This is a genomic window from Xenophilus arseniciresistens, from assembly GCF_028023875.1.
Classification (GTDB): Bacteria; Pseudomonadota; Gammaproteobacteria; order Burkholderiales; family Burkholderiaceae_C; genus Xenophilus; species Xenophilus arseniciresistens.
In genome coordinates this window covers 395,709-449,955 of record NZ_JAQIPB010000001.1, presented here as the reverse complement: position 1 = coordinate 449,955, position 54,247 = coordinate 395,709, and the positions used below count along the sequence as shown (strand labels likewise).

Genomic DNA, 54,247 nt, shown 5'->3' with positions numbered 1-54,247 from the left:
CAGCAGCGCATGGCCCTGCAGCGGCGGCTCGCTCTCGAACACGTCCACGGCGGCCAGGCCCGGGCGGCCGCGGTTCAGGGCCGCGAGCAGTGCATCGGCCTCCACCAGCTCGGCCCTGGAGGTGTTGACGAACAGGGCCGTGGGCTTCATGCGCTGCAGGTCCTCGAGCCGCACCAGGCCGCGGCTGTCATCGTTCAGGCGCAGGTGCAGCGACAGCACGTCGCTCTGCTCGAACAGGGCCTCGCGGCTGGCTGCGATCTGGAAGCCGTCGGAGCGCGCGCGCTCGCGGCTGCCCTCGCGGCCCCAGATCAGCACCTGCATGCCGAAGGCCTGGCCGTAGCGCGCCACGATCTGGCCGATGCGCCCATAGCCCCAGATGCCCAGCGTCTTGCCCTTGAGCACCGAACCCAGGCCGAAATTGGCCGGCATGGCCGCCGACTTGAGACCCGACTGCTGCCAGGCGCCGTGCTTGAGGTTGCTGATGTACTGCGGCAGGCGGCGCATGGCCGCCATGATCAGCGCCCAGGTCAGCTCGGCCGGCGCCTGCGGCGAGCCCGAGCCCTCGGCCACGGCCACGCCGTACTCCGAGCAGGCGTTGATGTCGATGTGCGGGCCGGCGCGGCCGGTCTGCGAGATCAGCTTGAGCCGCGGCAGCTTCTCGATCAGCTGGCGGGGGATCTGCGTGCGCTCCCGGATCAGCACGATGACATCGGCATCCTTGAGCCGCACCGACAGCTGGCCGATCCCCTTGACGGTGTTGGTGTAGACCTTGGCGGCGTAAGCGTCGAGCTTGGAGGCGCAGTTCAGCTTGCGCACCGCGTCCTGGTAGTCGTCGAGGATCACAATGTTCATGGGCGTTCATTGTGCCTCGCGCCCACGGGCCGGCCGCTCCGGGAACGGCTTGTTGCAGCCCTCAGTGCAAGTGGCGCGAGCCCGCTGCGGGCGACTGGGCGGCTTCCAGGGCGGCCAGGCGGTCCAGCTCGGCACACACGTCTTCCATGCGGCCTGAAAGCAGCACGCGCGGGCTGCTGCCACCCGCACGCGCCTTGCCGTCGGCTTCTGCCAGCCGCACCACGCGCAGCGGACGGCTGGGGCGGGCGGCGGCCCGGGCAGGGCGCTCGGGGCAGGGCGCAGGATGTTGTCGCGCGGCGCCCGGGTGCGGGCGTACCTGCACGTAGCGCAGATCGGCGTCGAGTGCGACCGAAGGCTGATGCGTGCCGCGCGCGCTGCGCGTCATCCAGCGATGGCTCAGCAGCGACTGGATGGGCGTGAACAGATCGGACAGGGCGAGCAAAGCGATTCCCATGTGAACTCCTGGAGCGAGGGGTGAGACACAGGCAGGATTCAGAACAGGCGCGCATGCCAGGGTGATGGCCGCCAAGGCCATACGCCCGCCACCTGGCACGGCGCCGACGTGCTACATGAGCATCGTGTTTCGGATCAGGCCCACCGCCAGTCCCTCGATCTCGAAGGGCTCGCCGGGCTCGACGATGATGGTCGGGTAGTCGGGGTTCTCGGCATGCAGCTCGATCAGATCCTTGGTGCGCTTGAGCCGCTTGACGGTGACCTCTTCGCCCAGGCGGGCCACGATGATCTGGCCGTTGCGGGCTTCGCGCGTGGCCTGCACGGCCAGCAGGTCGCCGTCCATGATGCCGGCGTCGCGCATGGACATGCCGCGCACCTTGAGCAGGTAGTCGGGCTTGTGCTGGAACAGCGTGTTCTCGACGTAGTAGGTCTGATCGACGTGCTCCTGCGCCAGGATGGGCGAGCCCGCAGCCACGCGGCCCACCAGCGGCAGGGCGAGTTGCGACAGGCCGGGCAACGTGAACTGGTGGCTGCGCGATTCGTGCAGGGAGCGCAGCGCATCGCCGCGCAGCCGGATGCCGCGCGAGGTGCCGCTGACCAGTTCGATCACGCCCTTGCGCGCCAGGGCCTGCAGGTGCTCTTCGGCCGCGTTGGCGGACTTGAAGCCCAGCTCGGCCGCGATCTCGGCCCGCGTGGGAGGGGCGCCGGTGCGTGCGATGGCACCCTGGATCAGTTCCAGAATCTGCTGCTGCCGGACGGTAAGCTTGACGGAGGGGGCGTTGAGCACGTTGCAACTCCTGCGGCACAGGGCCTGCGTTCACTGGATGCAGGCATCACTGTTTGCCTATCCAGTGACTGTATTTTTAACCAGCTATTGACGATCTGGCAAGCGCCATGGAGCCATGAACGATGAGTGATGTGCAAAGGATGCGACAGGTGCTGGTGCTGGGCACGGGCGGCACCATTGCCGGCGCGGCCGCCGACGCGGCCGACGCGCTGGGCTACAGGGCAGGCCAGATCGGCGTGCAGCAGCTGCTGGGCGGCATCGCGGTGCCCGGCGTGGCGCTGCAGGCGGCGCAGGTGGCCAACATCGACAGCAAGGACATGGACCTGGCCGTGTGGCAGGCCCTGGTGCGCCGCCTGGTGCAGGCGCTGGCGCAGGACGGGCTCGATGGCATCGTCGTCACCCACGGCACCGACACGCTGGAGGAAACGGCCTTCTTCCTGCACAGCGTGCTGCCGGCGGGCAAGCCCCTGGTGCTGACCTGCGCCATGCGGCCGGCGACGGCGCTGGCGCCCGACGGCCCGCAGAACCTGCGCGATGCCGTTGCGGTGGCCGCCACGCCCGGGGCCACCGGCGTGCTGGCCGTCTGCGCGGCCAGGGTGCATGGCGGCGCCGCGCTGCGCAAGCAGCACACCTACCGGCTGGACGCCTTCAGCTCCGGCGACGAAGGGCTGCTGGGCGACATGGAGGAAGGGCGCTTGCGCCGCCTGAGGGATTGGCCGCAGCCGCCCGCCTCGGCGACCGAGGCGCGGCGGCAGAAGGTGCTGGCGGCGCCTGCCTTGCCGCGGGTGGAGATTCTGGGCAACCACGCGGGTGCGGACGGGCGCCTGATCGATCTGCTGCTGCGCGAGCGCGCGTCTGGGTCCGAGGATGCCGTTCAGGGCCTGGTGCTGGCGGGCACCGGCAACGGCACCCTGAGCCAGCCCCTGGAAGCCGCTGCGCTGCGCGCGCAGGCGGCCGGCCTGCCGGTGTGGCGCAGCACGCGCTGTGCGGCGGGGCGCGTGCTGGCGCATGCGGGCGACGTGCTGCCCGGTGCCGGCGCGCTCACGCCGGTGCAGGCGCGCATCGCCATGCAGCTCGCGCTGCTCGATGGGCAAGCTGCGCCCACGCCGCCAGGCTGAGGCCAGGCGCGCAGACCAAAAAAAGAAAACCCCCGTGGGCTGCACGGGGGTTTTGTCTGGGCGAGGCGGGCCGTGCTTCAGCTGGCCAGTGCCTGCAGCGCGCGCTGGGTGATCTCGTCCACCGTGCCCACGCCGCTGATGGCGCGGTACCTGGGGGCGGAGTCTGCGTCCTCCCTGGCCCACTTGGCGTAGTAGTCCACCAGCGGGCGCGTCTGCTGGCTGTAGACGTCCAGGCGCTTCTTGACGGTTTCTTCCTTGTCGTCCTCGCGCTGGATCAGCTCTTCGCCGGTCACATCGTCCTTGCCTTCGACCTTGGGCGGGTTGAAGCGCACGTGGTACGTGCGGCCCGAGGCCGGGTGCGAGCGGCGGCCGCTCATGCGTTCGATGATGTCGGAGAAGGGCACGTCGATCTCGAGCACGTAGTCGAGCTTGACGCCGGCCGCCTTCATGGCGTCGGCCTGGGGGATGGTGCGCGGGAAGCCATCGAACAGGAAGCCTTGCGCGCAATCGGGCTGGGCAATGCGTTCCTTGACCAGGTTGATGATCAGGTCGTCGCTGACCAGGGCGCCTGCGTCCATCACGGCCTTGGCCTGCAGGCCCAGCGGCGTGCCGGCCTTGACGGCGGCGCGCAGCATGTCGCCGGTGGAAATCTGGGGAATGCCGTACTTCTGGCAGATAAAGGTCGCTTGCGTGCCCTTTCCGGCCCCTGGGGCTCCCAACAAAATCAGTCTCATGCTGTCCTCGAGGTTTTTTGGAATCTGTCGCAGGCTTGGGAGCCGCGTGTGCCATGCAGGCGTGTCATGCAGGGCGCAGGTGCCGTTGAGGATAGCATGCGCTCGCCGCGCGAATCGTCGCCTGCGCGATGCCGGCGCCCCGCAATGGGGCCTGCGATGCGGGTTCCGCGCGTGCGGCTTCAGTGCCCGAACAGGGCCCTGACGCGGGCCAGGTCCTCGGGCGTGTCCACACCCGCGCCGGGCGCATGCGCGCTCACGTGCACCGCGATGCGGTGGCCGTGCCACAGCACGCGCAACTGCTCCAGCGCCTCGGTCTGCTCCAGCGGCGACACCGGCAGGCCCGGAAAGGCGCGCACGAAGCCCGCGCGGTAGCCGTACAGGCCGATGTGGCGCAGCGGCGCGGGCGCGGGCAGCGCGCGCGGGCCCTCTTGCACGCTGCTGCCGTCGCGCCACCAGGCGATGGGCGCGCGGCTGAAGTACAGGGCCAGGCCCTGCGCGTCGAGCACCACCTTCACCACATTGGGGTTGCGGAAGTCGTCCAGGCTGTCGATGGGGTGGGCCGCCGTGCCCATGGGCAGCTCGGGCCGCGTCACCAGCAACTGGGCCACGGCGTCGATGAGCGAGGGCTCGATTAGCGGCTCGTCGCCCTGCACGTTGACCACGATGGCGTCGTCGGGCAGGCCCAGCAGCTCGCAGGCTTCGGCCAGCCGGTCGCTGCCGGTGGCATGGTCGGTGCGCGTCATAAGGGCCTGCACGCCGTGCTCGGTGCAGGCCTTGACGATGCGTGCATCGTCCGCGGCCACCACCACCTGCGCGGCCTGCGAGCGCGCCGCGCGCTGCGCCACGCGCACCACCATGGGCAGGCCGCCGATGTCGGCCAGCGGTTTGTCTGGCAGGCGCGTGGAAGCCAGCCGCGCAGGGATCAGGACCGTGAAGCTCAAGACATGGCCCCCATGCTGCCCGGCGCTGTGCTCAAAGCTCTAGCTCCTCGTCGCTCAGCGTGCGGGCTTCGGTTTCGAGCAGGATGGGAATGCCGTCGCGCACCGGGTAGGCCAGGCGGGCGCTGCGCGAGCTCAGTTCCTGCTTCTGCGGGTTCCAGGTCAAGGGGCCCTTGGTGACGGGGCAGACCAGCAATTCAAGCAGCTTCGTATCCATGCGTGGATGATAGTCGTGGCACCTGAGCGAGCTTCGCATCCAGTGCAGCGAAGAAGGCCGGCTCGGGCATGAAGTGCAGTGGCACCGCCAGGGCCGTGGGCGCGCGCTGCCAGAGCTTGGCCGCGTCCTTTTCGGTGCACAGCAGCAGCGCGTCTGCGGGCCAGGGCGGCGGGCCGGCGAAGTCGTGGTGGTCGGGCAGCGCGATGCACTGCGCAGGCTGCACGCCGCGTGCGCGCAGCATGTCGAAGAAATTTTGCGGCTGCGCGATCCCGGCCACCGCCACCAGATCGGCGCGCTGCGCCAGTTCGGCCAGCGGCACGCTGCGCCCGTCGCGTGTCACGGCGGCATCGGCCAGCGCGCGCTGCGCGGTGAAGCCATCGAAAGCGGGCTGGCTGCCGGTGTGCAGCACCAGGTCGCAAGGGCGGGGCCAGGCTTCGCGCAGCGGGCCGGCCGGCAGCAGCCAGCCGTTGCCCACGCCGCGGTCGTCGAAGACGCAGATCTCCACGTCGCGCGCCAGGGCCAGGTGCTGCAGGCCGTCGTCGCTCACGATCAGCTGCAGCTGCGGATGCGCAGCCAGCAACCGCTGTGCGGCGGCAACGCGGTCGCGGTCCACGGCCAGCGGAGCGCCCGTGGCGCGCACGATCAGCAGCGGTTCGTCGCCCACGTCGCGCGGGTCGCTGCCCGGCAGGACCAGGCGCCCCTCGTTGGTGCGCCGCCCGTAGCCGCGCGAGACCACGCCCACCTGAAGGCCGCGAGCACGCAGGTGCTGCACCAGCGCGATCACCACCGGCGTCTTGCCCGCGCCGCCCGCGACCACGTTGCCCACCACCACCACGGGCACGGGCAGCCGGTGCACGGTCTTCCAGCCGCGTCGGTATTGAAGGCGATGCACGGCTGCGAGCCCTGCAAAAAGCCAGGACAGCGGACGCAGCGTCCAGGCCAGCGCCCCGCGGGTGCGCCAGGCGCGCTGCAGCAGGCCGGCGGCGCTCACGGGCAATGCAAAGGCCGGGGGGGCGGCGCTCAGGGCGCCGCGCGCGCCGCCGACTGGGCGGCGAAGGTGATCTGCATGAGGCCCGCGCGCCGCGCGGCCTCCATCACGGTGATCACGGACTGGTGCGGCGCCGATGCGTCGGCGCTGATGATGATCACGCTGCCCGGCGCGCTGCCGGCGGCGGCGCCCAGTGCGGCGGCCACGCTGTCCACGCTGCGGTCTGGCAGCTGGGTCTTGTTGACGGCATAGCGGCCGTCGGCCGCCACGGCCACGATCACTTCCTTGGGCCGGTCGCGCTGCTGTTCGGTGTCGGCCACCGGCAGGCGCACCTCCATCTCGGTGAACTTGCTGTAGGTGGTGGTCAGCATCAGGAAGATGAGGATCACCAGCAGCACGTCGATGAAGGGGATCAGGTTGATCTCCGGCTCCGGCGTGCTGCCGCGGTCAAAGCGCATGCGGCTCATCGGGTGCGTCCTGGTGCGCTCAACGGCGCACGCGGGCCAGGTGGCGCGCGAACTGCTCGCCCGCCAGTTCCATCTTGAGCAGGTATTCGTCCACGCGCGTGCGGAAGTAGCGCCAGAAGATCAGCGCCGGAATGGCGACGATCAGGCCGAAGGCCGTGTTGTAGAGCGCGATGGAGATGCCATGCGCCAGTTGCCCCGGGTTGCCCGAGACCCCGCCGCCCGCGGTGGGCGCCTGCGAGCCGAAGATCTCGATCATGCCGATCACGGTGCCCAGCAGGCCCAGCAGCGGCGCGGCCGAGGCGATGGTGCCCAGCGCAGGGAGGTAGCGCTCGAGCCGGTGCGCCACCGAGCGGCCGGCCGATTCCATGGCCTGGCGCACGTCGTCGTCGCTGCAGGCCGGATTGGCGTTCACCGCCCTGAAGCCGGCGGCCAGCACGCTGCCCAGGGCCGAGTTCTGTTCCAGCCGCGTCACCACGTCGGGGCCCGGCACGCCGCCCTGCGAGGCATGCATGGCCTCGTCCAGCAGCTTCGGGGGCAGGACCTTGGCCGGCTTGAGGCTGACGAAGCGCTCGATGATCAGCGCCAGGGCCGCCACGGAGCAGATCAGCAGGGGCCAGATCGGCCATCCAGCAGCAACTATGATCGAAAACAAGAGCGTCCTCCGGGCGCGCGGCCCTGCATTTCAGGCGCGGCGATTATGACCGAGCGCCTTGACCGTTCTCCCTCTCACAGAGCCGTCATCTGACGCACATTTTCTGTGGACAACTTTGTGAGTAACCGCATGCGGAAGTGCCGCGAGGCCGCGCCGGCTGGGCCTCGCAACAGAACGACGCAATTTTGAGCAGTAATTTCTTCAATCACGACAGTCACTTGCACAGCAACCTGCGGCTTTCCGGGGCGCCCTGCAGGGCTTTTCCGGCCGCTGCCGGCCGGCGGGCCGGGCTGGGGACGGCTGTGAGGGCGCGGGCATGAACACGCCACTTTCCGGCCAGGCCCCGGCCTCCCGCGTCTGGGCCGTGGGCGCGCTGTGCCGCGCCGTGGCCGATGCCCTGGAGGCCCGCTTCAACCCGGTCAGCGTGCAGGGCGAGATCTCGGGCTTCATGCGCGCGGCCAGCGGCCACTGCTACTTCACGCTCAAGGACGATGCGGGCCAGCTGCGCTGCGCCATGTTCCGGCGCGCCGCGCAACTGCTGGACTTTGCGCCGCAGGGCGGCGACCGCGTGGAACTGCGCGGCCGGCTTGGCGTCTATGAGCCGCGCGGCGAGCTTCAACTGGTGGTCGAGAGCCTGCGCCGCGCCGGCCAGGGCTCGCTGTTCGAGCAGTTCCTGCTGCGCAAGGCCAAGCTGGAGGCCGAGGGCCTGTTCGATGCGGCGCGCAAGCGGCCGCTGCCGGCGCTGCCACTGCGCATCGGGCTCGTCACTTCGCCGGGCGCCGCTGCGCTGCACGATGTGGTGACGGCGCTGCGCCGCCGCGTGCCCCACCTGCCGGTGGTGCTGGCGCCGGCTTTGGTCCAGGGCGCGCAGGCGCCTGCCGAGCTGATCGCCGCACTGCAGTCGCTGTACACGCTACAGCCCGCCGTGGACGTGATCCTGCTGGTGCGCGGTGGCGGCTCCATCGAGGACCTCTGGGCCTTCAACGACGAGGCCCTGGCCCGCACCATCGTGCGCAGCCCGGTGCCGGTGGTGGTGGGGGTGGGGCACGAGACCGACTTCAGCATCGCCGATTTCTGTGCCGACCTGCGCGCGCCCACCCCCACGGCCGCGGCCGAACTGGTGGCCGCGCCGCGTGAACAGCACCTGGCGCTGCTCGAGCAGTTGCAGCGGCGCCTGCGCGATGCGCTTGTGGCCCAGATCGACCAGCGCGGCCAGCGGCTGGACCGCGTGGCCGCCCGGCTGGGCCGGCCGTCTGCACTGGCCGCGCGCCAGCAATTGGCGCTGCAACAGCGCGCGCAGCGCCTGCGCCATGGCCTGCGCATCGCGCTGCAGGCAGCGCAGGATCGTCATGCTGAGCGGCAACAGGCCTTGCCCCGCGCACTGGCCGGGCATGTGCAGCGCCAGGCGCAGCAACTGGAGCGGCTGGCGCTGCGGCTGGGCCTGCTCGATCCCGCGGTGGTGCTGCAGCGCGGCTATGCCTGGCTCACCGATGCCTCGGGCCAGGCCCTCACGCGCGTGGCGCAACTGCAGCCCGGTGCCGCCATCCACGCCACGCTGGCCGACGGCCAGGCGCGCATGACTGTGGACGAAGTGGGGTCAGGCCCCGGTCCGACGCGAACGCGCGCCAATCGTTCCTAGAATCCCCGACTCCAATTCCAACCAACCCACGAGCAATCACCATGGAACACGTTCTGCCTCCTCTGCCGTACGCCATCGACGCCCTGGCGCCCGAGTACTCCAAGGAAACCCTGGAGTTCCACCACGGCAAGCACCACAACGCCTACGTGGTGAACCTGAACAACCTGCAGAAGGGCACCGAGTTCGAGAACATGACGCTCGAAGAGATCGTCAAGAAGTCCAGCGGCGGCATCTACAACAACGCGGCCCAGATCTGGAACCACACCTTCTTCTGGAACTGCATGAAGCCCCAGGGCGGCGGCGCTCCCGGCGGCGCGCTGGCCAAGGCCATTGACGCCAAGTGGGGCAGCTTCGACGCCTTCAAGGAAGCTTTCGTCAAGTCGGCCGTGGGCAACTTCGGCTCGGGCTGGACCTGGCTGGTCAAGAAGGCCGACGGCAGCGTGGACATCGTCAACACTGGCGCCGCCGGCACGCCCCTGACCACCGAGGACAAGGCCCTGCTGACCGTGGATGTCTGGGAGCACGCCTACTACATCGACTACCGCAACCTGCGCCCCAAGTTCGTCGAAACCTTCCTGGCCAAGCTGGTCAACTGGGAGTTCGCTGAAAAGAACTTCGGCTAAGCCTTCAGCGCTTGCCAAGCAAGCCGGCCGCGTGCCGGCTTTTTTGTGCGCGTGTGCATGTGCGACGCGCAGGCAGTGCGCGGGCGCACGCAAGCGCAGTTCAAAAAAAAGTCATTCCGATTCCGCATTGCGGGAAACGGTTGCAAAAACCGGCCGAGTGCGCGTGACGCACCAAGCACAATCGCATGTGGTATTCAGTCATGGGCGCTCGGCTGCCGGGCGTGCGGCTGTGTTTGCTGTGATTTCCTGGAGATAAACCGAGATGAGCACCCAGAAACCAACCATCATCTACACGCTGACGGATGAAGCGCCGCTGCTGGCCACCGGCGCCTTCCTGCCCGTCATCCGTGCTTTCGCGCAGCCTGCGGGCATCGACGTGGCCACCAGCGACATCTCGGTGGCCAACCGCATCCTGGGCCAGTTCCCCGAGCTGCTGACCGAAGAGCAGCGCGTGCCCGATACGCTGGGCGAACTGGGCAAGCTCACGCTCAAGCCCGAAGCGAACATCATCAAGCTGCCCAACATCAGCGCCTCGGTGGCCCAGCTCAAGGCGGCCATCAAGGAACTGCAGGGCAAGGGCTACAAGATCCCCGACTACCCCGAGTCGCCCAAGACCGACGAGGAAAAGGACATCCGCGCGCGCTACAACAAATGCACCGGCTCGGCCGTGAACCCCGTGCTGCGCGAAGGCAACTCCGACCGCCGCGCGCCCAAGGCCGTCAAGGAATACGCGCGCAAGAACCCGCACAGCATGGCCGAATGGAGCCAGGCCTCGCGCTCGCACGCCTCCCACATGCACGGCGGCGACTTCTACCACGGTGAGAAGTCGATGACGCTGGACAAGGCGCGCGACGTCAAGATGGAGCTGATCACCAAGAGCGGCAAGGCCATCGTGCTCAAGCCCAAGGTCTCGCTGCTCGAGCGCGAGGTGATCGACTCCATGTTCATGAGCAAGAAGGCCCTGCTGGAGTTCTACGAGAAGGAAATCGAGGACGCGCACAAGACCGGCGTGATGTTCTCGCTGCACGTGAAGGCCACCATGATGAAGGTCTCGCACCCCATCGTGTTCGGCCACTGCGTGAAGATCTTCTACCGCGAGGCCTTCGAAAAGCACGCCAAGCTGTTCGAAGAGCTGGGCGTGAACGTCAACAACGGCATGGTCGATCTGTACAACAAGATCGCCACCTTGCCGCAGAGCACGCAGGACGAGATCAAGCGCGACCTGCACGCCTGCCACGAGCACCGCCCCGAGCTGGCCATGGTGGATTCGGCCAAGGGCATCACCAACTTCCACTCGCCCAACGACGTGATCGTGGACGCCTCGATGCCGGCCATGATCCGCAACGGCGGCAAGATGTGGGGCGCCGACGGCCGCCTGAAGGACGTGAAGGCCGTGATGCCCGAATCGACCTTCGCCCGCATCTACCAGGAGATCATCAACTTCTGCAAGTGGCACGGCGCCTTCGACCCCCGGACCATGGGCACGGTGCCCAACGTCGGCCTGATGGCTCAGCAGGCCGAGGAATACGGTTCGCACGACAAGACCTTTGAAGTGCCCGAAGACGGCGTGGCCAACATCACCGACCTGGCGACGGGCGAAGTGCTGATGAGCCAGAACGTGGAGAAGGGCGACATCTGGCGCATGTGCCAGACCAAGGACGCCGCGATCCGAGACTGGGTCAAGCTGGCCGTCACGCGCGCGCGCAATTCGGGCATGCCGGTGGTGTTCTGGCTCGACGCCTACCGCCCGCACGAGGCGCAGCTGATCACCAAGGTCAAGATGTACCTGCACGAGCACAACACGACCGGCCTGGACATCCAGATCATGAGCCAGGTGCGTGCGATGCGCTACACGCTCGAGCGCGTGATCCGCGGCCTGGACACCATCAGCGCCACGGGCAACATCCTGCGCGACTACCTCACCGACCTGTTCCCCATCATGGAGCTGGGCACCTCGGCCAAGATGCTGTCCATCGTGCCCCTGATGGCCGGCGGCGGCATGTACGAAACGGGTGCGGGCGGCTCGGCCCCCAAGCACGTGCAGCAGCTGGTGGAAGAGAACCACCTGCGCTGGGATTCGCTGGGCGAGTTCCTCGCGCTGGCCGTGAGCTTCGAGGACCTGGGCCTGAAGAACAACAACCCGCGTGCCAAGCTGCTCTCCAAGACGCTGGATGCCGCCACCGGCAAGCTGCTGGACAACAACAAGAACCCCAGCCCCAAGACCGGCCAGCTCGACAACCGCGGCAGCCAGTTCTACCTGGCCATGTACTGGGCGCAGGAGCTGGCCGCGCAGACCGAAGACGCCGAACTGGCGGCCAAGTTCGCGCCCCTGGCCAAGACGCTGACCGAGAAGGAAGCCGTGATCGTCAAGGAGCTCAACGAGGTGCAGGGCCAGGCCGTGGACATCGGCGGCTACTACAAGCCCGACACGGCCAAGCTCGAGGCCGTGATGCGCCCGAGCAAGACCTTCAACGCCGCGCTGGCTGCCGTGAACGGCTGATCGTTCGCGCCCTGCGCATGCGGCCTTCGCGCCGCATGCCAGAAAAAGAAATGAGGCCCCTCGGGGCCTCATTTCTTTGGGCGATCACGTGAAGGACTGCAGCGATTCAGCGCTTGCCCGCGTCGAAGCCCCCGAGTCGGGAGCCGGCCTTGACGCCGCGGCGCGCGAACCAGCCCTGGTTCATCTCCAGCACGTAGCGCACGGCTTGCGTGGAGCAGTGCGAGTCCAGCGTCTGCGGCTGCATGTCGGCCAGGTTGACGATGGTGCCGTCGTCGGCCACGAAGGCGGCGGTCAGCGGCAGCAGCGTGTTCTTCATCCAGAAGCACTGCACGGCCGGCTGCTCGAAGACGAAGAGCATGCCCTCGTGCTGCGGCATCTGGGCACGGAACATCAGGCCCGTGTTGCGCTGCTGCTCGGTGCGCGCCACCTGCGCGTCGATCACATGCATGCCGGCAGAAAGCTTCACGCGCGGCAGGTCCATCTGGGGCTGGCCCGCGGCGGGCTGGGCCAGGGCGGTCGCGGCGCTCAGGGCGGCCGCCACGAGGGTCAGGAGCACTTTCATGCGCCGCATTGTGAGGCCTGGGCGCATCGCCTGCGCCGGCCTGGCACCCAGGCGACGGCGTCGGCGGGGCTTGCCGCGAGCCCGCAGCATGCGGTGCATAGAATTCCGGCTTTGTGCGCGCATCCCTTTGCTGTGCGTTGCGCGCTTTCTTCGCCTCGCGGCATCCGCCCGCCGTTCTCGCTCCATGCCCTACCAGCACATCCAGTTGCCCGCCGATGGCCAGGCCATCACCGTCCAGGCCGATCAGACGCTGAAGGTTCCCGACCGGCCGATCATTCCCTTCATCGAAGGCGACGGCGTGGGCCGCGACGTGACGCCCGTGATGCTCAAGGTGGTGGACGCGGCCGTGGCCCGGGCCTATGGCGAGCGTCGCAGCATCCGCTGGATGGAGGTGTTCGCGGGCGAGAAGGCTGCGCGCCTGTACGGCGCGGACACCTGGCTGCCCGATGAAACGCTCCAGGCCGTGCGCGAGCATGTGGTGTCCATCAAGGGGCCGCTGACCACGCCGGTGGGCGGTGGCATCCGTTCGCTGAACGTGGCGCTGCGCCAGGCGCTGGACCTGTATGTCTGCCTGCGCCCGGTGCGCTACTACCAGGGCGTGCCCTCGCCGCTGCGCGAGCCCGAGAAGACCAACATGACCGTGTTCCGCGAGAACTCGGAAGACATCTACGCCGGCATCGAATTCGAGGCCCGCTCCGACAAGGCGCAGCAGCTCATCGGCTTCCTGCGCGACCAGATGGGCGAGCGCAAGATCCGCTTCCCCGAGACCTCGGCCATCGGCATCAAGCCCGTGTCCATCGAGGGCTCGCAGCGCCTGATGCGCAAGGCCATCCAGTACGCCATCGACCACAACAAGCCCAGCGTCACCCTCGTGCACAAGGGCAACATCATGAAGTTCACCGAAGGGGGCTTCCGTGACTGGGCTTATGAAGTGGCGGCCAAGGAGTTCGGCGGCGAACTGCTGGACGACGGCCCGTGGATGCGCGTGAAGAACCCCGCCACCGGCAAGAGCATCATCATCAAGGACGTGATCGCCGATGCCTTCCTGCAGCAGGTGCTGATGCGTCCGGCCGAGTACAGCGTGATCGCCACGCTCAACCTCAACGGCGACTACATCTCCGAGGCCGTGGCCGCGCAGGTGGGCGGCATCGGCATCGCGCCCGGCGCCAACCTCAACGAGCAGGTGGCCATGTTCGAGGTCACCCACGGTACGGCGCCCAAGTACGCCGGCAAGGACTACGTGAACCCGGGCTCCAGCATCCTGTCGGCCGAGATGATGCTGCGCCACATGGGCTGGACCGAGGCGGCCGACATCATCGTCAGGTCGCTGGAAGCGGCGATCCTGAGCAAGAAGGTCACCTACGACTTCGCGCGGCTCATGGAAGGCGCCACGCAGGTCAGTTGCTCGGGATTCGGCCAGGTCATGATCGAGGCCATGGCCGAGCTGGACTGAAGGGCCCCGGCAGGGCCTTCGCGACCGGGCGCCGTGATGGGCGCCCTTTTTTTTCCGGCCGGTGGGCTGCAAAGCCGCGCCAGGCCCGGCGCTTGCAGTGCCGTTTTTTGCCCGCATCTGTGGGATCGGGAGGCCGCGCCCACACGGCCCGGCGCCGCTCTATAGAATGAATTTCATGGCTACCCAAAATCCCTCCAAGCCGCCCGCGGCACCGGCCACGCCCAAGCGTGACGACGGTGACTCGGTCGTGCTGGAGCGTCGTCCGCAGAAGACGGCACCACCGCGCATGTACCAGGTGGTGATGCTCAATGATGATTACACCCCGATGGAATTTGTGGTGGTGGTCCTGCAGGAGTTCTTCAACAAGGACCGCGAGACCGCCACGCAGATCATGCTCAAGATCCATCTCGATGGCCGCGGCGTCTGTGGGGTCTATCCCCGCGACGTGGCAGCCACCAAGGTGAACCAGGTGATGGAAGCCGCAGTGCAGGCCGGGCATCCGCTGCAGTGCATCAGTGAACCGGTTGAATAAGCCTGAGTCTCACCCATCTGAAGTCATCGCCCCATCACACAGCAAGGCAAAGGAAATCACATGATTGCCCAGGAACTGGAAGTCAGCTTGCACATGGCCTTCGTCGAGGCCCGCCAGCAGCGCCACGAGTTCATCACCGTGGAACACCTGCTGCTCGCTTTGCTGGACAACCCGAGCGCCGCCGAAGTGCTGCGTGCATGCTCGGCCAACATCGATGATCTGCGCGCATCGCTGACGAATTTCATCAAGGACAACACGCCCCAGGTGGCCGGCACCGACGAGGTGGACACGCAGCCCACGCTGGGTTTCCAGCGCGTGATCCAGCGCGCCATCATGCACGTGCAGTCCACCGGCAACGGCAAAAAGGAAGTCACGGGCGCCAATGTGCTCGTGGCCATCTTCGGCGAGAAGGATTCGCACGCCGTCTACTACCTGCACCAGCAGGGCGTCACCCGCCTCGACGTGGTGAACTTCATCGCCCACGGCATCAAGAAGAGCGATCCGCCCGAGCCCGCCAAGGGCGGCGAAGCGCCTTCGTCGGAAGGCGAGGAGGGCGGCGGTGCCGAGAAGAACGAGAAGGCCTCGCCGCTGGAGCAGTTCACCGTCAACCTCAACCAGCAGGCCAAGGACGGCAAGATCGATCCGCTGATCGGCCGCGACTACGAGGTCGAGCGCGTGATCCAGATCCTGTGCCGCCGGCGCAAGAACAACCCGCTGCTGGTGGGCGAAGCCGGCGTTGGCAAGACGGCCATCGCCGAGGGCCTGGCCTGGCGCATCACCCAGGGCGACGTGCCCGACATCCTGGCCGAGTCCAACGTGTACTCGCTGGACATGGGCGCGCTGCTGGCCGGCACCAAGTACCGCGGCGACTTCGAGCAGCGCCTCAAGGGCGTGCTCAAGTCGCTCAAGGACAAGCCCAACGCGGTGCTGTTCATCGACGAGATCCACACGCTGATCGGCGCCGGCGCGGCTTCGGGCGGCACGCTGGACGCGTCGAACCTGCTCAAGCCGGCGCTCTCCAGCGGCCAGCTCAAGTGCATCGGCGCGACCACCTTCACGGAATACCGCGGCATCTTCGAGAAGGACGCGGCGCTGTCGCGGCGCTTCCAGAAGGTGGACGTGGTCGAGCCCACGGTGCCCGAGACCATCGAGATCCTCAAGGGGCTCAAGAGCCGCTTCGAGGAGCACCACAGCGTCAAGTACGCCACGGCTGCGCTGCAGGCGGCGGCCGAGCTGTCGGCCAAGTACATCAACGACCGCCACCTGCCCGACAAGGCCATCGACGTGATCGACGAGGCCGGTGCGGCGCAGCGCATCCTCGCGCCTTCCAAGCGCAAGAAGACCATCGGCAAGACCGAGGTCGAGGAAATCGTGGCCAAGATCGCGCGCATCCCGCCCGCGAACGTGAGCAACGACGACCGCAGCAAGCTGCAGACCCTGGAGCGCGATCTCAAGAGCGTGGTCTTCGGCCAGGACAAGGCGCTGGAAGTGCTGGCCTCGGCCGTGAAGATGTCGCGTTCGGGCCTGGGCAAGGGCGACAAGCCCATCGGCTCCTTCCTGTTCAGCGGCCCCACGGGCGTCGGCAAGACCGAGGCGGCCAAGCAACTGGCCTTCATCATGGGCATCGAGCTGATCCGCTTCGACATGTCCGAGTACATGGAGCGCCACGCCGTCAGCCGCCTGATCGGCGCGCCTCCGGGCTACGTCGGCTTCGACCAGGGCGGCCTGCTGACCGAGGCCGTCACGAAGAAGCCGCACGCGGTGCTGCTGCTCGACGAGATCGAGAAGGCGCACCCGGACATCTTCAACGTGCTGCTGCAGGTGATGGACCACGGCACGCTGACGGACAACAACGGGCGCAAGGCCGACTTCCGCAACGTCATCATCATCATGACGACCAATGCGGGCGCCGAGACCATGAACAAGGCGACCATCGGCTTCACCAACCCGCGCGCGGCCGGCGACGAAATGGGCGACATCAAGCGCCTGTTCACGCCCGAGTTCCGCAACCGGCTGGACGCCATCGTCAGCTTCAAGGCCCTGGACGAGCAGATCATCCTGCGCGTGGTCGACAAGTTCCTGCTGCAGCTCGAAACGCAACTGGCCGAGAAGAAGGTCGAAGTCACCTTCAGCGACAAGCTGCGCAAGCACCTGGCCAAGAAGGGCTTCGATCCGCTGATGGGCGCGCGCCCGATGCAGCGCCTGATCCAGGACACCATCCGCCGCGCGCTGGCCGACGAGCTGCTCTTCGGCAAGCTGACTGAAGGCGGCCGCCTGGGCGTGGACCTGGACGAGAAGGACGAGGTCCTGCTCGACATCCAGCCGCTGCCCAAGAAAGAAGGCCGCAACAAGCCTGAAGCCGAGGAAGCCGCGGCGGGTTGAGTCTTTTGCGCGCAGCGCAGCGTCAAGAAGAAGGGCCGGTAGCATCGCTGCCGGCCCTTTGTTCGTGGGCGAGCGCCATCACCACAGCGCCGCATTCCTCTTTTCCTCCCCCTTTTTCTCAGCCCTCTTCGTGAACCTGCCTGAACTCAGCGACGCCTGGAAGACCGGCCTTTCGCTGGCCTGGACCTTCTACATCGCCGTGCTCTCGGTGTGGATCGTTCTGCAAAAACGCACGCCCGTCGCCACGCTGGGCTGGATCCTGTCGCTGTCCGCGCTGCCCTATGTGGGCTTCGGCATCTACTATTTCTTCGGCCCGCAGCGGCTGCGCAAGCAGCGCCTCAAGCGCCTGCGCACACGGGCCAGCGCCCACAACGCGCGCGACATCTCGCTGATCCGCTCGGCCGCGCGCGAAGCCCCGCCCGCGCTGCAGCAACTGGCCGCCCTGGGCGCCGCCAGTTGCGGGCTGCCGCTGTCGAGCGCCACCGCGGCCGACCTGCTCTCGGGCGGCGCCGCCACCTTCGACGCCATCCTGGCCGCGGTCGATGCCGCGCAGCACCACATCCACCTCGAGTACTACATCTACGAGCCCGATGGCATCGGCACGCGGCTGCGTGACAGCCTCGTCGCACGCGCCCGCGCGGGTGTGCAGGTGCGCCTGCTCATCGACGCGCTGGGCTCCAAGCGCGTGGGCCGGCGCTTCTTGGCGCCGCTGCGCGAGGCGGGCGCGCAGATCGCGCTGTTCCATGACTCGCGCATCGGCCGCCGGCTGCGGCCCGTCATCAACTACCGCACCCACCGCAAGATCGTGGTGTGCGACGGCTGCGTGGGCTTCACTGGCGGCGTGAACATCACGGACGAGGAAGACCGGCGCGCGCGCGCCGATGCGTATCACGACGTGCATCTGCGGCTTGAAGGGGCGGCCGTGCGCTGGCTGCAGACCACCTTCCTCGAAGACTGGGCCTACGCCACGGGCGAGCGGCCGCGCGGCGCAGGCGACGAGCAGCTGGGCCGCATGCTGCCCACGCTGGAAGCTGGCCGCATCCCGGTGCAGATCGTCAGCAGCGGCCCGGACACGCCGCTGGAGCCCATCCACCGCCTGCAGGTCGCGGCCATCCACGGCGCCACGCAGCGCTGCTGGCTGACCACGCCGTACTTCGTGCCCACCGAAGCTGCGCTGCTGGCGCTGACCAGTGCGGCCCTGCGCGGCGTGGACGTGCGCGTGCTCGTGCCCGCGCGCAGCGATTCGCGCGTCGTCAGCGCGGCCGCGCGTTCGTACTTCTCTGAGCTGATCTCTGCGGGCGTGAAGATCTGGGAATACCGCGAACGCATGCTGCACTCCAAGACCCTGGTGGTGGACGAGCACTGCGCCATGATCGGCACCGCCAACTTCGACCAGCGCAGCTTCAGCCTGAACTTCGAAGTCATGGCCGTGGTCTACGGCCCCACGCTGGCCGAGGCCCTGGCCGCGCAGTTCGAGGCCGACCTGCAGCACGCATCCCCCGTGCGCCGACGCCGGCCGCGCTTCGTGGCAAGGCTGGGGGAGGCGGGGGCGCGGTTGTTGTCGCCGTTGCTGTAGAAGAGGGGCGCAGCCGGGGGATGCACCGAGTGCACGAGAAATTTGGAGGAGGGTGACAAGACATGGCTTCGTACCGAGGAGCCAAAGCCTTATGACCCTGCCCTAGGAATTCGAACCGCTCGGTAACCGAACGACAGGCATGATGAAAACCAAGACCAGGATCAGGACCTCCGCCGCATCACTCTGCGGAAGACCAACTTTTCGCTGCCCGTTGAAAGCTCTGCTCGCAGAAATTCGCACCCTTTCGAACCATTGACCTGTTCACTGCCTCCGCAAGGAAGGCGTCTCGCTCTGCGTAGGCCTCTGCTGCCCGGAGCCGATCCCGGGCCAGGATCAGGAATTGCTCGCGCGTCGGCATGCCTACCCGGCGAAACCAGCGGATCTTGTACTTCAAGGCGTTCAGAGCCCCTACGACGACCTCATTCCTGCACAAACGCAATTCCTCACCCAGGTAGGACTCAATGTCCAGCAAGTGCTGCATTGGGTCTGCTCCTGCTGTGCGGAGCAACGAGGTGGCCATTTGCTTGAGCGTCAAGAGTTCCTCATCACTCGCTTTTGCAACGATAGCCGCAGCCATGTAGGCATGCATCGCCTCGCGAAAGCCATAGAGATCTCGTATGGCCTCCACAGTCACGACGGCAACCTTGGGGCGTCGGTAATTGGTGATCGAGATCAGGCCATCCTGGCTAAGGATCAACAGCGCCTCCCTCACCGGCGTCCGGCTCGTACCGAAATGTCGTGCGAGCTCAACTGAGTTGATCACACTGCCCGGAAGGATGGTGCCGGAGACGATCTTCTCTCGGAGGGTGTCGCAGATTCGGCTCACAACCAGTTGGTTGCCGGAGGCGGCTTCGCTTAACGAGAGATCGGTGTCATCCATGCCCACATTCTGCCTGAGCGTTCGGCCGGTCACGCACTTGCAAGTATGAAAGTGTCGACACTAATAGGGATAGTACGAGTGATATCAGCATCATAGAAGTGAATAATCCATTAAGTGTCCACACTTTAGGAGACAACATGAGAGAGATTTCCGTGCGCCGCCGTGCCTGCCTCCTGCTGGCTGCACTGACGGCGGCCAGCCCAGTTCTTTCACAGACGAATCGCGCGATTCGCGTTCTGGTGCCCGGTCCTGCCGGGTCTGGGATGGATGCCTACCTCCGAGCCGTTTCCCCTGCGGTGTCGGCAAAAATCGGAAACCCGTTGGTCATCGAGAACCTTCCAGGCGCAGGCGGCACGCTGGCTACTGCGCAGGCGGCTCGGGCGAGCAACGACGGACATACGTTGCTGATCGTCTCGTCCAACCACGTCATCAATCCGAGCCTGTACAAGTCGCTGCCGTACGATGTCATCAACGACTTCTCGCCGGTCACCATCGTTGGAACGGTGCCGATGGTGATGGTGGCCTCTCCCGGGCTAGCCGCCAGGACTATTCCCGAGCTGATTGTCCAGATGAAAGCGAAGCCGGGCGAATTCAACTTCGGCTCCTTGGGCGTGGGAACCGTGCTCCACCTTGCAGGCGCGGCGTTCAACATCGAAGCCGGCGTATCGACCAACCATGTACCGTACAAAGATGCAAGCTCCCTGATTGCCGATCTTGCAAATGGGCAGATTCAAATCGCGTACTTGGCACTGCCTTCAGTCGCGCAGTTGGTGAAGGCAGGGAGAATCAAGGCAATGGGCGTGACCAACGCGCAGCGCGCTCCGGCGATGCCAGACGTTCCCGCGATTGCCGAGTTCGTGCCGGGCTATGCCATGGACGCTTGGATCGCCTTGCTTGCTCCCAAAGGCATGGCGTTGGCCCAGTCGAAGAAATACTTTGAAGCGTTCAAGGAGGCAATGAGTGACTCTGCCGCCAAGGAGGCTTTGTCGGCGCAAGGAATGATCCCAATCCTGATGCCTCCGGAAAAGGTTCGTGGGTTCATGCAGGAAGAACTCGCCAAGCAAACTGCTCTGGCCCATCGCGTAGGCCTGACCGCACAGTGACGATGCAAAGTCAGCCTTATCAGATCGATCAGACTTGGGGGGTTTTCCCAAGCAGAGCCTGCCGTGCGGACCGCAGGTGCTCATACAGTGTTTATGTCCCGTCCTCGCCGGCGAGAGGCCCTCGTGCGCAGCGTGAACTCCTGGTGCTCATTCACGGAACGGACCGTCGGCCGGAACAGTTGCGCGACGTCTACCTGCCGCTGGCAGAAGAGCTGGGCTGCGTTTTGCTGGCACCCTGCTTTCCGGCTGCATTGACTGCAGACGAGGAACTGCACAACTATGTGTTCCTTCGGTACGGTGATGTCAGGTTCGATGAGCTCTTGATGTCGATGGTCGACGAAGTCTTGGCGCAGTATGAGGTGTCGCCGGGAAAATTCTGGCTTGCTGGCTTCTCCGGGGGTGCTCAGTTCGCTCATCGATTTGCGTACCTACACGCGTCAAGGCTGGCGGGCCTGTCACTTGCGGCGCCGGGGACGATCACCTCGCTGAGCCCGCATCAACAATGGTTCACGGGAGTGAAGGGTGTGCAGAGCATCTTGGGCATAGACATCGATTGGGTAGGTCTGCGGGCACTCAAGGTTCACGTCGCAGTGGGTGCGAATGACACGCGTCCAGAAGTCACCATTCCTCCGTCGAGTCCGCTCTTTTGCCCAGGCATCAACGATAGCGGCGGCACTCGCGTGGCACGCGCCATTCGCTTGCACGAGTTGCTGATCGACGCTGGCATCGAGTCGCACTTGGACATAGTTCCAAATGCGGACCATGTCCCCAGCGATCTGGTGCCAGCTGTGTCGGAATACTTTCGGCAGGCATTTGCCAAGGCCAACTGACTGCCGGCTGCGCTGCGCCGAATCGGCGGCATTGTGACCGTCCAACTTCTGGGGTTCGCCGTGGCCTGGCCGTAAAACCACGCTTTGTCTTCCCGTAGTCGCTACGGATGATCATCCTGCGGCAGCAACTGCGACGCCCGCAGCCGGCTGGGCGCCAGCGCCCCGGCTGAATCGAGGATCGGGTATGCGATCGAGCAGATGTGCGAGTTGATGCGTTTCAAGTCGCTGATCAGGTCGATGTGCAGCGAGCTGGTTTCCATGCTGGGCGCGGCGCGGTCCATCAGCCGGCTCAGGTGGGTGTTGGCATAGGCGCGCTCCAGGTCGCGAAAGCGGGCCTTTTCTTCCAGCAGCTTCTGCGCGTCGCGCACGTTGCCGTTGAGGAACACGCTCATGCCCAGGCGCAAATTGGCCACCAGGCGCTCGTGCAGCTCCACGATCTCGGCCATGCCCGCGTCAGAGAAATTGCGATGCGGCTTGATCTTCTTGTCTTCGATGTCGGTGATCACGCGCTCGATGATGTCGCCCACCTGCTCCATGTTGATGGTGAAGCTGATGATGTCGGTCCAGCGCTTGCTCTCTTCCTCGCCCAGCGCCTCGCGCGAGATCTTGGTCAGGTAGTACTTGATGTCGGAATAGAGCTGGTCGACCGTGTCGTCCATCTTGCGCAGCTCTTCGGCCAGCCGCAGGTCGTTGGTGCGGATCACCGTCAGGGTGCCGATCAGCATGCTCTCCACCACGTCGGCCTGGTGCAGGGCCTCGCGCGCGGCGTTGGAGATGGCCAGCGAGGGCGTGGACAGGGCCGATGGGTCCAGGTGCCGGGGCCGGCCGAGGGCCGCTGCCGCCGCGGGCTGGGGCAGAAGCCGCATGCACAGCCGGGCCACGGGGGCCGTGAGGCCGATGAACAGCAGGCTGCTGGCGATGTTGAAGGCCAGGTGGAAGAACACCACCAGCTGCGTGGGCCCGCCCACATGGGGCTGCAGATGGCGCAGCCACAGGCCCAGGAAGGGCGCCGCCACGGCCACGCCCAGCATCTTGAACAGCAGGTTGCCCACCGTCACCTGCCGCACCGCCACCGAGGCCTTGGCGGTGGTCAGCACGGCCAGGATGCCGCTGCCCAGGTTGGCGCCCAGCACCAGGCCCAGCGCCACGTCCAGCGGCACCACGGCCGAGGCCGCCATGGCCGCCACCAGCAGCACGACGGCCAGGCTGGAATAGGCCAGCACGGCCAGCGCGGCGCCCAGCGTGATCTCCAGCAGCAGGTCACTCGTGATGGACTGGATCACGGCCCGCATGGCTTCGCTGTCGAACAGCGGCCCGGTGGCCTGCACCACCAGTTCCAGCGCCAGCAGCATCAGCCCCAGGCCGATGAGCACGCGGCCCACGCGCCCACCCGTGCTTTCGGGCCGCGTCACCGACAGCACCACGCCCGTGAAGATGAACAGCGGCGAGAGCCAGGACAGGTCGGTGGAAAAGAGCACCGCCATCAGCGCGGTGCCCACGTCGGCGCCGCGCATCACGGCCAGCGCGGCCGGCAGGGTGATCAGGCCCTGGCCGACGAAGGAGGAGGTCATCAGCGAGGTGGCCGTGCTGGACTGCACCAGCGCCGTGACGCCGATGCCCGCGAGCGCGGCCGAGAAGCGGTTGCCCAGGCTGCGCTGCAGATAGCGCCGCAGGTTGCCACCAAAGACGCGCAGCACGCCCGTGCGCACCAGGTGCGTGCCCCACACCAGCAGGGCCACCGCTGCGAGCAGATTCAACAGGTGTTTCATTGCCGGGGGTTTTTCTCCTTGTTCTGGCGGCCGGTCATTGTGCGCCCGGCTGCGGCGCTCGGGCGTCGGTCAGTCGATCAAGGCCCCGTTGTCATGAAAAGGATAGGGGCCTTCGAACTGCCCCGAGGCCGCGAGGTGCGTGACCAGCCGAAGGCCGTCCCAGGCATGCACCCGAAAGCCCGGTGGCTCCAGCGTCCAGGCCGATGGGGCCTGGGGCTGCAGGTCCAGGCACACCTGATGGGCCGGCGCAGGCGAGGTGCTGGCGATGGTGCCGCCGAAGCGCACGTCGATGGCGCGGTGCAGATGGCCGCAGAGGATGCGCTCCACGTTGGGGTGGCGCGCGACGAGGGCCTCCAGCTCGGGCGCGCCCTCCAGCAGGCCGATGTCGTCCATGTGGCCGATCAGCGTCTTGAAGGGCGGATGGTGCATGGCCAGGACCACGGGTTCGCCATGGCAGCGCGCCAGTTCGGCGGCCAGCCAGTCCAGGCGCGCGCGGCACAGCCGGCCATGGGGCTGGCCGGTCTCGGCCGTGTCCAGCGCGATCAGGCGCAGCGGCCCCACCTTCACGCTGTACTGCACATGGCCTTCGGTGCCCAGGTAGCGGTGATCCGGGAAGCTGCGACGCAGCTGCTCGCGCTCGTCGTGGTTGCCGGGCAGCAGGTACACGGGCATGGGCAGCGGCGCCAGCAACGCCTGCAGATGCGCGTATTCGGCTTCGCGGCCGAAGTCGACCAGGTCGCCGGTCACCACCACGGCGTCGGGGCGCTGGCGCAGGGCCAGCACGCTTTGCACGGCGCGCGCCACGTAGGGCGCGGTGTCGATGCGGCCGTAGGCCAGCCGGCCCGGCTCGCGGATGTGCAGGTCGGTCAGCTGGACCAGGAAGGTGGGGTTCATGCTCGGGCCTCCGGCGCTTCCTGCGCACTCATGAATCGTTCGGCGGCAATGCGGATGCCCACTTCGTCGCCGGCGTGAAAGGGTGCGTCGCGGCCCAGGTCGGCCAGCAGGTCGGCCTGGTCATCCACCGAAAGGCGCAGCTGCACGCGGTCGCCCAGGAAGGTGCGCTGCGCCACGCGCGCGCGGCCCCAGCCCGCCTGAAGCGCGCCCACCTCGATGTCTTCGGGCCGCACCAGGAGCCGGGTGTCGCCCAGCGCGCGCGGGCAGGCCAGTGCCGTGCCGCCCACCGGCACCGCGCCGGCCGCGGCGGCATCGGCGCTGCGCTCCAGCCGGTTCACGCGGCCCAGGAACTCGGCCACGAAGGGGTGGGTGGGCGCGCGGTAGAGGTCTTCGCCGCGACCCACCTGCACGATGCGCCCGGCCTGCATCACGGCCAGCCGGTCGGCGATGGCCATGGCCTCCTGCTGGTCGTGCGTGACGTGGATGGCCGTGATGTGCAGGCGGCGCAGCAGCTCGGCCAGTTCGTCGCGCAGCGATTCCTTGAGCTTGGCGTCCAGCGCGGCGAGCGGCTCGTCCAGCAGCAGCACGCGCGGGCGCACGGCCACGGCGCGCGCCAGGGCCACGCGCTGGCGCTGGCCGCCAGAAAGCTCGCCGGGGCGCTTGTGCTGCAGCGGCGTCAGGCGCGTGAGCTCCAGCAGTTCGCCCACCACGCGCCGTTCCTCGGCCTTGTCGGTGCCGCGGATGCGCAGGCCGTAGCCGATGTTGGCCGCCACGCTCATCTGCGGGAACAGCGCGTAGCTCTGGAACACCATGCCCACGTTGCGCTGCTCCACCGGGCGGTGCGTCACGTCCTGCTCGCCGAAGCGGATGCGCCCGCCTTCGTCCAGCGTCTCCAGGCCGGCGATCAGGCGCAGCAAGGTGGTCTTGCCGCAGCCCGAGGGGCCCAGCAGCGCCAGCACCTCGCCGGCCTCCACATGCAGGCTGGTGGGCAGCAGGCCACGGGTGCCGTCGGCGTAGGTTTTGGAGCAATGGTCCACATGGACCGGGATGCGTTCAAGTTCCATGGCGTTTGCGGATCAGGTCGGCCAGCGACTGCAGGCCCCAGAGCACGGGAAGGATGACGATGAAGAAGACCAGCGTGTAGGCCGAGCCGATCTCGATGCGCATGGAGGCATAGCTGTCGGCCAGGCCCACGGGCAGGGTGCGGGTGACGGGCGTGTGCAGCATCCACGTGAGGTTGAATTCGCCCACCGACAGCGTGAACACCATCAGCGCGCCGGCCACGATGGCCGGGAACACGGCAGGCACCAGGATGCCCATGAAGCGCTGCCAGAAGCTGGCACCCAGCGTGCGGCCGGCTTCTTCCAGCGCCACGAGCTCGCCCTGCAGGAAGGCCGAGGCCACGGTGCGCACCATGAAGGGCAGCGTGAAGACGATGTGGCCCACCAGGATGAAGCCGAAGCTCTGGCGGAACCAGGTGATCTGGCCGTAGGCCAGGATCAGCGCCAGTGCGGTGGCCAGACCGGGCACGGCCACGGGCAGGGTCAGCAGTTCCTCGAAAGCCCGGGCCAGGCGCGAGCGGCTGCGTGCCAGCGCGTAGGCGCAGGGCACGCCGATCAGCACCGTGCCCACCACGCAGGCCGCGGCCAGCAGCAGCGACCAGCCCACGGTGTTGCCATACACCTCCCACACCTCGGCCAGCCAGCGCAGCGTGAGGCCGCTCTTGAGTCCCACGCTGTAGTTGTTGACCAGTCCGGCCATCACCGACAGCCCCATGGGCGCGACCATGAAGACGCTGACGATCAGCGTGATCGTGAGAAGGAAGGGCGAGCGGGCGTTGTTGTTGTTGCTTCGCATGAAGGCCAGCTCCTCAACGCACGGCCGGGCTGCCGCTGAAGTGGCGTGCCAGGAACAGCACGAACCAGGTCACCAGGCCCAGCGCAATCGACAGCGACGCCGCGAGCGCGAAGTTGGCGTAGTTGGTGAACTCGTTGTAGATGGTGATGGGCAGCACCTCGAACTTCGCCGAAAGGGTGAAGGCGGTGCCGAAGGCGCCCATGGCCGTGGCGAAGACGATGGCGCCGCAGGCCAGGGTGGTCGGTGCCAGCTCGGGCAGCCACACGTCGCGCACCACCTGCAGCCGCGTGGCGCCGAGCGAACGCGCGGCCTCCTCGAGCTGCGCGTTCATGGCTTCGGCCGCCGCCGCATAGGTGGCGATGGCGCGCGGCAGCGAGAAGTAGAGGTAGGCCAGGAACAGCCCCAGCAGCCCATAGGCGAAGGTCAGGCGCGCGCCGCCCAGCGCTTCGGAAAGGTCGGCCACCAGGCCCTGCCGGCCGCCCAGCAGGATCACGAAGAAGCCGATGATCACGCCCGGAAAGGACAGCGGCAGCGTCAGCAGCGACAGCAGCACGCGCCTGCCCGCGAAGTGCCGGCGCGCCAGGTAGATGCCCACCGCCGCACCCAGCACCAGCGTGGCCAGCGTCACCGCCAGCGACAGCCCCAGCGTGTTGAGCATGCTGCGGAGGTAGGCGCCGTCGGTGAACACCAGGAAGTAGGTGCGCCAGCCCTGTTCGGCCGGCAGCGCGAGCAGGCGCAGCACGGGCAGCAGCCAGAAGGCCAGGAAGAAGGCCGCCGCGGGGGCTGCGCAGATCCAGGCCCGCTGGCGCCAGGGGTGGCTCAACGCACTTCCTTCAGGTAGCGGGCCGAGAACTCGCGCTGCGCCTCGGCCATGGCCGCGTAGTCCAGCGCCTTGGCGCGCGCGTATTCGCTGGCCGGCAGGAACTGCGCCTGCACATCCTTGGGCATGGCACTGGCGCGCACGGGGCGCAGGTAGGCCTTGGCCCAGATGGCCTGGCCCTCGTCAGACAGCACGAAGTCCAGCACCTTGGCGGCTTCGGCTTTGTGCGGCGCGTTGGCCACCAGGCTCATCACATAGGGCACGACCACCGTGCCTTCGGCCGGAATCACGAACTGCACATTGGCCTTGTCCTTGTACTTGGCGCGGTAGGCGTTGAAGTCGTAGTCCAGCAGGATCGCGATCTCGCCCGAGAGCACGCGCGCATAGGAGGTCTGCTTGGGCACGATGGGCTCGTTCTTCTGCAGCGCCTTGAAGTAGTCGATGCCGGGGCCGAAGTTCTGCAGGTTGCCGCCGCGCGCCTGGTTCGCCGCCACCGCGCCCACGTAGCCGACGAAGGCCGAGGCCGGGTCCAGGTAGCCGATCAGGCCCTTGTACTCGGGCTTGAGCAGGTCGGCCCAGGACAGGGGCACGGGCTTGCCCTTGAGCGCGTCCACATTGACCATGAAGCCCAGCGTGCCCGAGTGGATGGTGAACCAGTGGCCGGCCGGGTCCTTCAGGCCGTCGGGAATCTCGCTCCAGGCCGCCGGCTTGTAGGGCGCGACCACGCCGTCCTTCTGGGCCTGGATGGCGAAGGTCACGCCCAGGTAGGTCACGTCGGCCACGGGGCTGCGCTTCTCGGCCACCAGCTGGGCCAGCGACTGGCCCGAGTTCTTGTTGTCCGCCGGCACCGTGACGCCGGTCTTGGCCTTGATGGCGCGCAGCTGCGTGCCCCAGTCGGCCCACTCGGTGGGGCAGTTGTAGCAAATGGCGGTCTGGGCAAAGGCGCTGCCGGCGGCCAGGCCGGCCGCCAGCACGGCCAGCCGGCCCAGGCGTTTGAAGGTTGCGGACATGGGAGCTCCTTGGGAGGTTTGGAGAGGAAGGGGAAGGCCGACTCAATCGGCTTTTCTGGAAGACACCGGGCCGCAGGATTCACCGGCCCGGAAGGCATGGGGCAGCAGCAGCCCCGAAGAAGGCGCCAGGCGCTGGCCGCTGGCCAGGGCCTGCACCAGCAGCTCGACGCTGCGCGCGCCGATCTCGCTGTTGGGCTGGGCCACGGTGCTGAGCATGGGCGTGAGGTCTTCGCCCAGCGCGATGCCGTCGAAGCCCACCACGGCCAGGTCGCGTGGCACCTGCAGGCCGGCCTGCGCGGCGGCGCGGATGCTGCGGATGGCCAGCAGGTCGTTGGAGCAGAACAGGGCGGTGGGCCGATCGCGCTGCCGCAGGTGGCGGCTCACGGCATCGACCGCGGTCTCGACAAAGGGCACCTCCAGCAGCGGCGGCGCTTTCAGGCCCGCCGCGGCCATGCCCTTGAGGTAGCCGCGGTAGCGCTGCTGCGCACGGTCGGAGGCCGCGAGCGTGCCGCTGACCATCGCGATCCGACGATGGCCCAGCGCCACCAGCCGCTGCACCACCTCGGCCGAAGCGGCTTCGCTGTCCACCGACACGCAGGGATGCCCGGGGTGGCGGTTGTAGGCCAGCACATAGGGGCCATGGCCGGCCTGCAGCCGCGCCAGCGCCGCCGAGGTGCCGGGGTTGGAGACCACCAGGATCATCCCGTCCACGTTGGCCGCGATCAGCCGGCCCACGGCCTCTTCCTCCTGGGCGATCTCGTAGGCCGTGGTCAGCGGCAGGATGGCGTAGCCCGCCGCATGGGCGGCCGATGCGATGCCGTGCAGGCATTCGGCAAACGTGGGGTTCAGCAAGGTGGGCAGCACCACGCCCAGCACGCGGCTGCGCTGCGTGCGCAGGGTGCGCGCACTGGCGTTGGGCAGGTAGCCCAGCTCGCGCGCCACCTGTTCCACCAGCATGCGCGTGGCCGGCGTGACCTTGTCCGGGAAGTTGAAGGCGCGCGAGACGGTCGCGACCGACACGCCCGCTTTCTTCGCCACTGCCTGGATGCTCATCCTGCGCCTTGCCTTTCCATGTAAACGATTACATTGGAGCCAGGCATTGTGACCAGGTGATGACTCCGGGCCATTGGGGTTGGGCCTTAGGTCGCCCTGGTTCTGGCGTGCGCTCTGGCGCAGGCCGCGGGCAGGCGCGGGCTTGCCGCACCTGTGGCGCGCGCACTCAGAGCTTGATGCGCCCCAGCCAGATGTCGCGGTACATGGCCCAGTCGCCCATGAAGCTGTAGAGCGGGCGCTTGAAGGACGCGGGCCTGTTCTTCTCGAAGCCGAAGTGGCCGATCCAGGCAAAGGCGTAACCGGCCAGAAGGCCCGCCAGCAGCCACCACGCACTGGCCGTGGCCACGGCCAGCGCCAGGCACACCAGGCCCAGCGACGAACCCACGAAATGCAGGCGCCGGCAGGTGCGGTTGGCGTGCTCGCTCAGGTAGAAGGGGTAGAACTCGGCAAAGCTGCGGAACTGCCGCGGATCGACGGCAGCGCCGCTGCGCCAGGGCCAGGCGTCGGGAGGGCTGTGGGGCATGTCAGTGGCGCCCGGCCGCCCGAAGCCACTGACGCGCCCCCTCGGGGGGAAGCGGACCTCGCGAAGCGGGGAAGCGTGGGGGTTGTTCCATTTGCGTCTCCTGCGGCTCTCGTGCGGAGCCTGTGCCCATAATAGCCAGCGACGCGCCTCCCAGGCGCCCCAAGCGCCCGCAGCCTGTTGTGCCCTCCGTACCGATGAACCAGCCCCCCTCGACCGATCTCCAGGTGATCTGCCTGTGCGCCGAATGGTGCGGCACCTGCCGCGACTACCGGACCCTGTTCGCGCAGGTGGCGCAGGAACATGCGGGCGCCGCCTTCGCCTGGGTGGACGTGGAAGACCATTCGGAGCTGGCCGACGACTTCGACGTCGAGACCTTCCCCACGCTGCTGGTGGCCAGTGGCCAGGGCCTGCACTTCCTCGGGCCGATGCTGCCGCATGCGCAGACGCTCTCGCGGCTGCTCACTGCGCTGCCGGCCGCAAGCCCCGCACCGGCCGAGGTGGCGGCGCTGCTGCGCGCGGTGCGCGAAGACCCTGCGTCCTTTACGCTGCAGCCGCCCGTTGCACGCGACTGAGCAGCAGGCTCAGATTCACTTCATCTTCGGCGCATAGGCTTTGCGCATGCGCATCCTGCTGATCGAAGACGATCCCTCGCTGGGCGGTTCGCTGCAGTCCTGGCTGCAGCTGGACGGCTATGCCGTCGACTGGCTGCAGCGCGGCGACCAGGCGGCCGCGGCCCTGGCCACGCACGCGTACCAGTGCGTGCTGCTGGACCGCGGCCTGCCGGGCCTGGACGGCGATGCCGTGCTGCAGGCGCTGCGCGCCCAAGGGGCCGGGTCGGCGCAACTGCCCGTGATCCTGATCACCGCGCGCGACACGCTGGCCGACCGCGTGCAGGGCCTGGACCTGGGGGCCGACGACTACCTGGTCAAGCCCTTCGACCTGGAGGAGCTGTCGGCGCGCGTGCGTGCGGCGCTGCGCCGACAGGCAGCGGTGCCCACGCCCGAACTGCGCCATGGCGATGTGGTGCTGGACCCCGCTGCCAAGCGCGTGACGCAGGCCGGCGAGCCCCTCACGCTGACGGCGCGCGAGTTCGCCGTGCTGCAGGCCCTGATGCGCCGCCCCACCCACATCCTCAGCCGCGCGCAGCTCGAGGAGGCGCTGTACGGCTGGGGTGAGGAGGTGGAGAGCAACGCCATCGAGGTCCACATCTACAACCTGCGCCGCAAGCTGGGCAGCCGCTTCATCACCACCGTGCGCAACCAGGGCTACGGCCTGGCCGCGACATGACCTGGGCCCCGCACCGGCTGCGCCGCGGCCAGGGCTGGTCGTTGCGCCGGCGCCTGCTGTTGACCGTGATGGGCGTGAGCATCAGCCTGTGGCTGGTCAGCCTGGGCATCGTGATCGGCGTGGCCTGGTTCGCCACCAGCGAGGTCTATGACGACGCGCTCGAAGAGGGCTCGCGGCTGGTGCTGCAGCTGGGCGCGGCCAGCGGCCAGGGCGCGGGCGCAGACGCATTGCGCGCCGGCCGCGGCGGTGCGCTCAAGCTGCGCCTGGTCTACCAGCTCGTGGCCGCCGACGGACGCGTGCTGCAGCGTGGCGAGGACGCCCCCGAAGCGGCCTTCGTGCCGCCGGCCGAGCTGCGCAGCGACGACTACGCGACCGTGCGCGCCGACGGCGAACTGTGGCGCGTGCACATGCGCCGCGGCGAGGGCGGCCTCAGCGCCCAGGTCGCGCAGCCCATGCAGGAGCGGCTGGAGCTGCTGGAAGACATGGCCGAGAACCTGGCCTGGCCGGCGCTGCTGCTGCTGGCCGTGCTGGGCCTGCTGAGCTGGGTGCTGATCCGCCGCCTGCTGCGCCCGCTCGAAGAGGCGGCCACGCGCATCGCCGCCAAGTCGCCGCAGGACCTGTCGGCCGTGGATGCGCAGGGCCTGCCGCGCGAGCTGCGACCCATCGTGGACGCGCTCGATGCGCTGCTCATGCGCCTGGGCCAGGCGCTGGAGAGCGAGCGCCGCTTCACCGCCGACGCCGCCCATGAGCTGCGCACGCCGCTGGCCGCGCTGCGCATGCGCGTGCAGCTGGCGCAGCGCGAAAGCCGGCTGCCCGATGCGCACCTGGCGCAACTGCGCGCCGATGTGGACCGCTGCACCGCGCTGGTCGAAAGCCTCCTGGCGCTCACGCGGCTGGAGCCGCAGGCCCAGCCGCTGCTGCGCGAGCCCGTAGACCTGGCCGAGCTGCTGGACACGCTGGCGCCAGCGCTGCCGCCCCCGCCCGCGGCACACCTGCAGCGCGCGCTGGCGGTGGCGCGCGTGCCGGCCGTGCCCACGCTGCTGGCCAGCGCCCTGCGCAACCTCATTGCCAATGCCGTGCACTACGGCCCGCCCGGCGTCACCGTGCGCGTCGAATCCGGCGCGCTGCCTGGCGGCGGCGTGCGCATCGCCGTGCGCGACGACGGGCCGGGCGTGCCGCCGGACCAGCGCGCGCGCCTGGGCGAGCGTTTCTTCCGCGTGCTGGGCACGGGCCGGCCCGGCAACGGGCTGGGCCTGTCCATCGTGGCGCGCATCGCGGCGCTGCATGGCGCGCCGCTGCGCTTCGAGGAGGGCATCGACGGACACGGACTGGGCGTGGTGCTGGACTTCCCGCCGGGCTGACGCGCGCTGCGCCGGCGCGCATCAGATTGCCTTCATCTTCGCGGCGCCCAATCTCTTCACACCGCAACCCGCGCGTGTTCTTTCCTTCACAACGCTTCCATCACAAGGAGTCACTCGACATGCGTCATGCCACCACTTCCCTGGTCATCGCCACCCTGCTGGGCCTGGGCGCCGCCACCGCCATCGCGCAGCCCGCCGGCTACACCGGCCCGAGCAGCGCGCCCAAGCCCGCGGCTGCGCAGGCAGGCTATGCCGGCCCCAGCAGCGTGCAACTGATGACCGTCAAGCAACTGCTCGATGCCGGCAAGGATGACCAGCATGCGCGCCTGCAGGGCCGCATCGTGTCGCACGACGGTGGCGACCGCTACACCTTCGAGGACGCCACCGGCCGCATCACGGTCGAGATCGACGACGATGACTTTCCCGCCGGCCAGAGCGTGAGCGCGCAGCAGCGCGTGGAGCTGCTGGGCGAGTTCGACAAGGGTCTGCGCAAGACCGAGTTCGAGGTCGACCGTCTGACCTTGATTCAGTAAGCAACCCCCAGGCCGCCGGGAGCCCTGAACAAGAGCCCCGCGCAGCCCTACCTAGCGAGTGCCGATCACGAAATCGCGCAGCGCGAACAGCACCGCATCGGGCGCCTCGCTCATCAGCGCGTGGCCGGCCTTCACCGTCACCACCTGGGCCTGCGGCGCCTTCTTCGCCAGCGCCTGTGCGGCGCGCGGCGGGGTCATCTGGTCCGCTTCGCCGAGCAGGAACAGCACCGGGCACTGCACGGCCGCGATGGCGGCTTCACCGTTCGCATAGTCGTTGCAGGCCTTGAAGCCGGTGTGGAAGACGTTGACCTGCGGGTTGCTGGCCAACACGCGGCGCATCAGCGCGCGCGAGCCGCCGTACAGCCAGGTGCCCGGCCCCAGCGAGGAGGGCGGCGGCGCCAGCAGCGAATGCGAGAAGGTGTTGACCATAGCGATCGCCTTCTCGGGCGCTTCCAGCGAGCTTTGCAGCAGCGCGGGCGACACCACCATCGGGTAGGCCGTGCCCACCAGTGCCAGGTGCGACACACGCTGCGGCGCGCGCGCGGCGGCTTCCAGCGCGATCAGCGAGCCGAAGCTGTGGCCAATGAGCGCGGCCTTCTCGATGCCGGCCGCGTCGAGCAGCGCGAGCACGAAGTCGGCCGCATCTTCCACGCTCGCGGGCGGCGGGCCTTCGCTCCTGCAGTGGCCCGGCAGGTCGATGGCCAGCACGTTCCAGCCATGGTGCGCGAACCAGCGGCTTTGCAGGATCCACACGCTGTGGTCGTTGAGCACGCCGTGGATGAACACCACGCTGGGCTTGGCCGCGTCGAAGGGCTTGCCGCCGGTGTAGACAAAAGTCTTGTGGCCGTTGACTTGGAGTTCCATGGTGATCAGGCCCCCGCCTTTTCAGCCGCTTTCAGCGCGCGCTTGAGGTCGTCGATCAGATCGTCGGGATCTTCCAGGCCGATGGACAGGCGGATCGTGCCCTGGCCGATGCCCGCGCCGGCCAGCGCCTCGTCGGTCATGCGGAAGTGGGTGGTGCTCGCGGGGTGGATCACCAGCGAGCGGCAGTCGCCCACGTTGGCCAGGTGGCTGAAGAGCTTGAGCGTCTCGATGAACTTCTTGCCCTGCTCTCGGTTGCCCTTCATGTCGAAGCTGAACACCGAGCCCGCGCCGCGCGCGCCCAGGCGCAGCAGCTTGCCGGCCAGCGCATGGCTGGGGTGTGATTCGAGCAGCGGATGGCCCACGCGCGAAACGAAGGGGTGGCTGGCCAGGAACTGCACCACCTTCTCGGTGTTGGCGATGTGGCGCTCCATGCGCAGCGGCAGCGTCTCGATGCCCTGCAGGATCAGCCAGGCCGTGTGCGGGCTCATGCTGGCGCCGAAGTCGCGCAGGCCCTCGCGGCGCGCGCGCAGCAGGAAGGCGCCGACGGTGGACTCCTCGGTGAACACCATGTTGTGGAAGCCGTCGTAGGCCTGCGTCAGTTCGGCGAACTTGCCGGCCGAGCGCGGCCCGTCCCAGTCGAAGCTGCCGCCATCGACCACGATGCCGCCGATCACGGTGCCGTGGCCCGACAGGAACTTGGTGGCCGAGTGGTAGACCAGGTCGGCGCCGAGGTCGAAGGGCTTGATCAGGTAAGGCGATGTGAGTGTCGAATCGACCAGCAGGGGCACGCCGGCCTCATGCGCGATCTGGCTCACGGTGGGGATGTCCAGCACGTCCAGGCCGGGGTTGCCCACGGTCTCGCCGAAGAAGAGCTTGGTGTTGGGCCGCACGGCCGCCTTCCAGCCGTCGATGTCGCCGGGCTTGACGAAGGTGGTGTCGATGCCGAAGCGGCGCATCGTGTAGTGCAGAAGGTTCTGCGAGCCGCCGTACAGCGCCGTGCTGGCCACGATGTGCGAGCCCGCACCCATCAGGGTGGCCACGCTCAGGTGCAGCGCGGCCTGGCCGCTGGCCGTGGCGATGGCGCCGATGCCGCCCTCCAGCGCCGAGACGCGCTGTTCCAGCACCGCGTTGGTCGGGTTGCTGATGCGGCTGTACACGTGGCCCGAGCGCTCGAGGTTGAACAGCGCCGCTGCATGGTCGCTGGACTCGAAGACGAAGGAAGTGGACAGATGGATGGGCACGGCGCGCGCGCCCGTGGCGGGGTCGGGCGCGGCGCCCGCATGCAGGGCCAGGGTGTCGAACCCGGGGTCGGAATAGCCGCTCATGATGGGAAGGTCTCCGTGAAACGAAAGCGCTTGACAGGCCGCGCGCAGGGGCGGCGGCGCAAGGTTGGGGGGCTGACGCTGTCGCGCTGGTAACGCGTCGTCACTTTCGGCGGCGCCTCTGCGAGCGCAAGGGCTGCCAAAGGCCCCGGATTGTGGGCTATATTCAATTCGACATCCCGGCCCTGCGAGGAGCAAACCCCATGAAAGTCAGCGACATCCTCCGTGTGAAGGGCAACACGCTCTACACCATCACCCCCGACGATCCCGTGGCCGACGCAGTGGCCGTGATGGCCGACAAGGACATCGGCTCCCTGGTGGTCATGGAACACGGCGATCTGGTGGGCATGCTGACCTTCCGCGAGATCATCCTCACGCTGCAGGCCAACGGCGGCGCCGTGGGCAGCACCACCGTGCGCAAGGCGATGGACGATGCGCCACTGACCTGCACGGCCGAGACCGAACTCGACGAAGTGCGCCGCATGATGCTGGACCGCCACGCGCGCTACATGCCCGTGATGGACAAGCGCATGCTGATGGGCGTGATCAGCTTCTACGACGTGGCCAAGGCCGTGGTGGACAGCCAGAACTTCGAGAACAAGATGCTCAAGGCCTACATCCGCGACTGGCCGGGCGAAGACGAAGAAGCCACGCGCTGAGGCGCTGCGCGTTCGCGGGGCCCCGGCTTCGCGAAGGCGCTCATTCCTTGATGTTGGCCGCCTGCACGATCTTCTGGTTGCGCGCGGCTTCCGCCTGAACGAACCTGCCCAGATCCTCGGCCGAGCCGCTGCCTGGCTGCGCGCCCTGCTCGAGCAGCTTGGCGCGCACCTCGGGCTCCTTGAGCACCGCGTTGAGTTCCTCGTTCAGGCGCTGCAGCACCGGCGCAGGCGTTCTGGCCGGCGCGAAGATGCCGGTCCAGCTCAGCATCGAATAGCCCTTGAGGCCCGGCATTTCGCCGAAGGCCGGCACCTGGGGCAGCGCTTGCAGCCGTTCGCTGCCCGTCACACCCAGCGCCTTCAGGCGGCCGCCCGCCACATGCGGGATGGCGCTCGTGCTCACCAGCATCGCCAGATCGATCTGGTTGCCGATCACGTCGGTGGCGATCTGCGCGCCGCCGCGGTAGGGCACATGCGTGATGAACAGCCCCTCGCGCTGCTTGATCAACTCCATGGCCAGTTGCAGAACCGTGCCCACGCCCGAGGTGGCGTAGTTGTATTTGCCGGGCGCGGCCTTGGCGAGCTTGACGAACTCCGCCCAGTTCTGCGCCGGCAGGCCGGGGCGGGCCACCAGCACCATCGGTGCGGTGTTGAGCATGCCGACCGGTGCGAGGTCCTTCAGCGGGTCGAACTTGAAGGCGGCCGGGTTGATGAGCCGGCCGATGGCCATCACGCTGTCGGGCCCGGCCACCAGGGTGTAGCCGTCGGGTGCCGCGGCGGCGGCCCTGGCCACGCCGATCACCCCGCCGGCGCCGGCCACGTTCTCCACCACCACCGACTGCTTGAGCCGCTCCCCCAGTCGCGTGGCGACCAGGCGGGCATTGAAATCGACGCTGCCGCCGGCCGAGTAGGGAACGATGAGCGTGATGGGCTTGCCCGCCGGCCAGGCAGCCTGGGCGAGCACGGCGCCGGGCAATGCGGTGACGAGAAGGGCGGCGAGGGTGATGGGGCGAAGCTTTGGCACGGTCAGTTTCCTTGGGGCAGGGGGTCGGGGGGCAGGCGTGCGCGCAGCGCGTCGAACTCGGCCAGCCACTGCGCGCGCCAGGCGCGGCGCTGGCCATCGTCGATCCAGGCGCCGCGCAGGCCGTTTTCCAGGAAGCCGCGCAACGCATCCAGATCAAAGCCGAAGTCGCGCACCATCATCAGCCAGGCCTGCGTCGGCGTGACGTGGTGCAGCGTCGGGTCGTCGGTGTTGGGATGCACGGCCAGGCCCAGGCCAGGCATGCGGCGGATGGGGTGGTCCAGTGCCCAGCGTTCGGGCGGCAGGGTGCGCAGGTAGTAGGAGTTGGTCGGCACCACGGTGAACAGCACGCCGCGCTCGGCGCATTCGCGGGCGAATGCGGGTTCATCGACCACCGTGTAGCCGTGGTCGATGCGGTCCACCTTGAGCACGTCCAGCGCGGTGCGCACATGGGTCCAGGGCGTGCCGAACTCGCCGGCGTGCGCAGTGGTCTTCAGGCCCGCGCGGCGCGCGTCGGCATAGGCGTCGGCAAAGAGTTCCGGCGGCCGCTCGGTCTCGCGGTAGTCGATGCCGATGCCCAGCGTGTGCTCGTGGCGGTGCCCGGTCACCCATTCGACCATCTGCCGCGCCGCCTCGGGGCTGGCCTCGCGGTCGATGGCGGCCACCAGGCGGCCCGCAATGCCGTGGTCGGCCTGCGCGTCGTGGATGGCGCGCACGATGGCCTCCTGCGCGCGGGCGTAGGGGATGCCCGATTCGGCTGCAGTGCCGGTGGGGTTCCAGAAGAACTCGCTGTAGCGCACGTTGTGGGCGGCGGCGTCTTCCAGGTACTCGTAGGTCAGGCGATGGAGGTCCTCGGGTGTGCGGATCAGCCAGGCATCGAGCGCGCGCAGTACGCGCAGCACGCCAACCGGTTTGTCGCCGCGCGTGTAGAAGGCGCGCACTTCGTCTTCTGCGAGCGGCATGCCGGCGCGGCGGTTCAGCGCCTCGAAGGTGGCGCGGCGCACGGTGCCGAACAGGTGGCAGTGCAGTTCCGCCTTGGGCATGGCGTGTAGCATCGACTCCAGCGTGAGCGGGAGGTCGGCGTGGCTTGGGGCAGCGTGCATGCGCCGGAGTCTAGGAAGGGCCGCTGCAAAGAAGAAGTGATGAATTTCTATAATTTCATTCAAGCAAGTGATGAACAGAGGCCGATGGACTCCAACCCGCTGCGCGCACTGACGCTGCGCCACCTCCAATGCTTCTCGGTGCTGGTGCGGGAGGGCCATTTCGGCCGCGCCGCGCAGCGCCTGTCCATCACCCAGCCGGCGCTGAGCAATGCCATCAAGCAGATGGAGCGGCTGCTGGGCGCGCCGCTGCTGGAGCGCACCACGCACCGACTGGCGCTCACGCCGCTGGGCGCCGAGGTGCTGGAGCGCACCGACTTCGTGGTCAACACCGTGGACCAGGCGCTGCGCGACATCCGCAACGTGGTGGTGCGCGGCAGTGCCCACATGCGCATCGGCGTCATCCCCTCGGCCAGCCGGCAGGTGGCGGCGGCGGTGGTCGCCTTCGAGGCGAAGCAGCCCGGCACCGTGAACGTCGAATGGGCCGACGCGCCTTCCACCGAACTGGTGCAGCGGCTGCGCCTCGGCCAGCTCGACGTGGCGGTGGCGGCGATCACCGACGCGCCCGACGGGCTGGACTGCACCGAGCTGTTTCGCGACCCGCTGATGTTGGTGGTGCATTGCGACCACCCGCTGGCTGCCGTGCGCAGCGCGAGCTGGAAGGCGCTGGGCAGCGAGCGGCTGGCGCTGTTCGAGAGCGGCAGCATGCCGGCGCTGGCCGGCCCGGCCCGCGCGCAGTTCGGCGAGGGCGGGCCGCAGCCGCTGCGCGTGCGCTATGCCGAGACGCTGCACGCGCTGGTGCGCAGCCGGCTGGCGCTGGGCCTGATGCCTCGGCTCTACACCGCGGCGCTGCACGATCCGCAGCTGCGCGTGGTGCCGCTGGGCCAGCCGCGCATCGAGCGCCGCGTGGTGCTGCTGCGCCGGCCCGAGCCGCTGCGCAGCGCGGCTGCGCGAGCGCTGGCCGAGCACCTGGCCGCGCAGCTCGCCGGTCGATCAGGCCGGCCGGCCAGGAAGTGAAGATCGGCGCGCCGTCGGGGGCAGGGGTCTCGTGGCAGATCGAGAGGCCCGCTCCGTCACCGCCGCGGACGGATCGCCGACTTGGGCCGGAAGGCCTTGCACACGGCCTCGTCGCATTCCAGGTAGGGGCCGCCGATCAGGTCGATGCAATAGGGCACGGCCGCGAAGATGCCGGGCACGGCCTGCGTGCCGTCGGCGTTCTTCAGGCCTTCCAGCGTTTCGGCGATGGCCTTGGGCTGACCCGGCAGGTTCAGGATCAGGGCCTGGTCGCGGATCACCGCCACCTGCCGCGAAAGGATGGCCGTGGGCACGAAGCGCAGGCTGATCTGGCGCATCTGCTCGCCAAAGCCCGGCATTTCCTTGTGCGCCACGGCCAGCGTGGCTTCGGGGGTCACGTCGCGCGGCGCGGGGCCGGTGCCGCCAGTGGTCAGCACCAGCGAGCAGCCGGCTTGAACCAGCTCGATCAAGGTGGCGCTGATGGTCGCCTGTTCGTCGGGGATCAGGCGCGGCTCGAATTCAATGGGGTTGCGCAGCGCACGCGTGAGCCAGTCCTGCAGCGCGGGCAGGCCCTTGTCTTCGTACACGCCCGTGGAAGCGCGGTCGCTGACCGAGACGATGCCGATGCGGACCGGATCAAAGCCCGATGCGGGGTCCATCTTCATGCATCTTCCTCGCGCGACTGATGCGCAGCCTGCTCGCCATGGTCGGCATCGCCATGCGCGGCCAGTTGCGCGCGCACCAGCTGGAACAGTTCGCGAAAAGCCTTGCCCTGGCGCGGCGCCTCGCCGGGCTTGCCGGTCTGCAGGTCCTTGCGCGCCTGGCGCACCAGTGCGCGCAGCTGCTGCGCGTCGGTGCCGGCATGGGTCTCGATCCACGCGCCCACGGCCTCGTCGCCGGCGATCATGCGTTCGCGCCAGCCCTCGGCCTCGTGCAGCAGGGCCGTTTCCTGGACGGAGCCGTTGGCCTGTTCATCCAGCGCCTGCTGGGCCGCGCGCACGGTGTCGTCATCGAGCTTGCGCATCAGCTTGCCGATGTACTGCATCTGGCGCCGCCGGCCTTCGAAGTTGGTGATGCGCCTGGCTTCGGCCAGGGCTTCGAGCAGGGTGTCCGACAGGCCCAGGCGGCCCAGCAGGTCGGCGCGCAGCGTGAGCAGCGCTTCGCCCAGGGCCTGCAGTTCGTCGCTTTCGCGCTTCAGGTCGGTCTTGCTGGTCTCGATGCCGCCCTTGAGTTCGCGCTTGAGTTCCTGGTCCAGTTCGCTGCCTTCGGCCACGAAGTGGCCGCGGACGAAGTAGCCTTTTTTGGGTTTGCGGGGCATGGCAGAGCAGTGCTTGGGAGAGAGCGGGGGAATAGGCAGCGCGCCCGGCCCGGGCGGGGCGCGCCGCTATCATTGTCCCCCACATGACGACCTCTCACGCCCGTGCAGACAGCGGCTTCGCCTACAGCCGCGAATTCTTCGAAAACCTGGTGGACAGCGCGCTCGCGCACGCCAAGAAGCTGGGCGCCACCGACGCGGGGGCCGAGGCCTCCGAAGGCTGCGGCCTGTCGGTGTCGGTGCGCAAGGGCGAGCTGGAGAACGTCGAGCGCAACCGCGACAAGTCGCTGGGCGTGACGGTCTATGTGGGCCAGCGCCGCGGCAATGCCAGCACCTCGGACTTTTCCGAAGCGGCCATCGCCCGCACCGTGCAGGCCGCCTACGACATCGCGCGCTTCACGGCCGAAGACCCGGTGGCCGGCCTGCCCGACGAGGCCGACATCGTCACCGAGCAGCCCGACCTGGACCTGTTCCATCCCTGGGCGATTGACAGCGCACGCGCCGCCGAGCTGGCGCTCGAATGCGAGGCCGCGGCCTTTGCCACCGACAAGCGCGTCACCAACAGCGAAGGCGCGGGCGTCTCGGCCCAGCAGAGCCATTTCTTCAGCGCCCACACGCACGGCTTTCGCGGCGGCTATGCGAGTTCGCGCCATTCGATCTCTGTGGCCCCCATCGCTGGCAAGGGCGACGGCATGCAGCGCGACGCCTGGTACAGCTCCATGCGCTCGGCCGACGAACTGGCCAGCCCGCAGGCCGTGGGCCGCTATGCCGCCGAGCGCGCGCTCAGCCGCCTGAAGGCCCGCAAGATCAAGACCGTGGAATGCCCGGTGCTGTTCGAATCGCCCCTGGCGGCGGGCCTTCTGGGCGCGCTGGTGCAGGCCACCAGCGGCGGCGCGCTGTACCGCCGCAGCAGCTTTTTGCTCGATTCGCTGGGCAAGCCCGTGCTGCCCTCGCATGTCGACGTGCGCGAAGACCCGTTCATTGCGCGCGGCAAGGGCAGTTCGCCCTTCGACGACGAGGGCGTGGCCGTGCGCGCACGCCAGGTGGTGGACGCGGGCCGGCTCGAGGGCTATTTCCTCTCGACCTATTCAGCGCGCAAGCTGGGCATGAAGACCACTGGCAACGCGGGCGGCTCGCACAACCTCACGCTCACGTCGCGCCTCACGCAGCCGGGCGATGACCTCGAGGAAATGCTGCGCAAGCTGGGCACGGGCCTGTTCGTCATCGAGCTGATGGGCCAGGGCGTGAACTACGTGACCGGCGACTACTCGCGCGGCGCCAGCGGCTTCTGGGTCGAGAAGGGCCGCATCGTGCATCCGGTGGAAGAAATCACCATCGCCGGCAACCTCAAGGACATGCTGATGGGCATCGAAGCCGTGGGCGCCGACGCCTACAACTACGGCGCCAAGACCACGGGCTCGATCCTGGTCAATCGCATGAAGGTGGCGGGCGCCTGAGCCTGCATCTCAGTGGCGCCCGGCCGCCCGAAGGCACTGAGGCACCCCCTCGGGGGGCAGCGGACCTCGCGAAGCGGGGGAGCGTGGGGGCTGTTTCCTTTCAGGCGCCGTTGAGCTCGGGCGCCAGCAGATGCTGCAGCAGGCGCTGCGCATGCGGCGCCAGCCTCTGCGGCTCCTTCACGCAGATCACCAGCGTGCGCTGCGCCCACGCCTCGCTCAACGGCAGGCAGGCGATGGCCAAGGTGGCCGCGCAACGCAGGGCGGCCGTGCGCGGCACCACCGCGGCGGCGATCCCCTGTTCGACCATGCGGCACACGGCCTCGAAGCTGCGCACCCGCACCCGGTAGCGCAACTGCAGGCCCTGGCGCGCGGCCTGCTGGCTCAGGTGCGCCTGCAGCGGGTTGTCGGCCGCCAGGCCGACCAGGTCGATGCTGCCGCGCGCGTCCTTGAGCGCATCGAGCGTGTGCGCACCCGCATGCGAGGCCAGCGCATGGGCGCGCGGCAGCACCAGCATCAGCGCGTCGTCGCGAAAGAAGTGGTGCGTCAGGCCCTGCAGGTCGGCCTGGTCGGCGCAGATGCCCAGCTCGCACAGCCCGGCGCGCACGGCCTGCGCCACGTCGGCGCTGGGCCGCTCCTCCACATCGACCGAGAGCTGTGGATGGGCCGCGAGGAAAGCGGCCAGCGGCGCGGGCAGGTGTTCCATGATGGCCGAGCTGTTGCACAGCAGGCGCACATGGCCGCGCAGGCCTTCGCCGTATTCGGCCAGTTCGCCGCGCAGGCGCTGCATCTGCGCCAGCACCAGCCGCGCGTGGTGCAGCAGCGTGCGGCCGGCCTCGGTCACGCGCACGCCCTGCGGGTGGCGCTGCAGCAGCGCACCGCCCAGGGTTTCTTCCATGCCGCGCACGCGCTGGCTGGCCGAGGCCAGCGTCATGTGCGCGCGCGCCGCGCCCGCCGTGAGGCTACCGGCTTCCACCACGTGCACGAACAGGCGCAGATCGGTCAGGTCGAATCGCATGGGCCGCAAGGTAGCACGCGGGCCTCAGGCGCAGGCTGAGGCCGGCTGTGAAAGATCCACATTGGCGCGCGGGCACCGCAGCAGCAGACTGCCGGCCATGTGCTTTTGCAGGAGCCTGCGCGTGTCTTCATTCCGGATCTTCTCGCGCCGCAACGTCGCCTGCGTGGGCAGCGCCATCGGCCGCATGCATCGCCACCTCATCCACCGCTCGGCGGCTGGCCGCCGCTGCCTGCAAACGGGGGCGCCATGATGCCCGCGCTGCTGCCGGGCCTGCCGCTGCAGATGGCCGCGCTGGCCATGGCCGTCTTCGTGCTCGCCGGTGCCGTCAAGGGCGTGATCGGCCTGGGCCTGCCCACCTTCTCGATGGCGCTGCTGGCGCTGTGGATGCCGCCGGCCCAGGCGGCTGCGCTGTTGCTGCTGCCTTCGCTGTGCACCAACCTGTGGCAGGCCGGGCCGCTGGCCACGCTGGGCGCCCTGTGGCGCCGGCTGTGGCCCATGCAGACGGGCGTGCTGCTGGGCACCTTGGGTGGCGTGCTGCTGTTCGGGCCGCCGGCCGGGCGCGCGGGGGCCGCGCTGCTCGGGCTGGCGCTGGCGGGCTACGCGCTCTGGGGGCTGGCGGGCCGCAGGCTGCCGCAGCGCATGGCGCAGGCGCGCGGCGTGGGGCCGCTGGTGGGCGTGCTGACGGGGCTGCTCACGGCGCTCACGGGCGTCTTCGTGCTGCCGGCCGTGCCCTGGCTGCAGAGCCTGTCGCTGGACAAGGACGAACTGGTGCAGGCCATGGGCCTGTCCTTCACCACCTCCACAGTGGCGCTGGGGTTGGGCCTGGGCTGGGCCGGCGGCGCCGACACCGCGGCCAGCCTGTGGGCCTCGCTGTGGATGCTGCCTGCGGCTGCCCTGGGCATACTGTGGGGCCAGCGCCTGCGCGCCCGCCTGTCGCAGGCCGTGTTCAGGCGCTGCTTCTTCGTGGCGCTGCTGGCGCTGGGGGTGTGGATGCTGTGGCGCGCGGTGGCCGCCTGAAGGCCCGCGATCGCGCCAGTTGCCTCCTCAGACCTTCCACGCGCCTTCGTGCGAAGCCGAAGCCTGCGCGATCAGCGCGGGCCCGATGCACTCGATGCGGTGCGTGGAGGCCGCGAACACGTCGCGGCACGAGAGTTCGGCGTCGCGCTGGTCCAGCCGCTCGCCGCGGAACACGCGCAGCCGCACGGCATCGATGCCGTAGACCACGCGGCCGATGTTGGACCAGAAGATCGCGCCCGCGCACATCACGCAGGGCTCGCCCGAGGAGTACAGCGTGGCGCCGGCCAGCTCGTCGCGGCTGAAACGGGGGCTGACTTGCCGCACGGCCGAGGTTTCGGCGTGGGCCGTGCAGTCGCCCGTTTCGCCATTGGCGTTCCAGGCTTCCTGCAGCACGGTGCCGTCGGCCGCGACGATGACGGCGCCGAAGGGCCGGTTGCCGCGCTCGCGCGCGTGGTCGGCCATGGCGATGGCCTGGCGCAGGTAGCGGCCGTCGCGCTCGCTGAGTGCCACTTCCGCAGGCAGGCTGGCATCGATACCGCTCATGCCTTCACCTGGCGCTCGGCCATGGGCGGCAGGAAGGCCGTGTTGAAGAGCCGCTCGGGCGCCGGCTTGCGGGCCAGGTTGAAAACGGCCGCCACCTCGTCGATCTGGCGGCCAAGCACGGCCGGCTGCACGCCGCCCAGCCCCACCTCGCGCGTTTCCGCCGTGCTCAGGTACCGGCGCGTGATGGCCCAGCGCTGGCGCTCCACATCGAGGTTGAGGATGGGCTCGCGCGCCCGCATCGCGGCCAGGGCTGCGTCGGGGTTGGCCAGGGTTTCGCGCAGCGCACGGTTGCTGGCGCGCACGAAGGCGCGCGCGGCCTCGGGCTTTTCCTGCACCAGTTTGCCGGCCAGGATCGCGTTGCCATACAGGTGCAGGCCGGCCTTCTGGTATTCGAGCACCGCCAGTTCCTGCTCGGGCACACGCGCGAACAGCGAGACGGCAGAGTCGTGGAAGTAGGTGGCGGCATCGACGTCGCCGCGCACCATCACGTTGTCGCGCGCGCTGAAATCGGTGGTCACCCACTCGAACAGCTCGGGGCTGGTCTTGAGCGCGCGTGCGGCCATGGGCCAGCTGCGGCGGGTCGATTCGACGGCGGCAGCGGCAACGCGCTTGCCCTTGAGCGACTGGAAGTCGGTGCTGATGCCGCGGTCCTTGCGGCCGATGATCACGAAAGGCGCGCGGTTGTAGTACTGGTAGAGCGCCTGCACCGGCGTGTCGGGGTTCTGTGCATGGAATTCGATCAGCGAGCTGATGTCGCCCAGGCCCAGGTCATAGGCGCCGCTGGCCACGCGCGTGATGGAGGCCACCGAGCCCGATCCCACGTCGATGCTCACATCCAGGCCTTCGTCCTTGTAGTAGCCCTTGGACAGGGCCAGGAAGAAGGGAGAGGTCTGGCTGGTGACGCGGAAGTCCAGCGTGAAGCGCAGCGGGGTCAGGCCCTGGGCATGGACGGCAGAGGCAGCGAGGCCGCTGGCGGCCACGGAAGAGGCGAGGCAGGAGTGAAGGAACTGGCGGCGTTGCATGGCTTTGCTCAGGTTCATCAAGCCGGCGCGTGGGGCGCGCGCGGCCAACAGTCCGGCCAGGGCGGCTGGCGCCCAGGACCGGGGTGAACGAGCAATTTCCGGGCGTGGCCCCTGTGCGGGGCGGCACGCTGAACGCTTCTACTCAGGACAAAGCAGATGCACTAACCGTGCCTGGCTTGTGCAGCGCCGTGCGCCCCATTCGGGTGCGCGTGCTTCCGAACCTGTTCTCAGGCCAACAGCGTTGCGCGCACGCGCGCGATGGCCTGGCGGTAGGGCAGGGCAAAGCCGTCCAGTGCGTCGCCCGCGGCCAGCCAGCGGAAGGCGAAGACCAGCCCGTCTTCCTCGGGGCTGCCATGCGCCGTGTGCGCAAAGTGTTCGGGCAGCGCGTCGCCCTGCCAGCGCATGAGGAACAGGTGCCACAGCTGCGCATGCGCGTGGCGGTTGCTTTCCTCGCCCGCGGCGCAGTCGCGAAGCAGCGTGCCCAGGTCCTGCAGCGGGCCATCGAAGGCGAGGCCCGACTCTTCCAGCAGCTCGCGCCGCGCGGCTTCTTCGGGCGTCTCGCCGGGCTCGATGGTGCCCTTGGGCAGCTGCAGGCCGCCATCGCCCGGGTGGTCGAACACCAGCAGGCGGCCGCGCGCATCGACCAGGCAGGCGCAGGCCTTGCCGATGATCCCGTCGCCGGGCAGGGCCTCTTGCGCCTGCATCACTGCGTGCCGGCTCAGGCGCCCGAGAGCGCGGCCTTCACGGCGGCGCTGACCTGGCCCATTTCGGCCTTGCCGGCCAGGCGGGTCTTCACGACGCCCATCACCTTGCCCATGTCGCCGGGGCCGCTGGCGCCCAGCTCGGCCACGATGGCCTTGACCTCGGCCAGCACTTCATCGGCGCTCAGGCGCTGCGGCAGATAGGCCTGCAGCACGGTGATCTCGGCCGCTTCCTTGTCGGCCAGCTCGGTGCGGCCGGCCTGGTTGAAGGCCGCGATGGAGTCCTTGCGCTGCTTGATCATCTTGTCGAGCACGCCCACGACGGCGGCATCGTCCAGCTCGATGCGCTCGTCCACTTCCTTTTGCTTGATGGCTGCCAGCAGCAGGCGGATGGTGGCCAGGCGCTCGGCTTCCTTGGCGCGCATGGCGGCCTTCATGTCGTCGCTGATCTGTTGCTTGAGAGTCATGTTGTCTTCCGCCTTGTCGATGAAAAAAACAAAAGCCGCGGCAGGGGATCCCGGCGCGGCTCGTGGCACAGGCTGCGCGGGCAGCCGGTGGCTTGGGTATCAGCTGATCAGTACAGCTTCTTGGGCAGCTGCATGCTGCGCACGCGCTTGTAGTGGCGCTTCACGGCGGCTGCCTTCTTGCGCTTGCGCTCGGCGGTGGGCTTTTCGTAGAACTCGCGGGCGCGCAGGTCGGTCAGCAGGCCCAGCTTTTCGATGGTGCGCTTGAAGCGACGCAGGGCAACGTCGAAGGGCTCGTTTTCTTTAACGCGGATGGTGGTCATTGAGTGAACAGTAGATGACGGTGGCCCGCGCAAGATCGGTACGCAAAGCCGGGTTTCCTCAACTGAAAATCTGGATGGCCCGCTGAGGTCAAGGCCGAGGTTAGCCGGGCATTATAGACCGAGTCGGCCACCCGTCCAGCCCTGGCTGGCTCAGAGCTATGGGCGTGCTCAGCGGGGCGCGTCCGCAGGTGCCTGTTCGCGCTCGTGCAGGCCGTAGTCGCGCAACACCTGGGCCACGCGCAGCCGGTAGTTGGCAAACACGCCCGCCCGACCGGTGGCCTGCGCCTGGCGGTGATGGGCCTGCGTGCGCCAGCGGTGCACGGCTGCCTCGTCGCGCCAGAAGCTCAGCGAGAGCAGCTTGCCCGGCGTGCTCAGGCTCTGGAAGCGCTCCACCGAGACGAAACCGTCGATGGCCTCCAGCTCAGCGCGCAGGCCGGCGGCCAGGTCCAGGTAGGTCTGGCGCCCGTCCTCACTGGGCAGCACTTCGAAGATGACGGCGATCATGGGGCGGTCTCCAAGGGGTTCTGCGGCCAGGCGTTCAGGGTGCCGGCCACCGTTTCGGTGAAGCTGCGCGTTTCGCGCAGGATGAAGCGGCGGGCCTGGGCCCATGCGAAGTTGGCGCGGCCTTCGGGGTCGGCCCGCAGGCGGGCGCGGTAGGCCTCGTAGGCGGCCAGGCTGTCGAAATCGATCAGGCCCAGCGCTTCAAAGTTGCTGCCTTCATGCGGCAGAAAGTAGCCGATCAATCGCCCACCGCAGCGCGGAATGATGCGCCCCCAGGCCTGGGCGTAGGCTTCAAAGGCTTCGCGCTGGAAGGGGTCGATTTCGTAGCGGATGACGCAGGTGACGCTCATGGCGCGGGCTCGCTGGAGTGGGGAAGGTGCCCATGTTCGGCCGCGCTGGCACGCCGATGCTTCGCGCTGGCACGAAGCGTCGTGCGCCAGGACTGGTGCAGACTTGGCTGATGAACACCAACCAGATCGCCCATGTGGCCGCCCTCATGGGCGAGCCCGCGCGCACCGCCATGTTGCTGGCGTTGATGGATGGGCGCGCGCTTACGGCGGGTGAGCTGGCCGAGGCGGGCCGGGTGTCGCCGGCCACGGCCAGCCGCCACCTGGGCCTGCTGGTGGAGGCCGGGCTGCTGCGGCTGGCGCGCCAGGGGCGGCACCGCTACCACTGCCTGGCTTCACCCGAAGTGGCGCGCCTGCTCGAAGGTCTGATGCAGCTGGCTGGCCAGAACGCCGCGCCCACCAGAGCGCAAGTGCGCACCGGTCCGCGCGATGCCCAGCTGCGCCGCGCACGCGCCTGCTATGACCACATGGCCGGCCGCCTGGGCGTGGCCATTGCGGACCATCTGCTTGTGGAGGGCGCCATCGAGTTCGACGGCGAGGACGGCCGCGTGACCGAGCACGTGGCCCAAGTGCTGGCGCCGCTGGGCCTGGCACTTGCGCCGCCGCAGTTGCCTGCAGGCCGGCGGCCGCTGTGCCGGCCCTGCCTGGACTGGAGCGAGCGCCGCCCCCACGTGGCGGGCCGGCTGGGTGCGATGCTGTGCACGCACGGGCTGGCGCGCGGCTGGCTCACGCGCGGCGCGGGCGAACGCGCGCTGGGCATCACGCCCGAGGGCGCGCGCGTGCTGCGCGACTGGCTGGGCCTGCAGCGCTGGCAGCAGGTGATGGAGGCCGACGCGCCTTGAGCCGACGCGCTTCGTGCAGGGTCAGGCCGGCCGCAGCGCCTGCGCGCAGGCATGGGCGCTGGCCCAGGCCCACTGGAAGTTGTAGCCGCCCAGCCAGCCCGTCACGTCCACCACTTCGCCGATGAAGTACAGGCCGGGCTGCTTCGATTCCAGCGTCTGCGAGGACAGCTCGCGCGTGTCCACGCCGCCGGCCGTCACCTCGGCCTTCTTGTAGCCCTCGCTGCCCGAAGGCGTGATCTCCCAGCGCGAAATGCGCTCGGCCAGCCGCGAGAGGGCTTTGTCGCCGGCCTCGTTGATGGGGCGCTGCAGCGCTTCGTCGCTCGCGGCCCACGCGTCGGCCAGCCGCGCGGGCATCAGCGCCGCCAGCTCATTGGCCACGCGTTTGCGCGAATCGCGCTTGGCAGCCTGCAGCGCCTCGGCCGCGTCCACGCCCGGCGCCAGGTCGATCTGCAGTGGCGCGCCGGGCGTCCAGTAGCTGGAGATCTGCAGCACGGCCGGGCCCGAGAGGCCGCGGTGGGTGAACAGCAGGTCTTCCAAAAATTCCATGCGACTCTTCTTGCTGCCGGTGGCCATGCGAACTGGCAGTGCAAGGCCTGCAAGGCCCGCATACGGCGCCCACGCTTCGCCACCAAAGGTCAGCGGCACCAGGGCCGGGCGCGGCGCCACCAGGCGCAGCCCGAACTGCTCGGCAATGCGGTAGCCGAAATCGGTCGCGCCCAGCTGCGGAATCGACAGCCCGCCCGTGGCAATGACCAGTTGCGGCGCCTGCACCGGGCCGCGCTGGGTCTCGATGCGGTAGAGCCCGTCGGCATGCGTCACGCCTTGCACGCTGCAGGGCTGCCAGCGCGTGACGCCGCCGGCCTGGCACTCGGCCAGCAGCAGGTCGATGATCTGCTGCGAGGAGTCGTCGCAAAAGAGCTGGCCCTTGTGCTTCTCGTGCCAGCGGATGCCGTGCCGGTCGACCAGCGCGATGAACTGTGCGGGCGTGTAGCGCGCCAGCGCCGAGCGGCAGAAGTTCGGGTTCTCGCCCACGAAGTGCCGCTGCGGCGCGCGCGGGTCCAGGTCGCGGTTGGTGAAGTTGCAGCGCCCGCCGCCGGCAATGCGCACCTTCTCGGCGATGCGCGGGCTGTGGTCCAGCAGCAGCACCTTCAGGCCGCGCTGCCCGGCCTGCGCCGCGCAGAAAAGCCCGGCCGCGCCGGCGCCGATGATGATGGCGTCGAAGGCCGTCGTGCTCAAAAATGAAATCCCTTTGATGGATGGCGCGCCCCATGCGGGCGCCGCCGCGCCCTCATCCCTTCCACGTGAACGGGAACTTGAGCTGCCTGAAGAAGCCGTTGGGCACGTAGTCGCCCACCACGCCGTAGCGCTCGGGCCAGAGCCTGTCGCTCTTGACCGCGGTGCCGAAGAGGTAGTCGAGGAAGGCGTAGTGCGCGGCGTAGTTCTTGTCGATGGCTTCGTCGTCCTGGCTGTGGTGCCAGTGATGGAAGTTGGGCGTGACGATCACATAGCGCAGCGGCCCCAGGCGCACGCTCACGTTGCAGTGGTTGAACACGGCCTGGAAGCCCACGATCACGATGTAGGCGTCGATCACTTCCTTGGAAAAACCCAGCACGTAGATGGGCGCGAGCACCAGGGTGCGCGTGATCAGCAGCTCCAGGATGTGCTGGCGCGAGCCGGCCATCCAGTCCATGCTCTTGACGCTGTGGTGCACGGCATGCAGGCGCCACAGCATCGGCACCTCGTGGTAGGCGCGGTGCGTCCAGTACTGCACCAGGTCGGCCACCAGGATGATCAGCAGCACGCCGGCCCAGAAGGGCAGGTTGGCCACCCAGCCCCGCACGCCGTCGTGCGCGGCCCAGCCGAAGAGCTTGTGCACCATCAGGTTGGTGGCCAGCAGCACGAAGCCCACGATCATGTGGTTGACGATGAAGTGGTGGAAGTCGGTCTGCCATTCGGCGCGGAAGATGGGCTGGTCCTTGCGCAGCGCGAACAGCTTCTCGATGAAGATGAAGATCAGCGCCGAGCCCAGCAAGTCCAGGATGAACCAGTCCAGGCCGATGTAGGGCGTCCCGTCGGGGAAGTTCGGGTCCACGTTCACCTTGTGGCCGCCCAGCAGGGCCGCCACCACCACCAGCAGGAAGGCGAAGGAGGACAGCCAGCGCGAGCGGTTGAAGACGATGTTGACCAGGGCCAGGCCGCCCGCGACCACCATGGCCGCCAGCATGATCCAGCGCATCACGTCCACGTTGTAGCTCTTGCGCAGCTCGGGCGTGGTGAGGTACTGGGGGAAGTGGAAGGCCAGCACCCCCAGGAAGCACAGCATGCCCAGCGTGATCGCGATGGTGCCCGTGACCAGGCCCCTGCCGCGCTGCAGCTCGCCGTGGCTTTCGGTGAATTGATTGAGTTTTTCCAGCTCCAGCATGAACATGCCCCGAAGCGTTGCCAACGAAGGCGCGGATTCTAGGAGCGCTCCCGCCCCCGCCCCATCAGGTGCCGAAGCGCGTGGCGTCCTGCTGCGCCGCGGCCACGCCGCGCAGCACGTCGCCCACCACGATCACGGCCGGGCTGCCCATGCCCGCGGCGTGCAGGTCGGCGGCCAGCGCGGCCAGCGTGCTGGTCATCTGGCGCTGGCCGGGCAGGCTGGCCTGCTGCACCACCGCCACGGGCGTGGCGCCAGGCAGGCCGCCGTCCAGCAACTGCTGCTGGATGTGCGCCACGCCGGCCACGCCCATGTAGATGACCAGCGTCAGCCGCGCATCGCGCGCGGTGGCGGCCAGGGCGCGCCAGTCCGTCGCATCGTGCTGTGAGGCCGCGCCGGTCCTGGCGTGGCCGGTGACGAAGACCACGCCCTGCGCATGGTCGCGGTGCGTGAGCGGCACACCCAGCGAGGTGACGGCCGCCAGCCCGGCCGTGATGCCGTTGATCACCTGGCATTCGATGCCGGCCTCGCGCAGGTGCTCCACCTCTTCGCCGCCGCGGCCGAAGATGAAGGGGTCGCCGCCCTTGAGCCGCACCACCGTCTCGCCTTCGCGCACGGCGGTGATCATGAGCTTCTCGATGAAGGACTGGGGCGTGCTCTTGCAGCCGCCGCGCTTGCCCACATGGACGATGCGCGCCGTGGGCCGCGCCCAGGCCAGCACCTCGGGGTTGACCAGGTCGTCCACCAGCAGCACGGTGGCGGCCTGGATGGCCTTGACGGCCTTGAGCGTCAGCAGCTCCGGATCGCCCGGACCGGCACCCACGAGCGTGCAGCGGCCCTGCAGGAAGGATGGCGTGGGGGTGTTCATGCGTGGGTACTCAGTTCTTGGATGTGGGCCACCTGCGCGGCGATGGCCGGCGGCACGGGCAGGTCGCCGGCCAGCACGCGGCGCGTGTAGTCGGCCGTCACGTCGGCCGCCAGGCTCTCGGGCAGGCCGGGCACTTCGGGCAGCGTGCCCGGCTGCTGGGCCTGCAGGGTCAGCGGCCGGCCGCGCAGGAAGCCTTCGAGCTGCGGCGTGCGGCGCGGGTCGCTGACCACTTCGCCTTCCAGCCCGCGCGAGAGCAGCGCCGTCAGGCCCAGCAGCTCGAACAGCTCGGTCATCACCGTGGCGAAGGCCGGATGCGTGTAGCTGCCGATGACCACGGCCGGGCCGTCGACCGGCTGCATCAGCTTGACCACGCTGTGGCCCGCATTGCGCAGGCCGACCACGCGCCGCACATCGAGCAGGCGCGTGAGGCCGGCATGCAGCAGCGGTGTGCCCACCACGGCCACTTCGCCGGCCTCGATGCGCGCCAGGCCGGTGCGCGCGGGCACGTCGAGCAGGGCCAGCACGTCGCTGGCCAGCACGCGGCTGGATTCGGTGGCATGGCCATGCACCAGCACCGGCAGCCCTTCGCGCGCCAGCAGCAGCGCCAGCAGCGGCGTGAGCACCGGCAGCCGGCGCGCGCCGTTGTAGCTGGGCAGCACGACCACGGGCCGCGTGCTGGCCGGCAGCTTGTTCAGGCGCGCGTGGGTGGCGTCCAGGAAGCCGGCCATCTCCGGCGTGGTTTCGCCCTTGACGCGCATGGCCAGGCAGAAGGCGCCGATTTCCAGATCGGTGACCTGGCCGTCCAGGATCTGGCCGAACAGGTCGGCCGCCTGCTCGCGCGCGAGCGGCTTGGCACCGCGTGCGCCGCGGCCGATTTCCTTGATGTAGTGGCTGATTCCCATGGGTGTACGGATTGTCCCGCACGGCTTATGCCGGATTGCAAGGCTGCTTATTCCCCATTCGCCTGCAAGTGCCAGTGCAGTCATGGCGCCGGCACCAGCGCCGGCATGGCCGTCGCACGCACCATGCGCTTGAGCTCGGGCAGGCAGGAGCCGCAGTTGGTGCCGCACCTGAGCCCGCCCTGCAGCGAGGCCAGGCGCTGCTCCTCGGTGCCCGGCGCGGTGGCCAGGGCCTCGTTGATCGCCGTCTGCGTGACGCCGAAGCAACTGCACACCACCTTGCCGCGCGCGGCGACGCCGGCCGGCGCGGCCGCACCGGGCTTGAGCAACTGGCGGCCATAGGACTGCGCGGGCAGGCGCTCCTGCAGCAGGGTCTTGATCCAGGCTTCGGCGCGGGTGTCGCCGCCCAGCAGAAAGGCTTGCAGATGCGCGTCCTGGCCCTCGCGCACCAGGCGCATCGTGCGGCGCTGGCCGTGCTTGCGGTCGGCATAGCGCAGGCTGTCGGGCGCGTCCAGGCCCAGCAGGGCCTCGATGCGGGCCAGCAGCGCGTCGGGCGGCGCCTCGTAGGCGGCGGCGCGCAGCAGCACGCCGGCGCGCTGCTGCTGTGCGCCGTCCTCCAGGGCGCCCGCGGCGCCGAAGGGCACGCAGCTCGCGAAGGGGAAGGCGCCCATCAGCTCGCGCAGCGCTTCACGCGCCTGCAGCGACTGGCTCTGCGGCAGCCAGGCCACGGCCAGCAGCGACCAGGGCATCTCGGCCTTGAGGATCTTCACCGCCGTGTGCTTGAGTTCGGGCTGCTTCGAATCGGGGCAGAAGGCCGGGGTGGTCAGCGCGTTCACGCCGGCCAGCAGCTCGCCGGTGCTCGATCGGCCGCTGATGTATTCGCCGCCCCAGTGCATGGCGATGAAGCTCTGGCCCAGGCCCAGCTCGGGGCTGGCCGACACCGGCAGCAGGATCGAGCCGCGCCTGGAGGTCACATGCACCAGCTCGCCGTCGGCAAGCTGGCGCCGCGCCATGTCCTGCGGATGCATCTGCACCGTGGGCTCGGGCACGTGGCCGAACAGGCGCCCCAGCGTGCCCGTGCGGCTCATGCCGTGCCACTGGTCGCGCAGCCGGCCGGTGTTCAGCGAGAAGGGGTAGCGCGCCTCGCGGGCCTCGGCCAGCGGCTTGTAGGCCACGTCGGCAAAGCGCGCGCGGCCATCGGGCGTGGGGAACACGCCGTCCTCGTAGAGCCGGCTGCGGCCGCTGGCTTCGCCTTCGCGCAGCGGCCACTGCTGCGGCGCGGCTTCGAGCATCGCGTAGCTCATGCCGGTGATGTCGAGGTCGCGCCCGCGCGTGGACTCGCGGTGCTCGTTCCAGACGGCTTCGGCATCGGCATAGGGAAAGAGGGTGCCGGCGCGGCCCAGCCGGGCTTCGAGGCGCCGCGCGAACTCGGCGGCGATGACCCAGTCGTCGCGCGTCTGGCCGGGCCGCGCCACGGCGTTGCGCACGCGCGAGATGCGGCGCTCGCTGTTGGTGACGGTGCCGTCCTTCTCGCCCCAGGTGGTGGCCGGCAGCAGCAAGTCGGCGAAGGCGCAGGTGGCCGTGGTGGCGAAGGCCTCCTGCACCACCACGAACTCGCAGCGCTGCAGCGCGCGGCGCACCGTGGCCTGGTCCGGCATCGACTGCGCGGGGTTGGTGCAGGCGATCCACAGCGCGCGGATCTCGCCGTCGGCCGCGGCCTGGAACATCTCCACCGCGGTCTTGCCGGGCTTGTCCGGCACCGCGGGCACGCCCCAGAACGAGGCGACTTCGGCGCGATGCTGCGGGTTGCCGAGGTCGCGGTGCGCCGACAGCAGGTTGGCCAGGCCGCCCACCTCGCGCCCGCCCATGGCGTTGGGCTGGCCGGTCAGCGAGAAAGGCCCCGCGCCCGGCTTGCCGATCTGTCCGGTGGCCAGGTGCAGGTTGATCAGCGCCGCATTCTTGGCCGTGCCGCTGGAAGACTGGTTCAGGCCCTGGCAGTACAGGCTCAGCGTGGCGGCCGAGGTGGCGAACAGGCGCGCCGCCTCGAACAGCGCTTCCCGCGTGATGCCGCAGACCTGCGCGACGCGCTCGGGCGTGCAGTCGCGCACCGTGGCCTTGATCGCGTCGAAGCCGCTGGTGTGGGC

General features: G+C 68.8%; 58 protein-coding genes (2 of these 58 only partly in view). 19 read left to right on the top strand and 39 right to left on the bottom strand.

The features are described from left to right. From PGB34_RS01960 to lexA, 3 genes are all read right to left on the bottom strand, one after another. Positions 1-852, bottom strand: the 5' portion of a protein-coding gene (locus PGB34_RS01960) for a D-2-hydroxyacid dehydrogenase family protein (protein WP_271426382.1). The gene continues 156 nt to the left of window position 1, outside the view; the window shows 852 of its 1,008 coding nt (coding positions 1-852); its start codon is at positions 850-852; its stop codon lies off the left edge, out of view. 61 nt (positions 853-913) lie between these two features. Further along, on the bottom strand, positions 914-1,306 hold the full coding sequence (locus PGB34_RS01955; protein WP_271426381.1) for a hypothetical protein: 393 nt from the start codon (positions 1,304-1,306) through the stop codon (positions 914-916). A 111-nt stretch (positions 1,307-1,417) separates the two neighbouring features. Further along, positions 1,418-2,092 carry a transcriptional repressor LexA gene (gene lexA / locus PGB34_RS01950; protein WP_271426380.1) on the bottom strand — a complete coding sequence of 225 codons (675 nt, stop codon included), beginning with the start codon at positions 2,090-2,092 and terminating at the stop codon, positions 1,418-1,420. Between the two features lie 122 nt (positions 2,093-2,214). Between lexA and PGB34_RS01945 the strand changes: the two genes are divergently transcribed. Beyond that, a complete protein-coding gene (locus PGB34_RS01945) occupies positions 2,215-3,210 on the top strand; it encodes an asparaginase (protein WP_271426379.1) in 996 nt (331 codons plus the stop codon). Between the two features lie 77 nt (positions 3,211-3,287). On the opposite strand, the gene adk is transcribed toward PGB34_RS01945, so the two are convergent. The 6 genes from adk to PGB34_RS01915 all read right to left on the bottom strand — a co-directional run bounded on the left by adk (position 3,288) and on the right by PGB34_RS01915 (position 7,206). Further along, a complete protein-coding gene (gene adk / locus PGB34_RS01940; RefSeq protein ID WP_271426378.1) occupies positions 3,288-3,944 on the bottom strand; it encodes an adenylate kinase in 657 nt (218 codons plus the stop codon). A gap of 179 nt (positions 3,945-4,123) precedes the next feature. Further along, a complete protein-coding gene (gene kdsB, locus PGB34_RS01935) occupies positions 4,124-4,885 on the bottom strand; it encodes a 3-deoxy-manno-octulosonate cytidylyltransferase (protein WP_271426377.1) in 762 nt (253 codons plus the stop codon). A 31-nt stretch (positions 4,886-4,916) separates the two neighbouring features. Beyond that, the gene (locus tag PGB34_RS01930) at positions 4,917-5,099 is read right to left on the bottom strand and encodes a Trm112 family protein (protein WP_271426376.1); all 183 of its coding nucleotides are present in this window, start codon (positions 5,097-5,099) and stop codon (positions 4,917-4,919) included. Continuing rightward, the gene (gene lpxK, locus PGB34_RS01925; RefSeq protein ID WP_271426375.1) at positions 5,080-6,090 is read right to left on the bottom strand and encodes a tetraacyldisaccharide 4'-kinase; all 1,011 of its coding nucleotides are present in this window, start codon (positions 6,088-6,090) and stop codon (positions 5,080-5,082) included. Before lpxK ends, PGB34_RS01930 begins: the two co-directional genes overlap by 20 nt. A 29-nt stretch (positions 6,091-6,119) precedes the next feature. Beyond that, positions 6,120-6,545 (bottom strand): ExbD/TolR family protein, encoded by a 426-nt coding sequence (locus tag PGB34_RS01920; RefSeq protein WP_408647825.1) that lies wholly within the window; start codon positions 6,543-6,545, stop codon positions 6,120-6,122. Between the two features lie 28 nt (positions 6,546-6,573). Then, a complete protein-coding gene (locus PGB34_RS01915) occupies positions 6,574-7,206 on the bottom strand; it encodes a MotA/TolQ/ExbB proton channel family protein (RefSeq protein WP_271426373.1) in 633 nt (210 codons plus the stop codon). A 316-nt stretch (positions 7,207-7,522) separates the two neighbouring features. Here PGB34_RS01915 and xseA point away from each other — a divergent pair, with 316 nt between their 5' ends. The 3 genes from xseA (at position 7,523) to PGB34_RS01900 (ending at position 11,968) form a co-directional block, all read left to right on the top strand. Next, positions 7,523-8,845, top strand: a complete 1,323-nt coding sequence (xseA, locus tag PGB34_RS01910; RefSeq protein ID WP_271426372.1) for an exodeoxyribonuclease VII large subunit — start codon at positions 7,523-7,525, stop codon at positions 8,843-8,845. A gap of 41 nt (positions 8,846-8,886) precedes the next feature. Next, positions 8,887-9,468 (top strand): Fe-Mn family superoxide dismutase, encoded by a 582-nt coding sequence (locus PGB34_RS01905; RefSeq protein WP_271426371.1) that lies wholly within the window; start codon positions 8,887-8,889, stop codon positions 9,466-9,468. Positions 9,469-9,730: 262 nt separating this feature from the next. Next, entirely contained in the window at positions 9,731-11,968 is a 2,238-nt protein-coding gene (locus PGB34_RS01900) for an NADP-dependent isocitrate dehydrogenase (protein ID WP_271426370.1), read from the top strand. Between the two features lie 106 nt (positions 11,969-12,074). On the opposite strand, the gene PGB34_RS01895 is transcribed toward PGB34_RS01900, so the two are convergent. Beyond that, complete coding sequence (locus tag PGB34_RS01895; RefSeq protein ID WP_408647810.1) at positions 12,075-12,530, bottom strand: DUF192 domain-containing protein; 456 nt, start codon at positions 12,528-12,530, stop codon at positions 12,075-12,077. A gap of 184 nt (positions 12,531-12,714) precedes the next feature. Between PGB34_RS01895 and icd the strand changes: the two genes are divergently transcribed. The 4 genes from icd (at position 12,715) to cls (ending at position 18,473) form a co-directional block, all read left to right on the top strand. Further along, positions 12,715-13,983: an NADP-dependent isocitrate dehydrogenase gene (gene icd, locus PGB34_RS01890; RefSeq protein ID WP_271426368.1), complete on the top strand. Its 1,269-nt coding sequence runs from the start codon at positions 12,715-12,717 to the stop codon at positions 13,981-13,983. Between the two features lie 166 nt (positions 13,984-14,149). Further along, on the top strand, positions 14,150-14,515 hold the full coding sequence (clpS, locus tag PGB34_RS01885; RefSeq protein WP_408647809.1) for an ATP-dependent Clp protease adapter ClpS: 366 nt from the start codon (positions 14,150-14,152) through the stop codon (positions 14,513-14,515). Positions 14,516-14,575: 60 nt separating this feature from the next. Further along, positions 14,576-16,897 (top strand): ATP-dependent Clp protease ATP-binding subunit ClpA, encoded by a 2,322-nt coding sequence (gene clpA / locus PGB34_RS01880; protein ID WP_271426366.1) that lies wholly within the window; start codon positions 14,576-14,578, stop codon positions 16,895-16,897. A gap of 130 nt (positions 16,898-17,027) precedes the next feature. After that, positions 17,028-18,473, top strand: a complete 1,446-nt coding sequence (gene cls / locus PGB34_RS01875; protein WP_271426365.1) for a cardiolipin synthase — start codon at positions 17,028-17,030, stop codon at positions 18,471-18,473. Between the two features lie 178 nt (positions 18,474-18,651). On the opposite strand, the gene PGB34_RS01870 is transcribed toward cls, so the two are convergent. Continuing rightward, positions 18,652-19,353, bottom strand: a complete 702-nt coding sequence (locus PGB34_RS01870; RefSeq protein ID WP_271426364.1) for a GntR family transcriptional regulator — start codon at positions 19,351-19,353, stop codon at positions 18,652-18,654. Between the two features lie 137 nt (positions 19,354-19,490). Between PGB34_RS01870 and PGB34_RS01865 the strand changes: the two genes are divergently transcribed. Both PGB34_RS01865 and PGB34_RS01860 read left to right on the top strand, forming a co-directional pair. Continuing rightward, positions 19,491-20,456 (top strand): Bug family tripartite tricarboxylate transporter substrate binding protein, encoded by a 966-nt coding sequence (locus PGB34_RS01865; protein ID WP_271426363.1) that lies wholly within the window; start codon positions 19,491-19,493, stop codon positions 20,454-20,456. Between the two features lie 179 nt (positions 20,457-20,635). After that, positions 20,636-21,286, top strand: a complete 651-nt coding sequence (locus tag PGB34_RS01860) for a hypothetical protein (RefSeq protein WP_271426362.1) — start codon at positions 20,636-20,638, stop codon at positions 21,284-21,286. Positions 21,287-21,387: 101 nt separating this feature from the next. Here PGB34_RS01860 and PGB34_RS01855 read toward each other — a convergent pair whose 3' ends face one another. The 8 genes from PGB34_RS01855 to PGB34_RS01820 form a co-directional block, all read right to left on the bottom strand. Then, complete coding sequence (locus PGB34_RS01855) at positions 21,388-23,055, bottom strand: Na/Pi cotransporter family protein (protein ID WP_271426361.1); 1,668 nt, start codon at positions 23,053-23,055, stop codon at positions 21,388-21,390. Between the two features lie 69 nt (positions 23,056-23,124). Beyond that, on the bottom strand, positions 23,125-23,949 hold the full coding sequence (locus tag PGB34_RS01850; RefSeq protein WP_271426360.1) for a phosphodiesterase: 825 nt from the start codon (positions 23,947-23,949) through the stop codon (positions 23,125-23,127). Continuing rightward, positions 23,946-25,013, bottom strand: coding sequence for an ABC transporter ATP-binding protein (locus PGB34_RS01845; protein ID WP_271426359.1), 1,068 nt, complete (start codon positions 25,011-25,013; stop codon positions 23,946-23,948). Before PGB34_RS01845 ends, PGB34_RS01850 begins: the two co-directional genes overlap by 4 nt. Continuing rightward, positions 25,003-25,806, bottom strand: coding sequence for an ABC transporter permease (locus tag PGB34_RS01840; protein ID WP_271426358.1), 804 nt, complete (start codon positions 25,804-25,806; stop codon positions 25,003-25,005). Before PGB34_RS01840 ends, PGB34_RS01845 begins: the two co-directional genes overlap by 11 nt. Before the next feature lie 13 nt (positions 25,807-25,819). Next, the gene (locus PGB34_RS01835; RefSeq protein ID WP_271426357.1) at positions 25,820-26,629 is read right to left on the bottom strand and encodes an ABC transporter permease; all 810 of its coding nucleotides are present in this window, start codon (positions 26,627-26,629) and stop codon (positions 25,820-25,822) included. Then, positions 26,626-27,636 (bottom strand): ABC transporter substrate-binding protein, encoded by a 1,011-nt coding sequence (locus PGB34_RS01830; RefSeq protein ID WP_271426356.1) that lies wholly within the window; start codon positions 27,634-27,636, stop codon positions 26,626-26,628. Before PGB34_RS01830 ends, PGB34_RS01835 begins: the two co-directional genes overlap by 4 nt. A gap of 42 nt (positions 27,637-27,678) precedes the next feature. After that, positions 27,679-28,689: a LacI family DNA-binding transcriptional regulator gene (locus tag PGB34_RS01825; protein WP_271426355.1), complete on the bottom strand. Its 1,011-nt coding sequence runs from the start codon at positions 28,687-28,689 to the stop codon at positions 27,679-27,681. Positions 28,690-28,855: 166 nt separating this feature from the next. Further along, complete coding sequence (locus PGB34_RS01820; RefSeq protein WP_271426354.1) at positions 28,856-29,212, bottom strand: Mpo1-like protein; 357 nt, start codon at positions 29,210-29,212, stop codon at positions 28,856-28,858. A gap of 194 nt (positions 29,213-29,406) precedes the next feature. On the opposite strand from PGB34_RS01820, the gene PGB34_RS01815 reads away from it, so the two are divergent. The 4 genes from PGB34_RS01815 (at position 29,407) to PGB34_RS01800 (ending at position 32,393) form a co-directional block, all read left to right on the top strand. Next, complete coding sequence (locus tag PGB34_RS01815) at positions 29,407-29,784, top strand: thioredoxin family protein (protein ID WP_271426353.1); 378 nt, start codon at positions 29,407-29,409, stop codon at positions 29,782-29,784. A 46-nt stretch (positions 29,785-29,830) separates the two neighbouring features. Then, entirely contained in the window at positions 29,831-30,499 is a 669-nt protein-coding gene (locus PGB34_RS01810; protein WP_271426352.1) for a response regulator transcription factor, read from the top strand. After that, positions 30,496-31,860, top strand: a complete 1,365-nt coding sequence (locus tag PGB34_RS01805) for an ATP-binding protein (RefSeq protein WP_271426351.1) — start codon at positions 30,496-30,498, stop codon at positions 31,858-31,860. Before PGB34_RS01810 ends, PGB34_RS01805 begins: the two co-directional genes overlap by 4 nt. A 119-nt stretch (positions 31,861-31,979) precedes the next feature. Next, positions 31,980-32,393, top strand: coding sequence for a YgiW/YdeI family stress tolerance OB fold protein (locus PGB34_RS01800; RefSeq protein ID WP_271426350.1), 414 nt, complete (start codon positions 31,980-31,982; stop codon positions 32,391-32,393). 51 nt (positions 32,394-32,444) lie between these two features. Here PGB34_RS01800 and PGB34_RS01795 read toward each other — a convergent pair whose 3' ends face one another. Further along, positions 32,445-33,257 (bottom strand): alpha/beta fold hydrolase, encoded by an 813-nt coding sequence (locus tag PGB34_RS01795; protein ID WP_271426349.1) that lies wholly within the window; start codon positions 33,255-33,257, stop codon positions 32,445-32,447. A 5-nt stretch (positions 33,258-33,262) separates the two neighbouring features. Then, positions 33,263-34,582 carry an O-acetylhomoserine aminocarboxypropyltransferase gene (locus tag PGB34_RS01790; RefSeq protein WP_271426348.1) on the bottom strand — a complete coding sequence of 440 codons (1,320 nt, stop codon included), beginning with the start codon at positions 34,580-34,582 and terminating at the stop codon, positions 33,263-33,265. A gap of 200 nt (positions 34,583-34,782) precedes the next feature. On the opposite strand from PGB34_RS01790, the gene PGB34_RS01785 reads away from it, so the two are divergent. Continuing rightward, on the top strand, positions 34,783-35,238 hold the full coding sequence (locus PGB34_RS01785) for a CBS domain-containing protein (RefSeq protein ID WP_271426347.1): 456 nt from the start codon (positions 34,783-34,785) through the stop codon (positions 35,236-35,238). Positions 35,239-35,278: 40 nt separating this feature from the next. Here the strand turns inward: PGB34_RS01785 and PGB34_RS01780 are convergent, their stop codons facing one another. Beyond that, entirely contained in the window at positions 35,279-36,259 is a 981-nt protein-coding gene (locus PGB34_RS01780; protein ID WP_271426346.1) for a Bug family tripartite tricarboxylate transporter substrate binding protein, read from the bottom strand. A 2-nt stretch (positions 36,260-36,261) separates the two neighbouring features. Continuing rightward, positions 36,262-37,359, bottom strand: a complete 1,098-nt coding sequence (gene add, locus PGB34_RS01775) for an adenosine deaminase (RefSeq protein WP_271426345.1) — start codon at positions 37,357-37,359, stop codon at positions 36,262-36,264. Between the two features lie 84 nt (positions 37,360-37,443). On the opposite strand from add, the gene PGB34_RS01770 reads away from it, so the two are divergent. Beyond that, entirely contained in the window at positions 37,444-38,373 is a 930-nt protein-coding gene (locus PGB34_RS01770; RefSeq protein ID WP_271426344.1) for a LysR family transcriptional regulator, read from the top strand. A 56-nt stretch (positions 38,374-38,429) separates the two neighbouring features. On the opposite strand, the gene mog is transcribed toward PGB34_RS01770, so the two are convergent. Continuing rightward, the gene (gene mog / locus PGB34_RS01765; RefSeq protein WP_271426343.1) at positions 38,430-39,035 is read right to left on the bottom strand and encodes a molybdopterin adenylyltransferase; all 606 of its coding nucleotides are present in this window, start codon (positions 39,033-39,035) and stop codon (positions 38,430-38,432) included. Further along, a complete protein-coding gene (yjgA, locus tag PGB34_RS01760; protein WP_271426342.1) occupies positions 39,032-39,688 on the bottom strand; it encodes a ribosome biogenesis factor YjgA in 657 nt (218 codons plus the stop codon). Before yjgA ends, mog begins: the two co-directional genes overlap by 4 nt. An 83-nt stretch (positions 39,689-39,771) precedes the next feature. On the opposite strand from yjgA, the gene pmbA reads away from it, so the two are divergent. Continuing rightward, positions 39,772-41,142: a metalloprotease PmbA gene (gene pmbA, locus PGB34_RS01755; protein WP_271426341.1), complete on the top strand. Its 1,371-nt coding sequence runs from the start codon at positions 39,772-39,774 to the stop codon at positions 41,140-41,142. Positions 41,143-41,242: 100 nt separating this feature from the next. On the opposite strand, the gene PGB34_RS01750 is transcribed toward pmbA, so the two are convergent. Together PGB34_RS01750 and PGB34_RS01745 are read right to left on the bottom strand one after the other, a co-directional pair. Beyond that, positions 41,243-42,157, bottom strand: coding sequence for a LysR family transcriptional regulator (locus tag PGB34_RS01750; RefSeq protein WP_271426340.1), 915 nt, complete (start codon positions 42,155-42,157; stop codon positions 41,243-41,245). 24 nt (positions 42,158-42,181) lie between these two features. Further along, a complete protein-coding gene (locus PGB34_RS01745) occupies positions 42,182-42,334 on the bottom strand; it encodes a hypothetical protein (protein ID WP_271426339.1) in 153 nt (50 codons plus the stop codon). Between the two features lie 69 nt (positions 42,335-42,403). On the opposite strand from PGB34_RS01745, the gene PGB34_RS01740 reads away from it, so the two are divergent. Beyond that, the gene (locus tag PGB34_RS01740) at positions 42,404-43,174 is read left to right on the top strand and encodes a sulfite exporter TauE/SafE family protein (protein ID WP_408647808.1); all 771 of its coding nucleotides are present in this window, start codon (positions 42,404-42,406) and stop codon (positions 43,172-43,174) included. 27 nt (positions 43,175-43,201) lie between these two features. Here the strand turns inward: PGB34_RS01740 and PGB34_RS01735 are convergent, their stop codons facing one another. From PGB34_RS01735 to PGB34_RS01705, 7 genes are all read right to left on the bottom strand, one after another. Continuing rightward, positions 43,202-43,717, bottom strand: a complete 516-nt coding sequence (locus PGB34_RS01735; protein WP_271426338.1) for a nucleoside deaminase — start codon at positions 43,715-43,717, stop codon at positions 43,202-43,204. Continuing rightward, on the bottom strand, positions 43,714-44,739 hold the full coding sequence (locus PGB34_RS01730; protein WP_271426337.1) for an ABC transporter substrate-binding protein: 1,026 nt from the start codon (positions 44,737-44,739) through the stop codon (positions 43,714-43,716). The genes PGB34_RS01735 and PGB34_RS01730 overlap by 4 nt, the downstream gene beginning before the upstream one ends. A gap of 227 nt (positions 44,740-44,966) precedes the next feature. Beyond that, positions 44,967-45,443: an NUDIX domain-containing protein gene (locus PGB34_RS01725; protein WP_271426887.1), complete on the bottom strand. Its 477-nt coding sequence runs from the start codon at positions 45,441-45,443 to the stop codon at positions 44,967-44,969. A 14-nt stretch (positions 45,444-45,457) separates the two neighbouring features. After that, positions 45,458-45,907 (bottom strand): GatB/YqeY domain-containing protein, encoded by a 450-nt coding sequence (locus tag PGB34_RS01720; RefSeq protein ID WP_271426336.1) that lies wholly within the window; start codon positions 45,905-45,907, stop codon positions 45,458-45,460. 107 nt (positions 45,908-46,014) lie between these two features. After that, positions 46,015-46,227, bottom strand: a complete 213-nt coding sequence (gene rpsU, locus PGB34_RS01715) for a 30S ribosomal protein S21 (protein WP_007833691.1) — start codon at positions 46,225-46,227, stop codon at positions 46,015-46,017. Positions 46,228-46,395: 168 nt separating this feature from the next. After that, positions 46,396-46,731, bottom strand: coding sequence for an antibiotic biosynthesis monooxygenase family protein (locus PGB34_RS01710; RefSeq protein ID WP_271426335.1), 336 nt, complete (start codon positions 46,729-46,731; stop codon positions 46,396-46,398). Further along, positions 46,728-47,078: an NIPSNAP family protein gene (locus PGB34_RS01705; protein WP_271426334.1), complete on the bottom strand. Its 351-nt coding sequence runs from the start codon at positions 47,076-47,078 to the stop codon at positions 46,728-46,730. Before PGB34_RS01705 ends, PGB34_RS01710 begins: the two co-directional genes overlap by 4 nt. Before the next feature lie 110 nt (positions 47,079-47,188). On the opposite strand from PGB34_RS01705, the gene PGB34_RS01700 reads away from it, so the two are divergent. Next, positions 47,189-47,917 (top strand): ArsR/SmtB family transcription factor, encoded by a 729-nt coding sequence (locus PGB34_RS01700; RefSeq protein ID WP_271426333.1) that lies wholly within the window; start codon positions 47,189-47,191, stop codon positions 47,915-47,917. Between the two features lie 21 nt (positions 47,918-47,938). On the opposite strand, the gene PGB34_RS01695 is transcribed toward PGB34_RS01700, so the two are convergent. From PGB34_RS01695 to PGB34_RS01675, 5 genes are all read right to left on the bottom strand, one after another. Beyond that, complete coding sequence (locus tag PGB34_RS01695) at positions 47,939-49,153, bottom strand: BaiN/RdsA family NAD(P)/FAD-dependent oxidoreductase (protein WP_271426332.1); 1,215 nt, start codon at positions 49,151-49,153, stop codon at positions 47,939-47,941. Positions 49,154-49,205: 52 nt separating this feature from the next. Beyond that, positions 49,206-50,339 (bottom strand): sterol desaturase family protein, encoded by a 1,134-nt coding sequence (locus PGB34_RS01690; protein ID WP_271426886.1) that lies wholly within the window; start codon positions 50,337-50,339, stop codon positions 49,206-49,208. A 64-nt stretch (positions 50,340-50,403) separates the two neighbouring features. Beyond that, on the bottom strand, positions 50,404-51,204 hold the full coding sequence (gene cobA / locus PGB34_RS01685; RefSeq protein ID WP_271426331.1) for a uroporphyrinogen-III C-methyltransferase: 801 nt from the start codon (positions 51,202-51,204) through the stop codon (positions 50,404-50,406). Next, a complete protein-coding gene (ybiB, locus tag PGB34_RS01680) occupies positions 51,201-52,106 on the bottom strand; it encodes a DNA-binding protein YbiB (protein WP_271426330.1) in 906 nt (301 codons plus the stop codon). Before ybiB ends, cobA begins: the two co-directional genes overlap by 4 nt. Before the next feature lie 80 nt (positions 52,107-52,186). Beyond that, on the bottom strand, positions 52,187-54,247 hold the 3' portion of the coding sequence (locus PGB34_RS01675; RefSeq protein WP_271426329.1) for a nitrate reductase. Its footprint extends 744 nt past the window's final position; the window shows 2,061 of its 2,805 coding nt (coding positions 745-2,805); its start codon lies off the right edge, out of view; it ends in the stop codon at positions 52,187-52,189.

What these genes read in the sequence shown, in the direction of transcription:
- PGB34_RS01955 (WP_271426381.1), bottom strand. Translation starts at nt 1,306, where the DNA reads ATGGGAATCGCTTTGCTCGCCCTGTCCGATCTGTTCACGCCCATCCAG.
- PGB34_RS01945 (WP_271426379.1), top strand. Translation starts at nt 2,215, where the DNA reads ATGAGTGATGTGCAAAGGATGCGACAGGTGCTGGTGCTGGGCACGGGC.
- adk (WP_271426378.1), bottom strand. Translation starts at nt 3,944, where the DNA reads ATGAGACTGATTTTGTTGGGAGCCCCAGGGGCCGGAAAGGGCACGCAA.
- PGB34_RS01930 (WP_271426376.1), bottom strand. Translation starts at nt 5,099, where the DNA reads ATGGATACGAAGCTGCTTGAATTGCTGGTCTGCCCCGTCACCAAGGGC.
- PGB34_RS01920 (WP_408647825.1), bottom strand. Translation starts at nt 6,545, where the DNA reads ATGCGCTTTGACCGCGGCAGCACGCCGGAGCCGGAGATCAACCTGATC.
- xseA (WP_271426372.1), top strand. Translation starts at nt 7,523, where the DNA reads ATGAACACGCCACTTTCCGGCCAGGCCCCGGCCTCCCGCGTCTGGGCC.
- PGB34_RS01905 (WP_271426371.1), top strand. Translation starts at nt 8,887, where the DNA reads ATGGAACACGTTCTGCCTCCTCTGCCGTACGCCATCGACGCCCTGGCG.
- PGB34_RS01900 (WP_271426370.1), top strand. Translation starts at nt 9,731, where the DNA reads ATGAGCACCCAGAAACCAACCATCATCTACACGCTGACGGATGAAGCG.
- PGB34_RS01895 (WP_408647810.1), bottom strand. Translation starts at nt 12,530, where the DNA reads ATGAAAGTGCTCCTGACCCTCGTGGCGGCCGCCCTGAGCGCCGCGACC.
- icd (WP_271426368.1), top strand. Translation starts at nt 12,715, where the DNA reads ATGCCCTACCAGCACATCCAGTTGCCCGCCGATGGCCAGGCCATCACC.
- clpS (WP_408647809.1), top strand. Translation starts at nt 14,150, where the DNA reads ATGAATTTCATGGCTACCCAAAATCCCTCCAAGCCGCCCGCGGCACCG.
- clpA (WP_271426366.1), top strand. Translation starts at nt 14,576, where the DNA reads ATGATTGCCCAGGAACTGGAAGTCAGCTTGCACATGGCCTTCGTCGAG.
- PGB34_RS01870 (WP_271426364.1), bottom strand. Translation starts at nt 19,353, where the DNA reads ATGGATGACACCGATCTCTCGTTAAGCGAAGCCGCCTCCGGCAACCAA.
- PGB34_RS01865 (WP_271426363.1), top strand. Translation starts at nt 19,491, where the DNA reads ATGAGAGAGATTTCCGTGCGCCGCCGTGCCTGCCTCCTGCTGGCTGCA.
- PGB34_RS01855 (WP_271426361.1), bottom strand. Translation starts at nt 23,055, where the DNA reads ATGAAACACCTGTTGAATCTGCTCGCAGCGGTGGCCCTGCTGGTGTGG.
- PGB34_RS01850 (WP_271426360.1), bottom strand. Translation starts at nt 23,949, where the DNA reads ATGAACCCCACCTTCCTGGTCCAGCTGACCGACCTGCACATCCGCGAG.
- PGB34_RS01845 (WP_271426359.1), bottom strand. Translation starts at nt 25,013, where the DNA reads ATGGAACTTGAACGCATCCCGGTCCATGTGGACCATTGCTCCAAAACC.
- PGB34_RS01840 (WP_271426358.1), bottom strand. Translation starts at nt 25,806, where the DNA reads ATGCGAAGCAACAACAACAACGCCCGCTCGCCCTTCCTTCTCACGATC.
- PGB34_RS01830 (WP_271426356.1), bottom strand. Translation starts at nt 27,636, where the DNA reads ATGTCCGCAACCTTCAAACGCCTGGGCCGGCTGGCCGTGCTGGCGGCC.
- PGB34_RS01825 (WP_271426355.1), bottom strand. Translation starts at nt 28,689, where the DNA reads ATGAGCATCCAGGCAGTGGCGAAGAAAGCGGGCGTGTCGGTCGCGACC.
- PGB34_RS01820 (WP_271426354.1), bottom strand. Translation starts at nt 29,212, where the DNA reads ATGCCCCACAGCCCTCCCGACGCCTGGCCCTGGCGCAGCGGCGCTGCC.
- PGB34_RS01815 (WP_271426353.1), top strand. Translation starts at nt 29,407, where the DNA reads ATGAACCAGCCCCCCTCGACCGATCTCCAGGTGATCTGCCTGTGCGCC.
- PGB34_RS01810 (WP_271426352.1), top strand. Translation starts at nt 29,831, where the DNA reads ATGCGCATCCTGCTGATCGAAGACGATCCCTCGCTGGGCGGTTCGCTG.
- PGB34_RS01805 (WP_271426351.1), top strand. Translation starts at nt 30,496, where the DNA reads ATGACCTGGGCCCCGCACCGGCTGCGCCGCGGCCAGGGCTGGTCGTTG.
- PGB34_RS01800 (WP_271426350.1), top strand. Translation starts at nt 31,980, where the DNA reads ATGCGTCATGCCACCACTTCCCTGGTCATCGCCACCCTGCTGGGCCTG.
- PGB34_RS01795 (WP_271426349.1), bottom strand. Translation starts at nt 33,257, where the DNA reads ATGGAACTCCAAGTCAACGGCCACAAGACTTTTGTCTACACCGGCGGC.
- PGB34_RS01790 (WP_271426348.1), bottom strand. Translation starts at nt 34,582, where the DNA reads ATGAGCGGCTATTCCGACCCCGGGTTCGACACCCTGGCCCTGCATGCG.
- PGB34_RS01785 (WP_271426347.1), top strand. Translation starts at nt 34,783, where the DNA reads ATGAAAGTCAGCGACATCCTCCGTGTGAAGGGCAACACGCTCTACACC.
- add (WP_271426345.1), bottom strand. Translation starts at nt 37,359, where the DNA reads ATGCACGCTGCCCCAAGCCACGCCGACCTCCCGCTCACGCTGGAGTCG.
- PGB34_RS01770 (WP_271426344.1), top strand. Translation starts at nt 37,444, where the DNA reads ATGGACTCCAACCCGCTGCGCGCACTGACGCTGCGCCACCTCCAATGC.
- mog (WP_271426343.1), bottom strand. Translation starts at nt 39,035, where the DNA reads ATGAAGATGGACCCCGCATCGGGCTTTGATCCGGTCCGCATCGGCATC.
- yjgA (WP_271426342.1), bottom strand. Translation starts at nt 39,688, where the DNA reads ATGCCCCGCAAACCCAAAAAAGGCTACTTCGTCCGCGGCCACTTCGTG.
- pmbA (WP_271426341.1), top strand. Translation starts at nt 39,772, where the DNA reads ATGACGACCTCTCACGCCCGTGCAGACAGCGGCTTCGCCTACAGCCGC.
- PGB34_RS01750 (WP_271426340.1), bottom strand. Translation starts at nt 42,157, where the DNA reads ATGCGATTCGACCTGACCGATCTGCGCCTGTTCGTGCACGTGGTGGAA.
- PGB34_RS01745 (WP_271426339.1), bottom strand. Translation starts at nt 42,334, where the DNA reads ATGGCGCTGCCCACGCAGGCGACGTTGCGGCGCGAGAAGATCCGGAAT.
- PGB34_RS01740 (WP_408647808.1), top strand. Translation starts at nt 42,404, where the DNA reads ATGATGCCCGCGCTGCTGCCGGGCCTGCCGCTGCAGATGGCCGCGCTG.
- PGB34_RS01735 (WP_271426338.1), bottom strand. Translation starts at nt 43,717, where the DNA reads ATGAGCGGTATCGATGCCAGCCTGCCTGCGGAAGTGGCACTCAGCGAG.
- PGB34_RS01730 (WP_271426337.1), bottom strand. Translation starts at nt 44,739, where the DNA reads ATGCAACGCCGCCAGTTCCTTCACTCCTGCCTCGCCTCTTCCGTGGCC.
- PGB34_RS01725 (WP_271426887.1), bottom strand. Translation starts at nt 45,443, where the DNA reads ATGCAGGCGCAAGAGGCCCTGCCCGGCGACGGGATCATCGGCAAGGCC.
- PGB34_RS01720 (WP_271426336.1), bottom strand. Translation starts at nt 45,907, where the DNA reads ATGACTCTCAAGCAACAGATCAGCGACGACATGAAGGCCGCCATGCGC.
- rpsU (WP_007833691.1), bottom strand. Translation starts at nt 46,227, where the DNA reads ATGACCACCATCCGCGTTAAAGAAAACGAGCCCTTCGACGTTGCCCTG.
- PGB34_RS01710 (WP_271426335.1), bottom strand. Translation starts at nt 46,731, where the DNA reads ATGATCGCCGTCATCTTCGAAGTGCTGCCCAGTGAGGACGGGCGCCAG.
- PGB34_RS01705 (WP_271426334.1), bottom strand. Translation starts at nt 47,078, where the DNA reads ATGAGCGTCACCTGCGTCATCCGCTACGAAATCGACCCCTTCCAGCGC.
- PGB34_RS01700 (WP_271426333.1), top strand. Translation starts at nt 47,189, where the DNA reads ATGAACACCAACCAGATCGCCCATGTGGCCGCCCTCATGGGCGAGCCC.
- PGB34_RS01690 (WP_271426886.1), bottom strand. Translation starts at nt 50,339, where the DNA reads ATGCTGGAGCTGGAAAAACTCAATCAATTCACCGAAAGCCACGGCGAG.
- cobA (WP_271426331.1), bottom strand. Translation starts at nt 51,204, where the DNA reads ATGAACACCCCCACGCCATCCTTCCTGCAGGGCCGCTGCACGCTCGTG.
- ybiB (WP_271426330.1), bottom strand. Translation starts at nt 52,106, where the DNA reads ATGGGAATCAGCCACTACATCAAGGAAATCGGCCGCGGCGCACGCGGT.